Annotated in this window: 58 protein-coding genes (1 of these 58 running past the window's edge); 18 read left to right on the forward strand and 40 right to left on the reverse strand. The window is 46.2% G+C overall.

Annotated elements, in window-relative coordinates; translation table 11 throughout:
- Window positions 1-162 precede the first annotated feature (162 nt).
- The 11 genes from flgL to flgB form a co-directional block, all read right to left on the reverse strand.
- The gene (gene flgL / locus ABNT28_RS00345; protein WP_348720821.1) at window positions 163-1,065 is read right to left on the reverse strand and encodes a flagellar hook-associated protein FlgL; all 903 of its coding nucleotides are present in this window, start codon (window positions 1,063-1,065) and stop codon (window positions 163-165) included.
- Window positions 1,066-1,074: 9 nt separating this feature from the next.
- Window positions 1,075-5,286, reverse strand: a complete 4,212-nt coding sequence (flgK, locus tag ABNT28_RS00350) for a flagellar hook-associated protein FlgK (protein WP_348720822.1) — start codon at window positions 5,284-5,286, stop codon at window positions 1,075-1,077.
- 2 nt (window positions 5,287-5,288) lie between these two features.
- Window positions 5,289-5,582, reverse strand: coding sequence for a rod-binding protein (locus tag ABNT28_RS00355; RefSeq protein WP_348720823.1), 294 nt, complete (start codon window positions 5,580-5,582; stop codon window positions 5,289-5,291).
- Window positions 5,583-5,591: 9 nt separating this feature from the next.
- Complete coding sequence (locus ABNT28_RS00360) at window positions 5,592-6,635, reverse strand: flagellar basal body P-ring protein FlgI (RefSeq protein ID WP_348720847.1); 1,044 nt, start codon at window positions 6,633-6,635, stop codon at window positions 5,592-5,594.
- 124 nt (window positions 6,636-6,759) lie between these two features.
- The gene (locus tag ABNT28_RS00365; protein ID WP_348720824.1) at window positions 6,760-7,440 is read right to left on the reverse strand and encodes a flagellar basal body L-ring protein FlgH; all 681 of its coding nucleotides are present in this window, start codon (window positions 7,438-7,440) and stop codon (window positions 6,760-6,762) included.
- A gap of 27 nt (window positions 7,441-7,467) precedes the next feature.
- Window positions 7,468-8,256 carry a flagellar basal-body rod protein FlgG gene (gene flgG / locus ABNT28_RS00370; RefSeq protein WP_348720825.1) on the reverse strand — a complete coding sequence of 263 codons (789 nt, stop codon included), beginning with the start codon at window positions 8,254-8,256 and terminating at the stop codon, window positions 7,468-7,470.
- Between the two features lie 69 nt (window positions 8,257-8,325).
- Window positions 8,326-9,081 carry a flagellar basal body rod C-terminal domain-containing protein gene (locus ABNT28_RS00375; RefSeq protein ID WP_348720826.1) on the reverse strand — a complete coding sequence of 252 codons (756 nt, stop codon included), beginning with the start codon at window positions 9,079-9,081 and terminating at the stop codon, window positions 8,326-8,328.
- A gap of 97 nt (window positions 9,082-9,178) precedes the next feature.
- On the reverse strand, window positions 9,179-13,906 hold the full coding sequence (locus tag ABNT28_RS00380) for a flagellar hook-basal body complex protein (RefSeq protein WP_348720827.1): 4,728 nt from the start codon (window positions 13,904-13,906) through the stop codon (window positions 9,179-9,181).
- A gap of 69 nt (window positions 13,907-13,975) precedes the next feature.
- Window positions 13,976-14,668 (reverse strand): flagellar hook capping FlgD N-terminal domain-containing protein, encoded by a 693-nt coding sequence (locus tag ABNT28_RS00385; RefSeq protein ID WP_348720828.1) that lies wholly within the window; start codon window positions 14,666-14,668, stop codon window positions 13,976-13,978.
- 17 nt (window positions 14,669-14,685) lie between these two features.
- Window positions 14,686-15,102 carry a flagellar basal body rod protein FlgC gene (gene flgC, locus ABNT28_RS00390; RefSeq protein ID WP_348720829.1) on the reverse strand — a complete coding sequence of 139 codons (417 nt, stop codon included), beginning with the start codon at window positions 15,100-15,102 and terminating at the stop codon, window positions 14,686-14,688.
- Window positions 15,102-15,488: a flagellar basal body rod protein FlgB gene (gene flgB / locus ABNT28_RS00395; protein ID WP_348720831.1), complete on the reverse strand. Its 387-nt coding sequence runs from the start codon at window positions 15,486-15,488 to the stop codon at window positions 15,102-15,104. The genes flgC and flgB overlap by 1 nt, the downstream gene beginning before the upstream one ends.
- A 144-nt stretch (window positions 15,489-15,632) precedes the next feature.
- Between flgB and ABNT28_RS00400 the strand changes: the two genes are divergently transcribed.
- Together ABNT28_RS00400 and ABNT28_RS00405 are read left to right on the forward strand one after the other, a co-directional pair.
- Window positions 15,633-16,661: a hypothetical protein gene (locus tag ABNT28_RS00400; RefSeq protein WP_348720832.1), complete on the forward strand. Its 1,029-nt coding sequence runs from the start codon at window positions 15,633-15,635 to the stop codon at window positions 16,659-16,661.
- Between the two features lie 83 nt (window positions 16,662-16,744).
- The gene (locus tag ABNT28_RS00405) at window positions 16,745-17,020 is read left to right on the forward strand and encodes a hypothetical protein (RefSeq protein WP_348720833.1); all 276 of its coding nucleotides are present in this window, start codon (window positions 16,745-16,747) and stop codon (window positions 17,018-17,020) included.
- Between the two features lie 14 nt (window positions 17,021-17,034).
- Here ABNT28_RS00405 and ABNT28_RS00410 read toward each other — a convergent pair whose 3' ends face one another.
- From ABNT28_RS00410 to ABNT28_RS00440, 7 genes are all read right to left on the reverse strand, one after another.
- Window positions 17,035-17,469 (reverse strand): hypothetical protein, encoded by a 435-nt coding sequence (locus tag ABNT28_RS00410; protein ID WP_348720834.1) that lies wholly within the window; start codon window positions 17,467-17,469, stop codon window positions 17,035-17,037.
- A 48-nt stretch (window positions 17,470-17,517) separates the two neighbouring features.
- Complete coding sequence (locus tag ABNT28_RS00415) at window positions 17,518-17,832, reverse strand: hypothetical protein (RefSeq protein WP_348720835.1); 315 nt, start codon at window positions 17,830-17,832, stop codon at window positions 17,518-17,520.
- Between the two features lie 15 nt (window positions 17,833-17,847).
- Window positions 17,848-18,147 carry a flagellar biosynthesis anti-sigma factor FlgM gene (gene flgM, locus ABNT28_RS00420; RefSeq protein WP_348720836.1) on the reverse strand — a complete coding sequence of 100 codons (300 nt, stop codon included), beginning with the start codon at window positions 18,145-18,147 and terminating at the stop codon, window positions 17,848-17,850.
- 36 nt (window positions 18,148-18,183) lie between these two features.
- Entirely contained in the window at window positions 18,184-19,071 is an 888-nt protein-coding gene (gene flgA / locus ABNT28_RS00425; protein ID WP_348720837.1) for a flagellar basal body P-ring formation chaperone FlgA, read from the reverse strand.
- Entirely contained in the window at window positions 19,043-19,486 is a 444-nt protein-coding gene (locus ABNT28_RS00430; RefSeq protein WP_332923729.1) for a pilus assembly protein FimV, read from the reverse strand. Before ABNT28_RS00430 ends, flgA begins: the two co-directional genes overlap by 29 nt.
- Entirely contained in the window at window positions 19,483-20,670 is a 1,188-nt protein-coding gene (locus ABNT28_RS00435) for a flagellar assembly protein T N-terminal domain-containing protein (protein WP_332923728.1), read from the reverse strand. The genes ABNT28_RS00430 and ABNT28_RS00435 overlap by 4 nt, the downstream gene beginning before the upstream one ends.
- A 62-nt stretch (window positions 20,671-20,732) precedes the next feature.
- A complete protein-coding gene (locus ABNT28_RS00440; RefSeq protein ID WP_332923727.1) occupies window positions 20,733-21,272 on the reverse strand; it encodes an LPP20 family lipoprotein in 540 nt (179 codons plus the stop codon).
- Between the two features lie 306 nt (window positions 21,273-21,578).
- Between ABNT28_RS00440 and flhA the strand changes: the two genes are divergently transcribed.
- The 5 genes from flhA (at window position 21,579) to ABNT28_RS00465 (ending at window position 26,916) form a co-directional block, all read left to right on the forward strand.
- Window positions 21,579-23,675 (forward strand): flagellar biosynthesis protein FlhA, encoded by a 2,097-nt coding sequence (gene flhA, locus ABNT28_RS00445; protein ID WP_332923732.1) that lies wholly within the window; start codon window positions 21,579-21,581, stop codon window positions 23,673-23,675.
- Window positions 23,676-23,723: 48 nt separating this feature from the next.
- Window positions 23,724-24,872 carry a hypothetical protein gene (locus ABNT28_RS00450; protein WP_332923726.1) on the forward strand — a complete coding sequence of 383 codons (1,149 nt, stop codon included), beginning with the start codon at window positions 23,724-23,726 and terminating at the stop codon, window positions 24,870-24,872.
- 72 nt (window positions 24,873-24,944) lie between these two features.
- Window positions 24,945-25,742: a P-loop NTPase gene (locus ABNT28_RS00455; protein WP_332923725.1), complete on the forward strand. Its 798-nt coding sequence runs from the start codon at window positions 24,945-24,947 to the stop codon at window positions 25,740-25,742.
- Between the two features lie 3 nt (window positions 25,743-25,745).
- Window positions 25,746-26,471 carry a FliA/WhiG family RNA polymerase sigma factor gene (locus ABNT28_RS00460; protein WP_332923724.1) on the forward strand — a complete coding sequence of 242 codons (726 nt, stop codon included), beginning with the start codon at window positions 25,746-25,748 and terminating at the stop codon, window positions 26,469-26,471.
- On the forward strand, window positions 26,464-26,916 hold the full coding sequence (locus ABNT28_RS00465; protein WP_332923723.1) for a hypothetical protein: 453 nt from the start codon (window positions 26,464-26,466) through the stop codon (window positions 26,914-26,916). Before ABNT28_RS00460 ends, ABNT28_RS00465 begins: the two co-directional genes overlap by 8 nt.
- A 17-nt stretch (window positions 26,917-26,933) precedes the next feature.
- On the opposite strand, the gene ABNT28_RS00470 is transcribed toward ABNT28_RS00465, so the two are convergent.
- Entirely contained in the window at window positions 26,934-27,743 is an 810-nt protein-coding gene (locus ABNT28_RS00470) for a flagellar hook basal-body protein (RefSeq protein WP_332923722.1), read from the reverse strand.
- A 198-nt stretch (window positions 27,744-27,941) separates the two neighbouring features.
- On the opposite strand from ABNT28_RS00470, the gene ABNT28_RS00475 reads away from it, so the two are divergent.
- From ABNT28_RS00475 to ABNT28_RS00490, 4 genes are read left to right on the forward strand one after another with little or no spacing between them, the layout of a single operon-like run.
- Window positions 27,942-28,328: a hypothetical protein gene (locus tag ABNT28_RS00475; RefSeq protein ID WP_348720839.1), complete on the forward strand. Its 387-nt coding sequence runs from the start codon at window positions 27,942-27,944 to the stop codon at window positions 28,326-28,328.
- The gene (locus ABNT28_RS00480; protein WP_332923720.1) at window positions 28,329-28,988 is read left to right on the forward strand and encodes a hypothetical protein; all 660 of its coding nucleotides are present in this window, start codon (window positions 28,329-28,331) and stop codon (window positions 28,986-28,988) included. It begins immediately after the preceding gene.
- 37 nt (window positions 28,989-29,025) lie between these two features.
- Window positions 29,026-29,241 (forward strand): translation initiation factor IF-2, encoded by a 216-nt coding sequence (locus tag ABNT28_RS00485; protein ID WP_332923719.1) that lies wholly within the window; start codon window positions 29,026-29,028, stop codon window positions 29,239-29,241.
- Between the two features lie 4 nt (window positions 29,242-29,245).
- Window positions 29,246-29,518 (forward strand): hypothetical protein, encoded by a 273-nt coding sequence (locus tag ABNT28_RS00490; RefSeq protein WP_332923718.1) that lies wholly within the window; start codon window positions 29,246-29,248, stop codon window positions 29,516-29,518.
- 3 nt (window positions 29,519-29,521) lie between these two features.
- Here the strand turns inward: ABNT28_RS00490 and ABNT28_RS00495 are convergent, their stop codons facing one another.
- The 7 genes from ABNT28_RS00495 to ABNT28_RS00525 form a co-directional block, all read right to left on the reverse strand.
- Window positions 29,522-29,758 (reverse strand): malonyl-CoA decarboxylase family protein, encoded by a 237-nt coding sequence (locus ABNT28_RS00495; protein WP_348720848.1) that lies wholly within the window; start codon window positions 29,756-29,758, stop codon window positions 29,522-29,524.
- Between the two features lie 15 nt (window positions 29,759-29,773).
- On the reverse strand, window positions 29,774-30,772 hold the full coding sequence (locus ABNT28_RS00500; RefSeq protein WP_348720840.1) for a malonyl-CoA decarboxylase family protein: 999 nt from the start codon (window positions 30,770-30,772) through the stop codon (window positions 29,774-29,776).
- Between the two features lie 91 nt (window positions 30,773-30,863).
- Window positions 30,864-32,108, reverse strand: coding sequence for a BLUF domain-containing protein (locus ABNT28_RS00505; protein WP_332923717.1), 1,245 nt, complete (start codon window positions 32,106-32,108; stop codon window positions 30,864-30,866).
- A 215-nt stretch (window positions 32,109-32,323) separates the two neighbouring features.
- Window positions 32,324-33,454, reverse strand: coding sequence for a CaiB/BaiF CoA-transferase family protein (locus ABNT28_RS00510; RefSeq protein ID WP_332923716.1), 1,131 nt, complete (start codon window positions 33,452-33,454; stop codon window positions 32,324-32,326).
- Between the two features lie 24 nt (window positions 33,455-33,478).
- Entirely contained in the window at window positions 33,479-34,300 is an 822-nt protein-coding gene (locus ABNT28_RS00515; protein ID WP_332923715.1) for a CoA ester lyase, read from the reverse strand.
- Entirely contained in the window at window positions 34,297-35,124 is an 828-nt protein-coding gene (locus tag ABNT28_RS00520; protein WP_332923714.1) for a MaoC family dehydratase N-terminal domain-containing protein, read from the reverse strand. The genes ABNT28_RS00515 and ABNT28_RS00520 overlap by 4 nt, the downstream gene beginning before the upstream one ends.
- A 56-nt stretch (window positions 35,125-35,180) precedes the next feature.
- Window positions 35,181-36,371, reverse strand: a complete 1,191-nt coding sequence (locus ABNT28_RS00525; protein WP_332923713.1) for an acyl-CoA dehydrogenase family protein — start codon at window positions 36,369-36,371, stop codon at window positions 35,181-35,183.
- Between the two features lie 222 nt (window positions 36,372-36,593).
- On the opposite strand from ABNT28_RS00525, the gene ABNT28_RS00530 reads away from it, so the two are divergent.
- Window positions 36,594-38,180, forward strand: coding sequence for a SulP family inorganic anion transporter (locus ABNT28_RS00530; RefSeq protein WP_332923731.1), 1,587 nt, complete (start codon window positions 36,594-36,596; stop codon window positions 38,178-38,180).
- A gap of 60 nt (window positions 38,181-38,240) precedes the next feature.
- Complete coding sequence (locus ABNT28_RS00535; protein ID WP_332923712.1) at window positions 38,241-38,783, forward strand: dual specificity protein phosphatase family protein; 543 nt, start codon at window positions 38,241-38,243, stop codon at window positions 38,781-38,783.
- Window positions 38,784-38,799: 16 nt separating this feature from the next.
- Here the strand turns inward: ABNT28_RS00535 and ABNT28_RS00540 are convergent, their stop codons facing one another.
- From ABNT28_RS00540 to ABNT28_RS00590, 11 genes are all read right to left on the reverse strand, one after another.
- Window positions 38,800-39,546 carry a GNAT family protein gene (locus ABNT28_RS00540; protein WP_332923711.1) on the reverse strand — a complete coding sequence of 249 codons (747 nt, stop codon included), beginning with the start codon at window positions 39,544-39,546 and terminating at the stop codon, window positions 38,800-38,802.
- Window positions 39,547-39,710: 164 nt separating this feature from the next.
- The gene (locus ABNT28_RS00545) at window positions 39,711-40,856 is read right to left on the reverse strand and encodes a M56 family metallopeptidase (protein ID WP_332923710.1); all 1,146 of its coding nucleotides are present in this window, start codon (window positions 40,854-40,856) and stop codon (window positions 39,711-39,713) included.
- Window positions 40,846-41,241: a BlaI/MecI/CopY family transcriptional regulator gene (locus ABNT28_RS00550; RefSeq protein ID WP_332923709.1), complete on the reverse strand. Its 396-nt coding sequence runs from the start codon at window positions 41,239-41,241 to the stop codon at window positions 40,846-40,848. The genes ABNT28_RS00545 and ABNT28_RS00550 overlap by 11 nt, the downstream gene beginning before the upstream one ends.
- Window positions 41,242-41,317: 76 nt before the next feature.
- Entirely contained in the window at window positions 41,318-42,319 is a 1,002-nt protein-coding gene (gap, locus tag ABNT28_RS00555; protein WP_332923708.1) for a type I glyceraldehyde-3-phosphate dehydrogenase, read from the reverse strand.
- A 38-nt stretch (window positions 42,320-42,357) separates the two neighbouring features.
- Window positions 42,358-43,860 carry a glycerol kinase GlpK gene (gene glpK, locus ABNT28_RS00560; RefSeq protein WP_332923707.1) on the reverse strand — a complete coding sequence of 501 codons (1,503 nt, stop codon included), beginning with the start codon at window positions 43,858-43,860 and terminating at the stop codon, window positions 42,358-42,360.
- Between the two features lie 24 nt (window positions 43,861-43,884).
- Window positions 43,885-44,163, reverse strand: a complete 279-nt coding sequence (locus ABNT28_RS00565) for a DUF2160 domain-containing protein (RefSeq protein ID WP_332923706.1) — start codon at window positions 44,161-44,163, stop codon at window positions 43,885-43,887.
- Window positions 44,163-44,960, reverse strand: coding sequence for a carbohydrate ABC transporter permease (locus ABNT28_RS00570; protein ID WP_013045758.1), 798 nt, complete (start codon window positions 44,958-44,960; stop codon window positions 44,163-44,165). The genes ABNT28_RS00565 and ABNT28_RS00570 overlap by 1 nt, the downstream gene beginning before the upstream one ends.
- Window positions 44,961-44,970: 10 nt before the next feature.
- The gene (locus ABNT28_RS00575; protein WP_332923705.1) at window positions 44,971-45,834 is read right to left on the reverse strand and encodes a sugar ABC transporter permease; all 864 of its coding nucleotides are present in this window, start codon (window positions 45,832-45,834) and stop codon (window positions 44,971-44,973) included.
- Window positions 45,835-45,843: 9 nt separating this feature from the next.
- A complete protein-coding gene (locus ABNT28_RS00580; RefSeq protein WP_332923704.1) occupies window positions 45,844-46,914 on the reverse strand; it encodes an ABC transporter ATP-binding protein in 1,071 nt (356 codons plus the stop codon).
- 8 nt (window positions 46,915-46,922) lie between these two features.
- Window positions 46,923-47,990 (reverse strand): ABC transporter ATP-binding protein, encoded by a 1,068-nt coding sequence (locus ABNT28_RS00585; RefSeq protein ID WP_332923703.1) that lies wholly within the window; start codon window positions 47,988-47,990, stop codon window positions 46,923-46,925.
- Between the two features lie 211 nt (window positions 47,991-48,201).
- Window positions 48,202-49,938, reverse strand: a complete 1,737-nt coding sequence (locus tag ABNT28_RS00590; protein WP_332923702.1) for an ABC transporter substrate-binding protein — start codon at window positions 49,936-49,938, stop codon at window positions 48,202-48,204.
- 243 nt (window positions 49,939-50,181) lie between these two features.
- Between ABNT28_RS00590 and ABNT28_RS00595 the strand changes: the two genes are divergently transcribed.
- The 5 genes from ABNT28_RS00595 (at window position 50,182) to ABNT28_RS00615 (ending at window position 55,285) form a co-directional block, all read left to right on the forward strand.
- A complete protein-coding gene (locus ABNT28_RS00595; RefSeq protein WP_348720841.1) occupies window positions 50,182-50,952 on the forward strand; it encodes a DeoR/GlpR family DNA-binding transcription regulator in 771 nt (256 codons plus the stop codon).
- Between the two features lie 32 nt (window positions 50,953-50,984).
- Entirely contained in the window at window positions 50,985-52,622 is a 1,638-nt protein-coding gene (gene glpD, locus ABNT28_RS00600) for a glycerol-3-phosphate dehydrogenase (RefSeq protein WP_348720842.1), read from the forward strand.
- Window positions 52,623-52,692: 70 nt separating this feature from the next.
- Complete coding sequence (locus tag ABNT28_RS00605; protein WP_332924318.1) at window positions 52,693-53,538, forward strand: TauD/TfdA family dioxygenase; 846 nt, start codon at window positions 52,693-52,695, stop codon at window positions 53,536-53,538.
- Between the two features lie 57 nt (window positions 53,539-53,595).
- Window positions 53,596-54,519, forward strand: a complete 924-nt coding sequence (locus ABNT28_RS00610; protein WP_332924319.1) for an ABC transporter ATP-binding protein — start codon at window positions 53,596-53,598, stop codon at window positions 54,517-54,519.
- A gap of 4 nt (window positions 54,520-54,523) precedes the next feature.
- Window positions 54,524-55,285, forward strand: a complete 762-nt coding sequence (locus ABNT28_RS00615; protein ID WP_332924320.1) for an ABC transporter permease — start codon at window positions 54,524-54,526, stop codon at window positions 55,283-55,285.
- A 14-nt stretch (window positions 55,286-55,299) separates the two neighbouring features.
- On the opposite strand, the gene ABNT28_RS00620 is transcribed toward ABNT28_RS00615, so the two are convergent.
- From ABNT28_RS00620 to ABNT28_RS00630, 3 genes are all read right to left on the reverse strand, one after another.
- Window positions 55,300-56,139 carry a ferredoxin--NADP reductase gene (locus tag ABNT28_RS00620; protein ID WP_348720843.1) on the reverse strand — a complete coding sequence of 280 codons (840 nt, stop codon included), beginning with the start codon at window positions 56,137-56,139 and terminating at the stop codon, window positions 55,300-55,302.
- 227 nt (window positions 56,140-56,366) lie between these two features.
- Complete coding sequence (locus ABNT28_RS00625) at window positions 56,367-57,128, reverse strand: TIM barrel protein (protein WP_332924322.1); 762 nt, start codon at window positions 57,126-57,128, stop codon at window positions 56,367-56,369.
- 96 nt (window positions 57,129-57,224) lie between these two features.
- Window positions 57,225-57,671, reverse strand: partial view of a LysE family translocator gene (locus ABNT28_RS00630; protein WP_332924323.1) — the 3' portion only. It continues 150 nt past the right edge of the window; only the last 447 of its 597 coding nucleotides appear in the window; its start codon lies beyond the right edge, outside the window — the gene reads right to left on this strand; its stop codon occupies window positions 57,225-57,227.

Here is a 57,671-nt window from a genome sequence, read left to right on the forward strand (position 1 = left end):
GATCCTGTCTCAGGCAGCTACAAGCATGCTGGCTCAGGCTAACCAGTCTAAGCAAAGCCTTCTAGCTCTACTTCAGTAGAATTAGAATAAAAATAGAAACTAAAAAGGGAGGGGTGGCAGTGCCACCCCTCCCCATCCTCCGCCAGGAAGAGCCATTAAGACTTATCGCATAAAATCAAACAAGCTCTGGCGGCCAACATTTACAAATGCTTGTTGAGCTGCATCACGGCTGGTTATCATTGATTGCATTTCAGTTACAATACCTGCAATATCTGCATCCTCAAGATCCGAAATATTTTCATTTAAAAGTAGCTTGCGCTGACCAAGAGCCTCAGCCTGCATTTGACCTTTGCTGAGCGCGGCACCAATGAGGGTTTGTTGCCTAGTAATATGCTCAATAGCCTTATCTATATCGTCTAATGTTCCCTCTTCAAGTTCACCAGACATAATTTGATTTTCAACAATCTCGATAATTTCGAAGGCTGAATCATGACCGTAATCACTTTCAACACGCATAAATGCACTTGCACCGTCAACCCCAGTTGATAACCGCATAGACTCTGATACCTGGACGCTATGCCTTCCACGGTCACCTACAAATTGAACAACGCCATCTTTATCAATTTCAAATGCATTTGAATTCACTTTGTAACCAGCAAAAAGTGACTGACCTGTTAAATCTTTTTTATTTGCAAGCTCAACCATTCCCTTTTTTAGTTCACCAATTTCAGTCTTAATTGACTGCCGATCTGCCGAAGCATAGGTGTCATTGACAGCTTGAATTGATAATTCAAAAATTCGTGTCATGATTGTAACAGCTTGACCCAGTGTTTCATCAGTTAGAGCCAGTCGATACTGAGCACGGTCTAGGTTAGATGAATATCTCTCAAGCATTAATTTTTGCTCTTTTGCAGCTGAAATATTAGCCGCATCAATTGGACTATCAGATGATCTCAAGATCTTTTTACCTGATGCAATTCGCATTTGAGCTTCTTGAATTTGGCCAGTCATTTTATGAAAACCAGCCAAAGATTGAGCATTAAATGTTTTGGTACTAATTGGCATTTAAATCACCTAAATAGACTGCAGCAAAGTTTGAAATAATTCACGTGCAGTTGATAAAATTCTGGCAGATGCCTGATATGCTTGTTGCTGTTCTATTAATTTAGATGCCTCAGTATCCAGATTGACACCTGAATAACTCGCCTCAGCTTCAACAGCCGCATCACGCAAAGTTTCCGCTGCCTCAAGAGTTAACTTACTGGTTCTTACGCTTGTGCCTAAAGTAGCCACCATTGAACCAAATATCTCCTGAAAACCTCCAATATCAGGGTTATCGTCGTTTGCGGCTTGCAAGGATATAATTGCCTCTAAGTTTCTGCCGTCTCCAACACCCTCATAATTCGTAGCAATATGAAATTTGTCATTTAATTGAAGATCACCCGATAATTTAATATCAAAACCTTTAGCTGTAGCTTCTTTCCTTGATGTTAAACTTCGAGTGGCCATGGAGGTGCCAGTCTCTGTATCAATAAATTCAACAACACCGTTTTCAACATCGGTGACTTGGATCATCAAATCACGAGTAATCACGGGAGCCTCTGGAGGCCTAAGGTCATAATTAGCAGATATTTTTCGTGAAGCTTGCCCCGTAAGTACAACAATTAATTCTTCATCAGGCATGTCAGAAAGTGTAATCCGTTGACCTATTAAACTATCAGCTGTTGCGCTTGCTTGAAGATCTTTAGATGAGTCATTATGGGTGGCTATAATATTCTGACCATCAACGCGAATATTGAAATCTCGATCATAAAAACTTTCAATTTCAGAAACTGCTGTTGTAGTTACTGCTCCATGGCTTTTATACGTTAGTACTAAAGAGTCAGTCCCAGCAGCGACTGTAAAATCAAGATTTGAATAGCCACTGTGAGATTGAAGGGCTAATACAACGTCAGATAACGTTGGTTCATCATCGAAAGAAACAGTTACTGCGTTAGTTGATTGTGTAAATGTAGCATTAGCAGCCGCGCCAGTTGCCTTATATGTCAAAGTCAGAGCATCGCTACCTGCACTTAGATTAAAGGCAAGACTGCTATAACCAGTTGCACTCTGCAAAGATGAAATCACTGAGGCCACACTGATTGGAGCTGTAGTGAATTTGTGTGAGATTGTTGTGGCACCGTCAGATAGTGTTACTGTCTGACCCGCAAGATTGTTTAAACCAGCAAAATCAAAACCATTAATGGATTGAACTTCATTAACTCCAGAAATGCCCTCTGTTGTTACACTTAGATCATGTTCAAAAACCCTGAGATTGAAAGCTGTGTCCCCTATTGTGAGTGTTTTTTCAGCCAACGAACTCAGTGCATTTGAATTCAATCCACTTACAGTCTGAACTTCGTATGTAGATGCAGCACCTGAAATTGTTTCGGTAACAGTTAAAGGGATAGCCTGTTGAGTGAGCGCTGCAATTGGTTGCGATGTTCCGTTTGTAAGGCCAAACCTGGCAGCAGCTTCAGTATTACCATCTACTGATGCTGATGTAGGCAAGGTAATGTTATCACTTACTAAAGTCCCATCGTTAGACCAAATATGGAGTTTATGATCCTTGTTATATGAAGCACTCAACCGGCCAGACTCTCCACCAGAAACATAAACCTCACCCTGCTGCATTATTATGCTGTAGTTTTGACCCTCAAATGATACGACGACCTTATCATCGTTTTCTGGAAAGGTAGTGATTGTCTCAGTAATCGTATATGAGGATGGATCATAACTTAACGAAAGTGTATTTTGTGGATTGCTGCTTATGATGCTTACAGTTCCATCAGGCAGTTCATTTAACTGGTATGTAATATCTTCAAAATTTAAATTCAAACTCCCGTTCGATGCAAAGGCAGTTCTTTTCCCCTCAGACAGAACAATCGTGTTTGTCTTTGTAAGAGTCGACTGACCAGTAAGATTAGCAATAGGTGCGTTCGATCTAAATTTTTTAGCCATAGCAATGGCAACAGATTTTGCATCTTTTTCAACCAAATCTTTGCTTGAAAGCTTTTCGGTCAAACCATCAATTGTAAGAGAATAATCTACCGTTTCTGCTGAGGCAGATGTACCATTCACAGATGATTCATTCCCATCAATATTTGGTAAACTATCAAACCTTATAGTTCGAGATGCTCCAAGTTCACTTATATTTGTCAAAATATCAGAAGCATCAGTCTTATTGGAAACTGTTGTGCCGAGATATCCATCTTCACCTGTCTTATTTAAGTAAGTGTCAACGTATTTAGCCCCAACATTGAAACCGTTTGAGGCTTTGAATAAATCACTGATTTCTTCAGATGACATGCTAGAACCAGCAATATGGCGGCCTTCTCTGGTGAAAATTTGAATGCTGGAACCTAAATCACTTCTATTTGTTACCACTCCAGCTACTGCATTACTGTTTGAAAGGCTTAACGAAGCGCTATTATCTATATTACTTTTTGAAAAGCTAATTGATAGCTGGCCATCTGATCCAGAGGCATAGGCACCAATATCTGTAAGTGAAAATTTTGTTGCACCATCTATATCATTTGTCCCTTTCATAACACCTTGGTTAAGCAGATCAGCAACTTTTTTCATATCATTCCAGGACCCACTAGCCCCTGAATGAAAAGTTCCATAACTCAAATCAAAACTGTAGGTTTTTACACTTCCTGCTTGATCAGTAACTTTTAGTGAAGCAACGTTTATTCCTTTCATTTTTTCATCACTCAATGAAAAATTTACACGTGATTGCTGCGTTAAACTCACTAAATCAAGATCAGTAACATTAGCGGGGACGACAACCGCAGGTCCATCAGCATAAAATGTCGTGGCGGCAACAGCTGAAAGTCCATCCGACATGACTTTTGTTATATCTGGGATACTATCTTCAGGGGGAATAACCAGAGCATCAACTGCCATAGTAGCAGCGCTTTCATTATTTGGATCAGCTGAAGAAAGCAACTTTGCCGCTGCTGCAATATCATGAGCTCGGGTAATTGCAAGTCCTATGGCCTTTGCTGAGCCCTCACCTGGTGTAAGGCTAAACTTGTCACCTTGCCTAGCACTACCATTAAATTCAACCCGCATACCTGGAAGTAAAATTTGAGATTTACCAGATCCAACTATTTGATTTGATGAATTACGACCAGTCCATAAATCTGTTTTACTATCAAAACTAAATTCCAAATGCTCAGGCGCAACAATAGTATAATCTGTTACTTCAACCATGGAAACTGCGGCACCTAAATTCTTTGGGTTTTCAATCATACTAACATCGGCCATCATAAAGAATTTTTCGCCGGGCTGACCTTCAAGGTTTATACCTTGTTCGTGTATAGCGTTTACGTCTCTAACTAATTTAAAGGCTAGGTTATCAATTTTTCCCATCATTTCAGAAGATTTGGAATAGCTATCACTTAAACCCTTTAATGACCCACTTGTGATTTGATTGGTTGGTACAAAACCAGTGCCTTGCCCAATAAGGAAACTCAAGTTTTTGCCATCATCAACAGTTTTAAGAGTTGAATATCTATCGTGCCTCACAAGTTGAGCACCTTTTCCAGAATTACCCAAAGTGAGACTTTTTGTACCATCCTCATTATCAGAAATAGTAATTTCAACATAATCACTTATTTTGTTAATCAGAGCATCCCGTGCATCTAATGCTGAGTTGGACTTTGCTGCAGTTCCTGCACCAATAGCACGGTTTAAGTTCGCTAGTTCAGCCGTTAAACCATTCAGATCACTAATAGCTTGGTCTACCTGCTCAACAATACCTGATTTTACTGCATCCATCTCAAGAGCTAGTTGCCTAAAACTTTCAGTTAGTGCTCCAGCTTGTTCTAAAGCAACAGTTCTAGGTGCGCGATCAGACGGCGCAACTGAGACTTCCTGCAGTCCATCAAAAAATTCAGCTATCATTGAACCAAGGTTGTGATCACCCGGCAAAAGAACATCTTCTAGGTCACTAATGTTATTAGAGTAAGCTGCGGTTGACTCAGCATAAGATGAAGTTGAGCGAGCTTTATTAAGCAAAAACTCATCATATGAGCGCTTTACATCAGCAACTCGCACACCCAATCCACTCTGATCTGGCACACTGTTAACACTGCCAGTGCTACCCTGAATTTCTTCAAGATTAGCCTCGCGGCGCTTATATCCATCCGTATTAATATTGGCAATATTCTGTCCAGTTACAGATAAAGCTTCTCTGTAGGAACTCAGCCCGGATTTGCCAATGTCAAATAAACTAGCCATTTTTACATCGCTGACTTATCAAATTGACGCACTAATGCCTCTGCAATGCCAAGATCCATTTTCTTGGACATCAAGTCTGCATGTTCTTGATCTAGCATATCTTCATAAGTGCTTTTGGCGTGACTGCCGAAAAGGTCATCAGCAAGTTTAGTTTTACGTGCCTCTTTGAGAAATTGATGAAGGAAAATAGCCTCAAATTTTTCTGCTGCGGCTCTTAAGTCCTCATTTTCATCGGGCAACTTAGTTTTATTGGCTTCATATAAGGCCATCGATGTATCAATAGGTGTAAGTTCCATAAGACTCTCCTATATCACTATGATTTCAGCACGAAGAGAACCAGCTTCACGAAGTGCTTCTAAAATGGCAACTAAGTCAGAAGCACTTGCTCCAACAGCATTTATTGAATCAACAATTTCAGCAAGGTTCACACCCGTATCAAAAATAAAGGCTTTTGCCGTTTCTTCTTCAATTTCAATATCTGTATCGGCCGTTTGAACTGCATCGCCTGGTGTTGTAGTAGTTCCGTTAGCATTGGTGGTGGTTGTGCCAGTAGTGGTTACATCCATATCTTCAGTAACTTTAACTGTCAGTGAACCATGCGTAACAACTGCTGGTGTTACTCTCACATCACCACCAATAACAATCGTGCCAGTCCGAGAATTGACTATGACCTTTGCAGATGGACGTGCTGGATCAACCTCAACATTTTCAAGCAGGCTTACAAAACTAACCTTTTGCCCTGGATCAACAGGCGCACGCACCTTAATTGATGAAGCATCCAGCGCGACCGAAACATCAGGCCCAAATATTTCATTAATGGCATCAGATACGCGAATTGCGGTGCTAAAGTCACCTTGATGCAAATTAAGTATTAAATTGTCTGATGACTGAAATGGGCTTTCAACCATTTTTTCAACCGAGGCTCCTCTGGGAATACGGCCAACGGTCGGAATATTAACAACAACAGATGAACCATCATTTCCTGTTACGCCAAGGCCACCAACAACCATATTTCCTTGAGCAACTGCATAAGTTTCGCCATCGGCGCCAAGCAAAGGCGTCATAAGTAATGTGCCGCCACGAAGAGACTTTGAAGCCCCTATCGTGGAGACTGTGATGTCAATACGCTGACCAGGTTTTGTAAATGCCGGTAAATCAGCCGTTACCATGACGGCTGCTGCATTTTTGCCAGATAAGTTGGACGCATCTGTGACTAAGCCAAACTGAGACACCATCGATTGCAAGGATTGTAAAGTTAGACCTGAATTGCCATCACCAGTTCCAGACAAACCAACAACAAGTCCATAACCAACAAGCTGGTTGGTACGCACCCCAGCAATCGACGTCATGTCTTTCAACCGATCAGCGACCGCGCTTCTGATACCCGTAAAGGCACTCAAACTAAATATCAAACTTACAGTAATGATGGCACGGATAGACATTTTATTTCCCTTAACTAATAGAACAGAACATCTAGAATGGTGAGATGGCACGCAATGTTTTGCTGAGCCATCCTTGGCGCGCCGAGTCAGCAGTTTCACCTGCCCCAACATACGTTATTTGGGCATCGGCAATGCGGTTAGACAAAACAAGATTTGAAGCCGAAATATCTTGAGGACGAACAAGGCCTGTCAAACGCACATATTCATCACCATTATTCAAATTAAGCTTTTTCTGGCCTTTAATTTCCATATTCCCATTTTCAAATACACGCATAACGGTAACAGACAAAAAGCCCGACAGAGAATTAGACTGCGCAGCAGAACCAGAACCAGAGAAACTCCGAGCTGCGCCACCTGTGAGACCCGCATCTGCGTACCCACCTGTTAGAATATTTGGAAGTGCTGTTGGCAAAGTAACGCCAAAACTATCGGTTTTGGCTGATGCAGCTGTTTGTGACTTCGTTGCTGAAAACGATTCACTTAGGGATACTGTTAGGATATCACCAACATTGCGTGCGCGCCGATCAGTTGCGAACAACCCACCTTTGGTTTTTTCAAAAATGCCGCCTGTTGGCGTTGCTGCCATTTGCGTAAAATCGTTTGTTTCGTAAATTGGTTCAAATTCAAGTGATGCCTGATTTTGAACATATGTTGAGCAACCACCTAGCCCAAGCGCAAACAAAACAAAACATACAATGCGAGCATTCAACATAACAGTTCCTCAAATATACCAGATCAATTACAGGTTATTGGAGATGAAGCGCAGCATTTCATCAACTGATGTAATCGACTTCGAACTCACCTCATAGGCGCGTTGCGTTTCAATCATGCTGACAAGTTCCTGCACCACATTAACGTTGGATGCCTCAAGCGAACCTTGAAGCAATTTGCCAAATCCCTGCTCTTGAGGGTTGGCAATAATAGCCGCGCCACTAGCCGCTGTTTCGATAGAGAAACTTTCACCAATTGGCTGTAAACCCCGGCGATTGTTAAAGTCTGCGATTGTAAGCTGGCCAACATTCTGCGGTTCAATTTCGCCTGCCACAATCACGCTGACAATGCCATCGCCAGATATGTTGATTTGACTTGCATTTCCAGGAATCTGGATTTCAGGCTGCAACACATAGCCACTTGGCGTTGTTAGCGTGCCTTCCGCATTGGTCGAAAATGATCCGTTACGGGTATAGCCAATCTGGCCATCTGGAAGCAAAACCTGAAAGAAGCCAGATCCCTCAATAGCTAGATCAAGAGAGTTGTCTGTCTGGATCATGCTGCCTTGGCTCATCATCTTTTGCGTATTGACAATACGAGCACCAGTACCAACAGCAAAGGCTGAGGTCAAATCAGTATCGGCAGATGTTTCTTCACCTGCTGAACGACGTACTTGATAAAGGAGTGTTTCAAAGTTTGCACGATCACGCTTGAAGCCTGTTGTATTAACGTTGGCAAGGTTGTTGGCGATGACCTGCATTCTAGTTTGTTGGGCATTTAGGCCTGTCTTGGCCACATGCATTGAACTTGTTGACATTTACTTGCCTCCAGCAGAATTGAATACTCTGCTACTATGTAAGCAAGACGCGTGCCAAACATGATGATATTAGTTAGGCAACCGCATAAGAGATGAAGTTCCTTCGTCAAGTTCCTGTGCTGTAGAAATCAATTTAATGTTTATTTCATACTGGCGCTGGTCCTCAATTGAATTGACCAGTTCTTCCGTAATGTTCACATTACTAAGCTCAACGTTGTGCTGAATAACCCTAGGTTTTTGATCAATTTCAGGTAATTCTCCATCTTTTGCACGAATTTCACCATCAGGAAATTTTTTAAGCTGAATATCAGCTGCAGAGGTCATTGCTAGTTGCCCAATATTTACCCTTGTGCCTGCCTCAGCACCAACTGGCTCGATGATTATTTCACCATTTTCAGAAAAGCTGATTGACCTATTAGCGGGGACTTTAATCGGATTCAACCCTACATCAAGAAGCTTTGCTCTTGAGCCATTGACAAGGAAGCCCTCATTATCAAGGCTAAGATCACCTCGTCGTGTCAAAGAAACGTCACCTGTTCCTTTTACAAAAAAATAACCATCACCTCTAAGAGCAATATCCATCGCTTCGTTTGTTTGGCTTAGTTGTCCTGGAGTGCTCTCAAAAACGTTATTATCATCTTTCAAAGCAAATGCACGAGATTGGAAGCTATTAATCATATCAGGAAATGCTGTTCCAGCTGATTTTGTGCCTAAATCTCGGCGATAGCCAGGAACACTGATGTTTGCCATATTTTGCGCACGAACTGAACGGTTATCATAAATGTTATTAACCGTATTCATTGCGGTAAAAATAAACTTATCCATGCCAGTCTCCTAATTGATAATTGTTTACATAAGCAAGAGCCATGCCAAACCAGCTTTAGCTGGTTTGGCATTTTAATTGTTTATATTTCAATTAGGTTTACATGCGGATATTAATAATAGTCTGTGTCAATCCAGTTGTTGTCTCGATTGCTTTAGCTGATGCCTGATAGTTTCGCTGAGCCGTAATCAAATTAACTAGCTCTTCTGTAATATCAACATTTGATCGCTCAAGCGAACCTGAGAGAATATTACCAAAACCTTCGGCACCCGCTTCACCAACCTGAGGAGTACCTGAAACAGCCGTTTCAACATAAGTAGCGTTACCAATCTGTTTCAAACCGTTTTGGTTGTTGAAGTTTGCCACAACAATCTTACCAAGTGGGTTATTCTGACCATTAGTATAGTTAGCACGAATTGTTCCCGATGAGTCAATCTCAAGGCCATCAAGTCGTCCTGAGGTGAAACCATCCTGCTGAACTGATAGCACAGAGAAAGGTTGAGCAAACTGTGTTGAAGCTGCAAAGTCAACATCTAGGGCAATAGAGAAACCCTCTTCCTGCTTCTCATAATGCACATTATTCTTTGGACTTACTAATGCACCGGTTTTGTCAAATGTAAGCTCACCTTCATCGATATAAAGTGGATAATAACCTTCAACAAGATTAGCTGGAGGTGACTCGACAACCTTGCCATCGGCACTCACATACAGTGCTACACCATTCGCGTTAGTTGCTTGAACCAGGTTGTAAATTTCCGGAACAGAGCCAACACCCAAAGGCACATCATCCAGACCTAGTCTAGCAATGCCCTTGACCTTAATTGTGGATGAGTCGCCAGTAGTACCTGTCGTAAATGATAAATTATTATTATCAAGATCATAGCTCACTGACACACCACCAATTGGATCTCCAGTCACAGGATCTGAGATTTGATTGATACGTTTTTCAAGAGCGGAAGCAAGTGTTGATCCAACATATGAACCTGCAGGCACTTCAATAATACCACTGATACCATTCACAGAAATATTAAAAACGTTTTCCCCAGTTTGTGCAGAAAGTTTAAAGACACTACTCAAATCTTCATTGGCACTTGCACCTGCTGCAGTTGCAGCAGTCGCTTTTAGACCTCTTCCTTCCGTGAAGATAAAGTCAGTCTTTGTTGAGCCAACACCAAGCAGTTGGTTTTCACCATTACCAATAATGCGGGAGTCTGGATCGTTAATCGTTTTAATAGCAGATCCGTCTGTAGCATTGATAGTATACCGGCCTACTTGGATATTTGAGCTCTTTTGATTTGTTTCAACACCAATGGCTCCGTCACTCGCAATTGTCTCACCTGTAGAACCACTAGAGAATTCAAAATTCTCGAGATCACTGTTATAGCTAACCGAAATACCATAGCGTTTGTCGTTTGGCTGAATTTCTTCACCATCAGATATAAAGCTATCACCATAAAGAACCTCTCCACCCTTAATTGGGACAGTTGATGAAGAACCTTGAGATGGAATTCCAAGGTTGTTAGAGCCGGTAGAATTAGACCCATAAATGGAATAGGAACTAAAATTACTGTCAGTTCCACTTCCAAGCACGGTTCTATCAACAGTGAAGTTAAGACGCTGATTGACAGCATCATAGCCAACCTTTACTGCAGGATCTTTTTCATCGACCCAGTCAATTGTTGAGTTCGCAGCTGTGGTGGCTACTGCCATTGCATCAAGGCCTAGAGCAGTCAAATCTGTAGCAGTGCCAGAATTATCAAAGGCTGCAGAGGAAGCTACAAAGCCACCTAAGTCAGTTCGCTTACTACCAATTTCACGGACAACCATTCTTTTACTTGAATAGTTTTCCTGTGAACCCTCATAAACTGGATAAGAACCCTCAAAAAAGGCTTCAGTCGTGGTTGACTCATTAGCCAAAATATAGACTGAAACGTCTGCGGCTGCGCCAGTAATTGTAAAGTCATTTTCTGCAAGTGCTAAACCTGAAGTGCTGACCTCAACATAACCACGACCAGTAGCATTTCCAGTTGTTGTACTGGATGCCACTGATACAATTTCAAATTCACGCCCATTCAAAGTTCCAGCGTTTCCTTCAGTTGCAGGAAACTTTCCAGACAACCTTATGTTTGCACCTACTGTAAAGTTAGTGGCCTGAGCATCATCTATGAATATCTTCATTTTATTTTGTGTTGCAGTGTAGGCGATATAGGAAGTTGTGGCATCTCCGCTGGCCGCTACGCGAGTATCATATACATCCATTGATGGGCGATTACCAAAATATGAATATGCCATATATTGTGAAGCTACATTGTCATCTGAAACTACAGTACCCACCGAAGCAGCAGTTGTTGTAGAAACAACGCCATTACTTGGATATGTCAGAGTAAGTGCATTTGAGCCAGCAGTGACAGCGAACCCCAAAGCTGAGTAATTATCATGTCCCGTTATAGCTGTTACGACTTGTGCAAGAGTTGGCTCAGTGACAAAATTTACCGTGACCGCAGCTGACGATTGGGTGGCTGTCGAAATTGCAGTCGAGGCACTTGCAACTTTATATGTTAGTGTAACAGCATCTGTTCCAGCTGTTGCATTAAACAACATACTACTATACCCAGATGCACCTTGGATGGCTGTTACAACTGCAGCAACGCTCGCTGGAGCGGTTGTAAAAGTATGCGATACTGAATTTGTTCCATCCGAAACTGTTAATTTTTGTCCTGCCAAATCAGCAAGCCCCGTTGCAGTAAGCCCAGTCAATGATTGAACTTCTACCACAGATGCTGTGCCTGTAGTTGTTTTGCTAACAGTTAGCGAACTAGTGCCAAAATTTATAGCGCCACTCTCACCCAAAGTAAGGCTTTTACCTGCTAGATTTGCAAGACCAGCAGCATCAAGCCCAGTGACACTTTGAACTTCAGCAGCAGAACCTGATCCAGTGGTAGTTTTTGTCACTGTCAATGCACTAGAAATATCTGCAGTGCCTACTTTCAATGAAGAGTTAGCTGGGAAAGTTGAATTACCTTTTAATATAGAAAAGTTCACACCATCTGGGCGAGAAACTGTTAGAACTCCGGCTGAAGCCGATACTTCATATTTACTGTTAGCTCCCGATACATCACTATCAATTGCCATTGCAGTAGCAATAGTTGTCGCTGTGTCTTGGGCTGAAACAAGAGTTCCAGAATTTAAGGTCACACTAGTTTCAAAAACACCGTCTCCATCCTCATCTGCAACTAAATCAATTGTAATTTCTTCAGAGTTAGCATCGACAATTGTTCCTGGAGTAATAGTTAAATTTGTACTATTTCCTAACCTGTCGAGTGTGACAATATTATTAAATTCATAAACAGAGTTAATTTTACTGCTGGTAGAACGCGTAAATGAGAGATTTTCGACACCCAGCGGATTACCTGATTGAGTGCGATTGTATGAATTCAAAGCTTCATTAATTTTCACTTGAGTATGAGCAAGAAAATCTTCACGGGTAATATCTGGTGAAGAACCATCAATATCAAAGTCAGGAATATTTTCTGATACAAAGCTATCAGTCCCCAACAAGTCAACCTCAATTGCAGTATCCAAACTACTAACTGCGCCATCAGCATCAGTACGTTTCAGATCAATTTTAATCTTGTCATCTAGATTTTGTACAATCTGTAACTTTCTATCATCACCATAAGCGGCATTGACTGACCGCTCAACCTCTGCGGCTAATTGAGTTGCATTATAGGTACCAGGCCTAATGTCAATACTTACCGGCTGGTCACTATCATCAACATTTAAAAGAAGAAAATCTTTGCCCCAATATACGTCACCACCTGCATTACCGCCTTCACGAGTAGCTTTGAATTCAAGAGGGTCGGTAACAATCTCAACAAGCTTGTCTCCCTCTTCACCAAAGTCGAACGATGTTTGCTCTCCCTTAATTGTAGCAGGAGATGATGGAATTAACTTCTGCAAATCATCAAGCTTATAAAGTGGCGACCCTTTACCTTCAAGGAAGTAGTTATCATCAGGTACAGTCGTTGTCTGACGTCCAAACCTATCTATGAAAACCTGATTGCCTGCATCATCAACCGAACTAACTAGATCAGGATCAATGATTTGGTCATTAATGACCAAGCGAGTATCGTATTTATTTGTTGGATCATCTGCAGACGCTGATTGTGTTTTAATAAAATACACTGTTGCGATTGTTGGATTGCCCAAATCATCAAAGATTGTAATAGATGTTGAATTTGTAAACGTGGATGGATCATCAGGGTTAAATGTATAACCGTCAGAAAATTGAGCTTGATCCGTAACAACCTCTGAAGAAGCAGGCACGTTCACTCCAAGATTAATAGTACTCGTCGCTTGTGGGTCACCAGATGTAACTGGTAGCTGCAAAGGAACAGCACTATCAAGGTCTTTAGCTGTCACAGATCCATCGTTATTCACTGGATATGTGAGTAGATACTGACCAGCTGAGTCCACAACATATCGATCATTATCAACGTTCAACGATCCATTACGAGTGTAAACTGTTTGTGCAGAGGTCAATGAAGGTTTAAGAGCAAAGAAACCCTGGCCAGAAATCGCCAAATCCAAGGCATTTAGTGAAGCAGCAATGTTACCCTGAGTAAACTGCTGCTTAACACCTTTCAAAATTGCACCTGATCCAAGTGAAGAAGAAGAGTTCTGCAGAGGTGAAGTCGCAAAAATATCACCAAATTCAACTCGGCTCCGTTTAAAGCCTGTTGTTCCAACGTTTGCAATATTGTTGGAGGTTGCTGAGATATCTGCCGAAGATCCATTCAATCCGGTCAAAGCGGTATAAAATGACATTAGTTAGTCTCCTATGATACAATTTATTATTCAAAAGTTCAGTTCAATTGAGTTGTAAAATAATCAGCCCTAGCGGAACCTTGCCACATCAGCTGCTCGAACTTCGCCGTAATCACGAACATCAAGCATGACACCTGTAGTAGCGTCACCAGTTGATGCAGAAAGAACGTCAGCAAATATGCTCGGAGTGAGTGTTTCCATACCTTTGCCAAAATCAACATGCGCTTCAATGCGAACAGGTTCACCACTGTTAAGGATATCTTCAGGGATATCTTCCCATGAGAACCCAACAAGTCCTGAAGCTTGAGCACCAAGTTCAACCGAATGTAACATTGCGCCAGCTTTGTCAGTAAAGGCGAGGCTAGTGACACCTGACGCTGATGGCAGATCGAGCATTCCATGGATTTCGCCATTGTTATCAGGGCGTGCATAATTTCCTGGAATCATCACTGAATTACCTAGCATATTTGAGGCGGTTGCAATTCGAAACTCTGACAGAGTTTCGGCAAGGCCATTCAGCGTCTGGTTCATATCAGTAATACCTGTTACGGTAGAAAATTGCGCCATTTGTGCAATCATGTCTGTATTTTCCATAGGCGCAAAAGGGTCCTGGTTTTGAAGCTGAGTAGTCATCAGCGTCAAAAACTCTTCCTGACCTAGCTGATCATTGTTAGCTGGAGCTGCATCATCACTAGATTTCACACCAAGCTTATCCAAAATTGAATTCAGCGAGTTTTGGGACGATGTATCAATTGTACTCATTTATTCGGTCTCCGTTTCTATTTGCCCATGTTGATTGTACGCATCATCAGAGCGCGTAAGGTTGTTACAACTTCAATATTATTTTGGTACTGGCGGCTTGCCTCAATCATTTCTACGAATTCTTCTTCGACATTAACTGCCGCACTATAGACGAAACCTTTTTCATCAGATTTTGGGTGGTCTGGCATATAAATACGCTCAGGCTTCCTATCTAGCTGCGTTACACCAACAACCTGTGTTGTTGACATGCCACTATCATTCACGCGATCCGCAAAACGGGTTTCGAAAATAGGCTTCATTGAGCGATAGGCTTCGTCTTCAGTACTTGCGAGATTTCCAGCATTTGCAAGATTACTGGCAATAGTGTTAAGGCGCACCATCTGCGCTGCCATTGCGCTCCCAGAAATATCAAATACGTTTTTGATTTCAGCCATTACTCGCCCCTGATTGCCGACATAAGGCCGGTAATGCGGTTGTTAAGAAACGTAAGTGATGTTTGATAACGCATAACGTTTTCAGAAAATTCCATCTGCTCAACATTTAACTCAACTGTATTACCATCCAGTGATGGATTTAATGGTTGGCGATAAAGAACCTGGTCAGGACGTGCGTTCACCGCCATTCTGATATGACGTGCGTCGGAACCATCCATGGAACCGTGGCCAGCTGCCCGTTTAATCTCGTCTTCGAAATTAATGTCACGCGCTTTAAAATTTGGAGTTGCTGCGTTAGCAATGTTCGACGCTAAAATATCGTTACGTTTAGAGCGCAAAGATAAGGCTGCCGCATGCACTTGCAGATAATCGCCAATTCCTTTCATCGTCTTACCTCTATATAGTTACGTGTAACGGTTATCGATCTCAGCTTTTCCGCCCTTTTCAAGAGGTAAAAAACATTAAAAGAAACCTTCGATTGGTCTGGAATTTGCAATAAGGATGCCAAATATAACGGCAAGGATAAAAAAATGGCTAGAACGACATTATCGAATAGCGCGGGTCCCGGCTCTTCAACGCCATTGGCACCACAAACAATTAAAGTACGCGATGCAGTTATCGCGAAATGTGATGATCAGTCACTTGATGAGATGAATGAGTTCGTAAAGGGGCTTCTTGACCGCGAAACAGATGAACTGAAGCGCCTGGGCATTCTGGCTGCTCGCGTTTATATCCTGCGCCAGCGCATAATGGCGTTAATGGAGTCAGGAGCTCTAAAAACCAGCGATAAAAAACTCGATTTTATCGATCCTGCGCCTGTACCAGCAGATGACGATATTGATGGTTTTGCCGATCTTGAAGATGACCTTAATGACACCAGTTGGATGCGAGTCCGGATTATTAAGAATTGTGAAGTTAACGGAGTGCGCTTTCCAAGCGGTGTTGTCATTGACGTTCATACTGACGATGCCACTAAATTAATTGAGTATGGAAAAGCCGAATTACAAGAAACGGATGTGGATGATAAACCATTCCCAGACATGAATGATGATCTCTCGGACATGACTGATGTGCTGGACGATGCATCAGATGAGCTTTCAGATATACCTGAAGATCAATCAGACATATCAGATGAGCTGACGAGCATAATGGATGAACCGGCAGACGCGCCTGATGAAGCTATGGCCGACGATGGTGAAGGAAATGACGACGCCGCCACAGCCGATATGCAAGCTGATGATAATGCAGACATGCTGGAAACAGATGTAAGCGATGATAACATCATGCCTGACGACATGCCTGATGACATTGATCTGACAGCGCCAATTGCCGAAGATATTGATGATCAGGATGACGTTGAAGACAATCCAACTAGTGATGTAGCAGACAATGAGGCGATTGCTGCGGCTGTCGCTGATAAGATGCCAAAGCCTAGCGCGTCGTCACCAGATGGAGAGCCTGTTGAAACATCCGAGTCTGACATTCTTGCTGGCTTGGAAGAACTGGGTGATCTTGACGAAACTGAAACAGAGTCAAGTGACCGTAAAAAGGATAGCTGACCAAGGTGGCGCATGCATTAAATTATACAGGGTTTTGTACCATAGCTGCTGGACTGTTTTTGGCACTTTCTGGTTGCAAAGACATGTCCCGATTCAAACAGGAAACCTTTTCATGCGGCCTGAATAAAGCTGGAATTTTTGAAGTCGTAGTCAGGTCAAACAAATCTGGCGATGATGCGATTGTAACAACCAAAAACGGCGAGACGCGTATGCCCATTACGCAAAGCAGTGCCAGTTTGATTACGATTGCTGATGCGCAGATGAAAATCGTGATCGACAGGCATACAAAGAGCCTAAATGTAACAATGGATAAAACAATGTATCATCTTGAATGCAAAAGTAGCATTTTCAAGATGTAGCCTTGTGCGTTAGGTTATTTTGATTTTCCGTGAAACCGCACGATGGCATCAACATCACCCGCAGATAGCTTTGTTGCTTTCATGATCGCTTCGGCAGACGCGCCTTTACGTGCCATTTCAATCGCTTTTGAGGTGCCAACCTCACCGCGAACATCATCTGTCAGACGCAAAATGTCCTCGCGCATGGTATCAAATGTAGCCCCATGATCGGTTATCATGTCACCTAGCTTTGATATATGTCCGGCAAGGCGTGACATGGTTTGATTTTGAACGTCCAGTTGCTGTGCTTGGTTTCGAAGCGCCTCATCAAATTTTTCTGACAATTTCCGCTGTTCGGCTTGCACCGAAAGGCTTCGCCACACAACAACACCAAGCATGATTGCAACTGTCAGAAGGACAATGCCAGCAGGACTTATGACAAAGGATAAAAACATGTTCAGACTGTGCATAGTACCGCCTTCTCTTTTCCGTCAGCTAGCAATTCTGGCTTTCAGTGGCTAAATCGATTTATCAAGTGATTTGCGGATATGCTTTCCTAAATCATCTGACCATGCCAGCCTAGCACGCGTTTTAGCTTCCAATAGATTTATCTTATCTAAGATTACTGAAAGTTGCACCTTATCATCGGCACTTAGTTTTTCACTTTCTTCAGATGACTCAATTAAAGGCCAAACCTCTTGAACCTGATTTTCAACTTCTTCCATCATAGCACGAAGATTAGCGGCATCTTCCAGACGCAACAAAGCACTGTCAAGCGAGCGCTCAACAGTGTCAAAAAGGGTATGCGTTTTAGATGTGCGGGTATCTGTCACCTAAACAACCAAGTTTCAGGTTTTTAAATCCCTGTATGCATCCATAAGCGCATCAGAAATCAAATCAAGGTTAATTGGGTATTCACCATTTGCAATCGCACTTTTGATACGATTAACTGCCTCAGCACTAACCGGCGGCTTTTCTGCCAGCTGTGCAATCACCTGTGGTGAAGCCGCATCACTCATAGTGACAGTGTCGCGTGCGACTGGTGCTACGTCAGACGCACCTGTTGCAACTGCTTTGCTGTCAAAATCACGATCACGGGGTTTTTGAACCTCGACTCGATTGACCATATTTTTTATGGCATCAACCATTTAAATAGCCTCCTCAAGTACTTTAACGACTAGAACTCACTGAATGTTAGCCCCTGTTGCAATTTTTTTTGAATTAATTATCTGGCCATGAACAATTTTATTGCTGTTCGCGTTTTTGACCTTAATCCACTCACCATATTGACCGTTTTCTAAGGCATAACCTATCATACTGACAGCGATCGCACCAGAACGATTAATCAGCGTTACTTCCTGATCTTTCTCGACCATCCAATGTGGTTGAAGTTGCCGTGCAAAAACTGGCTTTCTTGCTGAAACTGATGTTTTTAAACGCCGACCAACCACGTCGTCTTGTTCAAAAAACACACCTGCAACTTCGCGTATTGATACATCAATAAAAGCAACATCTTCAGGCATGATAATTTCATTACGTCGCATGCTGCGTGTGAGGCTTACCACACGCGCCGTTTCAGCTTTTTTGACAGCTTTAGCTGTTATATTTCTTGAGATATTTTTGGTAATTTTAGTGGTGTTTTTATGTGTGGTTTTCTTAACATATGCTACTTCTGATTTGATCTTGGTTCGTACAGCAACACGCCACCCAATGACGTCTTCACATTCAACACGTACAGTTTGGAAATTGCCAAACATCGGATTCACAGTCAAAGGCCCATCACATTTACGAAAGAGGCGCGATGGATTTAAGCTAGGCGTTGCTTCCACACCTTTGACCAATAAAAACTGAGAAACGATTTGGTTAATGTATTTACCCGTAATAATTTGATTATCTGTGTCCTTTTTATCCGCCAATTCGTCATTCACAGTTGGCATCGGCACAGTTTTATTAGCACTAACGGCTTGGGCTGAAACAGCATTGGCAACAACCGCGATCATTGCCGCAATAATAGGCAGCGCTATTTTATGCATGCAAGCAGGATTAGCCCCCGATGAAATAGATCTGATCACTTTGTGAACTCCCCCCGCCACTGCCTGCATTGGCCTTGTTCTTGCCCAGAATCATATCGCGAATTTCATTCAATGATGGCAGATGTAATGTTTTGTCAGCGTAAAGAAAATTAGGGTTACCCCGCACAAAGGCCTTTCGGTTGGCAGCAACAATAGCCATTTCGATGAATTTCAAATTCAACCCACTATTGGCATAATGCTTGTCAATGACATGACTAAGTGTCTCATTCTGCATAACTTTATGCTTGGCAGTATAGTTTGCATCGATCACAAATGGATTATTACTATCCACGTTGCCCGATGCTGACTGATTTGGATATTCAAGGACGACAATCGGTTGCGATTGGGCGACAGCAAGCGTCGGAACAGTTAATCCAGCCAGTAAGCTGATTGTAAAAATAGTGCGTGTAATCATTGCGTTAACTCCATAAATTCAACCTTTGCGCCCTGAAGCATGTTCTTATCACGTGCCGGGTTTAAGGGCTCAAGGACAACCGTTCGTGCGTCTGCTTTTGACACACGTAAAATGGTCCAAAGGGTATCTGTTCCACTGGTCACTGCTAGTGAATTTTGGCCTACACCATGGGTTTTGCCAAGGGGTACCGTTAAAACACCATTAGCTAATGTAAGGGTGCTGATAAGCGGGCGGCAGGTCAGTTTTTTCGTTAATCCACTGATGAAATTAGGCATTATGCCTAAAATTTGTGCAGTGATGTCCTTGCGCTTACTGCGGGACAGGACATTGAATGTTTGGGATGGTGTAATATCACTCAGCTTGATCGTCGCTGTTGCGCTGTGGTCAAGGACTGGCGCGTAGGACACCCCATCGGTAACATGCATTGTGATGGTGACATCAAGCAACATTTCATTAAGCAATAAACCGCCTATTTTTCGGGCATTAAATGAAATTTCGGGGACAAAAGCAAAATCACCTGTCTCAACCCGTACCCGCCCCTCGGTCAAAGCCTTGTAGTCAAACGCATCATTCGCCCGCGCCAAAGCAGCAACATCAAGTTTGGTTGTGATCGCCCGACGCGTCATAAGATTGGGGTGCCGTTCCATCTGCATGAGCATTTCGGTAAGGCTGGATCTGGCAATCGGTGCCAACCATGCTGGTACTGTTGGCCCAACATAAATGGATGGGGCAAAAACCGTTACATTATGATGACGCGGTGTCGCACATTCGGCTTTTGGCAATGCGCCAACTGCCGCCCGTACAGTAACCATGTAATGGTCATCATCAACAATTTCATTGGTAATGGTATAATCAAGAATGCGGCTAGACGGACGTACAACGAAATGATCGCTCAAGGTTGTATCCGTCGTTACCGCCGAAAATCCGTTCACCTCGGCACCGCCCTGCAACGCAACCTGATAAAGCGCATCTTCAAGCGCAATCATGCGGGCTTCATCAGTTGCCGCTTCATGCATGATGACAGCGCGTCCAGTAGCCTCGGCAAACCGAAAGCCTTCAGCACTCATGGCTGTTGATATGAATATAGTGCACAGCAAAACAAACCAAACCGGCAGCACTGATAGTATCAGCGCACGCCAGCTTGGCAGGGAGAACGGGATAATGGAAAGACCATCTTTTTTCATTGTTCTGCTTTACACCCCAAGGTTAGAAGCACCACACATATTGGCATTTATAAGGGACAGCCCTAGCCATAGTTTCGTGCAGTTCCCATAAGATGGGCAATCATATCGCGGTCAATTTCCAGCACGATTTCATATGTATCCGAGCCAGTCGGGTTAATGCGAACAGTGCGTGCGCCACGAATTGTGCCTGAAACCACGCCACGGAACGTGTCGTTTTGCACCATCAGATCGATCACCGTTGTCGAACTATCTACCTGCAAGCCGTGAATTTGTTCAGCAAGATCACGCATCGCCGCCATTCGTGCCGAGCGAATTGCCATCAACCGCTTTTGCGCATCTGAGCGTCCTGGCTGAGATGACACAACAGCATAGCCTACAGCTGTTAATGTTGGGATTTCATCTGCGCCAGCGTCAAACACCTCGGCGACTGATGCCAATGATGCGGCCTGACTTTGCTCAAGCAATGATGCGCCTGTGCCGCTTGTGGACATTGCCGACGAGCCGCCAAGGCTATCGGCAAGCTGACAGCCAGAAACCGCTATTGATGCCGCCGCTAAAGCTGCAAAGGTAACTAAGGTATTCCGCTTGGGAGTTTTTTGCATGGGTCCGTTCCATTCTTCATAAATTTGATACACATCGGCTATGCATTATCCGTGCCACTCATTTTATTTGTTCGATTTTCAGGGTTTTCTTACCAAAAACGCCAATTTTTTTCGTTCTGGCACGTTTATTGCCTTTCTATACGCAGGTGCAATCAGATTATCTGGCTGCAACATATAAGTTTAAAGGCATAAAAGCATGTATATTCAATTTGTTAGCAAACATATAACAACACATATCCGAGGTAGTGTTCTGGGGTATGGGCATCATGCTGTTCAATATAATGACAGAGGGTATGCGTCATGGAAATGACACTTGCACGATTTGGTATCACCGATCCAAAGGCGCTGGTAACGACTGGCATTTTACCTGTCGGTATTCTGGTGCTGATTTCGATGATGGTTCTGCCGTTGCCGGTGTTCCTGCTTGATACGTTTTTTGTCTTTAATATTCTAATGTCTCTTTTGATCCTGATGGTCGCGATGAATGCACTACGGCCATTAGATTTTTCAAGTTTTCCCAGCCTGCTTCTGATCGCCACAATCCTGCGGCTTGGTCTGAACGTTGCTTCGACACGGATTGTACTTAGTGAAGGGCATACAGGCGGTGACGCTGCGGGTCAGGTCATCAAGGCATTTGGCGAGTTTGTTATCTCTGGCAATTATGCTGTCGGTATTTTCGTATTTATTATTCTTATTATTATTAACCTTGTTGTTATTACCAAGGGTGCGGGGCGTGTTTCAGAAGTTTCAGCACGTTTTACCCTTGATGCGATGCCTGGCAAGCAGATGGCGATTGATGCCGATCTGAATGCTGGTGTGCTGACCAATGACGAGGCGCGCGACCGGCGCGAAGAGATTGCCAGCGAGGCCGATTTTTACGGTGCCATGGATGGTGCGTCAAAATTTGTAAAAGGTGACGCGGTGGCGTCGATCCTGATCCTGATTATCAATATTGTTGGCGGTCTGATTATCGGCATTTCACAACATGATCTGTCAGTGAGCATTGCTGCCGAAAACTATATTTTATTATCAATCGGTGACGGCCTAGTTGCCCAGATACCGTCTTTGCTTCTGGCCATCGCCACAGCGATCATCGTAACCCGTGTTTCATCAACTCAGGATATGGCTGCACATATTGGCAACCAGATTAGCCTGTCACGCGCATGGGCGCCTGTTTCCGGAGTATTGATGCTGATCGGTTTTGTGCCAGGCATGCCAAATCTGTTATTTATCGGTGCGGCCCTAATTGCCGCGGGAGCTGGCTATTGGTCCTATGTAAAGGAACGTCAAGCTCTTGAAGATGGCGAAGCTGAAGAATTGGCCGAACAGGAAGAAGCCACCACGTCACCAGATCTGATCGAACTTGACGAAATTGCAGATAATGCGCCGGTATCAATTCAACTTGGTTACGGGCTTGTCGAAATGGTCGAAGAAGATACAGGTGGCCCTCTAACCAACCGGATTACAGGTATTCGCCGGCAAGTATCAAAGGCACTTGGCTTTATTGTTCCGGCGGTTCGTATCCGTGATGATATGAGCTTGCCAGCCAATACCTATCGTATCCGCATTGGCCCTACAATCGTTGGCGAAGATCAGGTTTTCCCTGATCGTAAACTGGCCATTCCGGGTGATAATGTGAATATCAAAATCGATGGTATCGAGGTTAAAGATCCATCATTCGGCATGGATGCTATCTGGATTACCAGCCAGCAACAGACCGAAGCCGAAGCCAAAGGTTATGTTGTTGTTGCCCCTGAGTCAGTTCTGTCAACGCATCTAAGCCAGATACTTTATAAATATGCTGGTCAGCTTATCGGCCAAGACGATGTACAAGGCCTGCTTGATAATTTGGGACAAACCTCACCAAGTCTTGTTGAGTCAGTTGTGCCCAAGCTGGTGCCCCTTCATACTTTGACAGGGATTTTGCGCACCTTGCTTGAAGAGCGTGTTCCAATCAGTGATCTGCGCGGTATTCTGGAGAATATGTCAGGCTTGGCAGCACGCAATCTGTCAACTGCCGATATGGCCGAGGCATTACGCCCTGCCCTTGCCGGATTACTGATCCAGCAGGTCGCACCGTTGAACCAGCCTTTGCCCGTGATCACGCTAAATTCCGATCTGGAACATATGCTGATTTCAATGGCACGTCAGAGTGGCGATCAAGGGTTGGTGCTTGATAACAGCCTTGCCCAGCAACTATTGCAAAGAATTTCAGCCGCTAATGAGACATTGGCGTCACAAGATAAACAAGCAGTGATCGTTGTGTCACCTGCGATCCGTCGAGAATTTTCAGCGATCGTTCGTCAGCATATCGACGATATGGTTGTACTTGCCTTCACTGAACTACCTGAATCAAGAAAAATTGAAGTCGTTGCGACCGTCAGTGGCGAAGCCAGCGAATAACAAAGTGGGCTTTGGCCTCAATAGATTTGACTATGAAAGGATAAAATAATGGCAACCATAACCGTATCAGCAGCAGATACCGCAGCCGCAATGGATGAAATTTTCCAAAAGCTGGGTGATGATGCTTTGATCCTGGAAACGGCAAATCGAAACGGCAAGATCGAAATGGTCGCGACGAATGACGCGGCGCACCGTGTCAAGGTCAGGCCATCTAAGGCGCCAAAGAAAGCGCCCGCTTTTACCGAATTGTTCGATCAGAAACTGATTCAAGAACATGTTGAGGGCACGCTAGAAGATGAAGGCATAACTGCTGATTTTGCCCTGAAAGCCTTAGCAAAAAGCCAAAGCGAGCCTACATCAACACCATCTGACATGGCGTCAATGCGAAAGGATATGGCAATCCTGAAATCAATGATGACAGGGATGATGATTACCGATGAAAATGGGTTGAGCGAAAAGCTGGGACATAGCACTACGATCAAGCTACGTCAGGCTGGATTTACACCGGAGGTTGTCAGCGAACTACAGCATGCTTTTGAAGGCCAATCTTATGAAAAGGCACGACTTAGCTTTATGCATGAACTGGCACGCCAGCTAGTACGCCCGCATACCGAAGACCTGTTTGAAGCGCGTCTGATCTGTGTGGTTGGGTCAAGCGGTAGCGGAAAAACAACTCTGGCTACCAAGATCGCAGCGCATTGTAAGGAAACCGGCATTGCCAATAATATGATCCTTGGCACAGTGACATCCGAAAGGGTGGCTGGTGAGACAATCAAGGATCACGCACGTTTGATGAATATGCCATCGGTAGATTTCCCGCTTGCCGAACTGTCACTACGGGTAAAGGAAACAAGCCGCCGTATGATTATGGATGTGTCGGCCCAGCCCGATCAGGCAGTGGCCGCAATCCGCAAGGCGACAGCCGCGCTGGATCCAGCACGCGTTGCCGTTGTACAGGCCATTCCGGGGGGGAGTAGCAGTGTTATGATCGGGCATCAATGCAATCTGTATAAACAGCTGTCTCCAACAATTGCTTTGACCAAACTTGACGAATGTGAGGCAACACCACCTGAGTTGTGCAGCCTGTTAACGCATGGCAATGGCATTGGGCTGTTGACAGGGACAAAGTCCATTGTTGGCGGAATTGCCATTGCTACCGAGGCAATATTAGCGCAATATTTAAAAGAGAACTGCTAATGAACGCGCTGATATGTTTACGTTTGTCCAATGCGGACAACTTTGTTTTTTCTAAGCCGGAGTGATCCAGACATGGCATCTTCAATTGCAGTAGCAAGTGGTAAAGGCGGCGTTGGTAAAACCAATATCGCTGTCAATCTCAGTCTTACCCTGTCGCGTATGGGCAAAAAGGTTACCTTGCTGGACGCCGATTTTGGGATGGCGAATGCCCATATCCTGTTAGGCGTAAATCCACAGAATTATATCAGTGACGCGATAAGCGGCAAGGTTCCCTTAGCCGACACAGTCTGTTCAGGGCCTTTGGGCATGAATTTTCTGTCGGGGGGAAGCGGCCTTTTGGACATGCTGAATCTGGACAAGAAAACACGGTATGAAACAATCCGCTTGATGGATAATCTGGAACCAAAGCCTGATGTTCTTGTTGCTGATGTGCCAGCGGGTGCATCGGATAATTCCATTGCCTTTGTGGCGGCGGCCGACCGTGTTGTCGTGGTTCTGGTTGGCGAGCCGACCAGCTTTCTTGACGCCTATTCATTAATCAAGGCAGCCAATCTGGAAGCTGGCGTGGAACGATTTTCAATTGTCGTGAATATGGTGACTGGCAAAGGCCAGGCGCAAGCACATTTTGCCAAATTCCAAAATATCGTGTACCGTTTTCTGGATGTAAAGTTAGAGTTAGCTGGGTATTTACCGTTGTCAAACCGGATCAGAAAATCAATCGTCGAGCGCCGTCCGATCAGCCTTGGCGATAAGAATTTACCCGAAAACCTGGCTTTGCAAAGCCTGTCAAAAGCCGTTATGGATGCCACCCCGAACCAAGCCAACGGCATTCGTTATTTTAACAAAATGCCAAGCATGGCAGGAGCATAACCCATGAAATCCGGTTACGCGGAACAAAAACCCGATGTTGAAGGCCTGATCAGCGATCATATGGAACTGGTACGCCAGATCGCATGGCATATTCATGGCCGGGTACACGCCTCTGCCGAAATCGAGGATTTGGTTCAGATTGGATATTACGGGCTGGTCATGGCCGCCCAGAATTATTCGGTGCAGGAAGGCGCAACCTTTAGCTCCTATGCCAGCATCCGTATTCGCGGCAGTATTGTCGATCATCTGCGTAAAAATTCAAATCTGTGCCGCACGACGATTCAGATGCAAAAAAAGGCACGTCAATCCGAATCAATTCTGCGGCAGAAGCTGGGGCGTGATCCATCGATTGATGAAGTCGCTGGTGATCTGGACATCGCGCCGGAAGAAATGCGCGAATGGGAACAAGCATTTCAGGCAAATGTGCATCAATCTCTGGATAATGTGTATGACGAATTTTCTATCTGGTTTGTGTCGAATGAAAACACACCAGAAGACAATATAAGCGACAGTGAATTGCGCAACGTTCTGAAAGATGCGCTGACCACCCTGCCCGAGCGTGAAGCGCTGGTTATTCAGCTTTATTATGTCGAAGAGCTGAATGTATATGAAATTGCCGAGATTCTGGAAGTGACCACAGGCCGCGTATCGCAAATCAAAAAGGCTGCTATCGCCCGCCTGCGCAGTTTCATGGAACAGATAAATCAACAGGAAGCCATAAGTGGCTGACGCCAGACAGTCCATCTGGCATCAAACCGACCAGATCAATATGTCGGTTCAAATGGCCGATATATCAGTAGATGGTTTTGCCGCCGCACGGGCTTTGAAAATTAACTGTAATTTGAAGAATATCGCGCGCGGTCAATGCGCAGTGACTATCAGGCCGATTGACGACAAGCCTATCGATGCGCCAGACACAATCATGGCCGACAGCAAGGGTGGTGGACAATTACATATATTCGTTGATCGCCCGCTGATGACAGCCGAATTATCCGTATCAGATACATATTTTGACCGGCTAACCCGCCATATGAGCAAGGCCAGCAACCGACCAATGGAGCTGGTTCTAACGCTGGAAACCGCGCTGGCTGTGAGCATTGATGGAGATTTGAGCATTGATAGCGAAGCCATCATCACCATCACCGATATATCGGTCACTATCCCTGTGAAATAAGCTATATTACCGTGCGACTAGAGGAATCTCTTGACGATATCAGTGTCGGTCTGGAGCATCCGCGATGAGGCCGAATAGGCCTGTTGTGCCCGGATCATGCTGGTCAGTTCATCGTTGATTTTCACGTTTGACACTTCAAGATTACCGCTGAGAACATCGCCAAAATTACCCTGACTGGCAGCCCCAACCGCAGGTAAACCAGTTTTGGCATTCATGATGAATTGGCCGTTACCCTTGGAGGTCAGATCGGCCTCGTTCTGAAAGCGCGCCAAAGCAATGCGCCCACGATTGATGACCGCCCCATTGCCGCGTGTCATAGCCCCCGCATAGGTTGCCTTTATCTGACCATCAACGCCAATCGTTACCGAGGTAAGAAGCTCTTCAGCCGCATCTGCACCGCCTTCATCCGGAAAGCGTCGCAAAGGTAGGCGAAGCGGATCACCATCAAGGCCAATCAGAAAATGACCTTCGTTATTGACGATAAAGCCATCCTCATCAAGCCGCATCGATCCGTCACGCGTATAGCGCAGCTCATTTCCCGCATTCGGGGGGGCGACAATGAACATGCCCTCGCCAGCTACCGCCAGATCAAGCTCACTACCACTTGTCTTGAAGGCACCCTGCGCATGATTACGGCGTGTAGAATCAAAAATTGTGCCCATGCCAACCTGTGCTGCCGCGCGTTTTTCGCCAGCAATGCCATAAATATCCTGAAACTGGGCGGAAGACCGTTTGAATCCGTTCGTGCTTGCATTGGCAATATTGTTGGAAATCAAACTGATCTCTTTATTGGCAGCAGCAATACCTGACCTGATTATGGCTAACATTTTGACCCTCGCTAATTAATTATCTGCCATGTCTATTCAATTTCTGTGCCGAAACAGGCAAATATGATTTTTTTATCGCGCATACATGTTTTTTCATCAAATCATGGGGTTCGGACGCTAAATCAGTTGCCATTTTTCATTTTTCAGGCATGATATGAGCATTATCTAAATTATTGGTTCTACGTTCATTCGGGTGTCATGAGTACAAATCCACCAAATGCTCTTATCACTGTGCCGAAAGCCAACCCACCCGCACGACGTGATGAGAATGGGGGTAGCGGTTTTCGTCTGGTTAATGGTGATGTACATCTTGGTAACCGCAAAGATGTTCAGACCCGCTTGCCTGATATTCTGGGCAAAGCGCTGGCGTTGATCTGGATCGATAAGGAATTCAACGACCAGTTTTCGCGTGACCCTCAGGGCACATTGACCAATCATGGTGTGCATCTGCCCGAGAATATGGTGATCGAGTTTCAAAAACCGGGGACTGACCGTCCCCGCATTGTGGTTTATGAACGCCGCCCCAATTCCAAATTCAAACTACGTGTATTCTATCTGCAACTTGTCATGATGGCAGGTCGTTAGATGATGTGGCGCGCGATGACATTTTGTACCAGAAAGCTTGCTGGAATGTTGTTGTTGGTGACGCTTGCCACTCAAATGAGTATGGCGGCTGACAACACCACCAGCGTTGATGCTGATCTGACCAGCGATGCCGCATTTAGCCGCGCCGTTGGAGCGGTCAAAAACAAAAATTACAATGACGCTATCATGATTTTTGAAGCCCAAGCGAACGCCTCGCAACATGATGCGCAATATAATCTGGCTGTTCTGCTACACGCCGGCAAAGGACGCCCGCAGAACTTTCAGCAAGCTCTGATCTGGGCATGGTCTGCTGTACTTGGCGGTATTGAAGAGGCTGTTGAACTGGCCGACGAGCTGGTTGATATGATGCCAGAAAAAGCGCTGAAAGACGCACGCGAAAGTTTGCGTGAAAAATTACAGGCACGGATTGATGATGGTGACCGCACGGCCGTTATGCAATTTGCATCCTATCATGCCATGCTGCTTGAAGAAGCTGACTTTGAAACAGCCTATGTATGGTATTCGATTGCCGCCGCTATTGGCGAAGAAGGCAGTATTGAAGCACGCGACGAAGCCCAAGGCAAAGTTGACGGTGAAGAAATTGTTAAGTTACAGGTCAAAGCTGGTACAATTTTTGAAAGTCTGACGTTCAAGAACTAGCTTTCGATGGCCGATGGCCGTCAGAAAAGGAGACAAAATGCAGGTAAAAGTTCACTGGATCATTGATGGTGTTGCCGAAATGGATGCCGAGTCATTCGAAGCAGCTGAAAAGCATATTGAAGATACAATCCGCGGTCTGATTAGCGACAAGCCTGAACTGCTTGACAAGCTGGGCGCACGCGCAATTCAAGGTAAAGCCTATTTGCCCGGATCAGAGGATGATATTGACGTTGCCGATAGCAAGGATGGGTAACAGAATGAAGCGCGCTATTTTCGTCCCCCTGATGGCAACATTTCTTGTGACTGGCCTAGCCAGCACAGCGTTTGCAGTTGGCAAAACATATGTGCCAAAAAAAGAAAGCAAAGAACTGCCCAAGATGGAAGTCTGCCGCCTGATGAAAGTCGAACGTGACCCTGAAGAAGGTACCAAATGTATTTACCAACGGCAAAGCCGTGGTCAGCCAGCACAAATTTCAAATGACAGCCCAAATGCGGCCTGTCAAAAATCCTTTCAGTGCAAGCGTGAATAAAGCTTAGAACTGAAACTGTTTTATGGCCTCTGACGCCAAATTTTGCACGTCTTGCGAGGCGACAACGTTATTATACGTTGCAAATTCTTCATGATTATCAGCCAGATGCGGTAGATCATAAAGATAGTTAACCATCAGCCCTGCCGATTGCTGAATCCCCTTTGCGGAAAGATCAGCATCGCTATGAATGGCATGCACCCTAGCCCCATTAGTGAGACGAAACCGCGCCACCGGATCGATTGGCTGGTTATCTGGTCATTTGGCATTAATCAAATAATGGGCGGCTATCCGCCGCAAATCATCTGGCTCCGGACTATCCAGCTGGATGTTGAGACCCACACACCAACTCACAAAGCCGGGCATTGGCGATAAGGTTACAAAAACCGAAAGATCGGGCAGTTCCCGTGACAAGGTTTGAACAACGGTCTTGATAAGCGAATTGCCAAATGAAATACCGGCCAAGCCTTGCTGGCAATTCGAGATCGAATAAAAGGTAGCTGTCGTGGCGCTAGCTGCGCTTATGGCGTTACGGTCATCAGACAATATCACCTGTATCGAGTTCGACACCGCGTCCGTTAATGCCACCTGCACAAAGATTAAAGGCTCATCGGGCATTGAAGGGTGGAAGAAAGCAAAACAACGACAATCTTCAGGCTGTAGACGACGTCGTAGATCATCCCAGCTATCGATTTCATGGACAGCTTCATAGGCAATGATCTTTTCAAGGATATGTGCCTGACTGGTCCAGTTGATTGGCCGGATCACCAGAAATCCGCGATTGAACCAGCTTAGAAACAAGTTTTTGAAATCATGATCGACAATCGCAATTTCCGGATTGTCTATTGCCAGACGCAGTAAATCCTGCCGCATGGCAACAAGCTGGGCAGTGGCGCCCGACACCTGATTAAGGCGGCGCACAAGTTCCAGCCGCGGCGCATCAACCGCATGCATAAAAGCGGCATAGGTTTTTTTGTCGGGGTTTTGCTGATAGGCCGTCAAAGCGGTTTTTGCCGTATTCGCATCGAGATCGAATTCATCGCGAAGCTGAAAAAAGAAAGCCAGCTTATCCGCATCACCCGAAGCAGCATAGCTATTCAGGACGGCCTGAGCCAGAGTTGCTCCTGATACTTCACCTTTACTCGTCAGCAATTCGCGGCATAGCGTGTCTATAGGTGCCTGTTTCCGGCCTGATAGCTTGCCGAGACTTGAAGCCCGTTCAAATAATGTAGATATAAGATCGGCGAAATAGCTCATATCACCACCCAATAGATTGTCAGACGCACCATTGTAACGTGGCTAAAATTAACAAACTATATCAAGCAGAGACAATGTTTCGGTAGGGCATTCAAGAACTAGCATTTGCCGCCGATTTTCGCGTCTCAGCCCTTCTCTTGGCTAGCATTTGGTTGCGCTTGTCATCTTCTTCTTTGCTTTTCTTGGCCTCTGCCTGTCTTGCCTCTTCCTCCTTGGCAAGTTTCTCAAAAATGGCCATAGCTTCATCAGATTTCAAATTATGTATCGTACCGTTTTTCACCTGGTCATGTGACCACATCCAGCTTTTATTAAATTCATATTTCAATGCCATGAATTCAAAAACACGGGCATTTGCATTTTTCTGGCGCAGTCTTTTGATATCAAAATGGCGCTTATCAACAAGGATTTTTTCGTAAAGTTCATCAATGGCTTCTTTTGGCCCTTCTAAAAATTGAAAATAGAAATCGGCACGACAAATCAGACAACCAGTAATTTTTGATTCAACATTATTCACTTTAGATGAACGAAGAATGTTTTTTAATATTCCATTAGTAAAATCAGTCGGCCTTGACACATAAATAAGCTGTTTTACTTTTTCGGTTCTCTTTGGCTTCTTTTTGGCAATTTTTACAGGTAGCTCAACTTCAGCATCGTAATCAATGTCATGAATCTTAAAGAATTTTTTGAAAATATCAGTATTCTCTTGTTCCCATAATTCTTCATCGTCCTTACTATCAAAAACAAAGAAGCTTCCCATAATTTGCTTTTTTCGCCGAATGCTAATAAGCCTGATTAAAACCATGGTTCGGGCACAGATAATTTCTATACTTTCCATGGTTGGTTTGATATCAAGTTCTTCTATATATTCGCGATCAACAGCCGCCCGCAATCTTTCGAGTGTGTCACGTTTGACATTTGCCACGCGTTGCCTAATTGCACGATCCAATCTACTTGCTTCCAGAGCCACTTCGTTACGCTGGTCAAAGGTAGGTTTGTTGATAAACACCCAAAGTGTCATCGTGTCTTCGTCCAGCTTCATCTCGTCAAAGCCAGCCGTTCTCATGACGCGCCTGACATCACGAACAATATCTTTGCGTGTCATGGAGACACTGAAAAACCGAGCTTTTGGATCTTTTTCAAGATTTACCTCGGCAAAGTCGGTGAGGTGACGATTGCGGAAATCAATAACCACACGAACGCCATATAAAATATTTTTAAGGGTATCGAGTGATGCCAACATTTCTAGGGAATTAATGTAATCATCAAGCATGGCTTCCATGCGGTTTTTGCATGCACGAGAATAGGAATCCTCAACTTTGCCTATTCCCAAATCCATACCAACACCTAAAACTCAAAAACCAACTTACAAACTATAACAAAACCGACGTTGGTATCATGCTAAAAAATAGAGAATGTAATGGCAAATGAAGCGTTAATTATGCACCACTGCAGAGCAAAAAATGCACAGCATTTATAATTTTTATTTATAACAAGGCATTATCAGATATTGATGTTGGACAGATACGAATATAAATCGAAATCTTATATTATCTAGCTATCAGAAAATTCATCACGTAATGCGTTGTCATGTTCACCTAGGGCGGGCACGGCGCCAAAATGGTGCGATTCGCCTGAAACTATTGCGCCAGGTGCAAGTATTTCAAGGTCGCCCTCGCTGGTTTTCACCGTAACAAAACGCGCCTGTGGATGGTTGGCAAGTTGATCAAGGCTGTTCAGACGTCCATAGGCAATGTCGGCTGTAGCAAGCAATTTTATGAGAGCATCACTGTCATGTTTAGCAAAAGCGGAAAGGATGATTGCATCAAGTACAACGCGATGTTCAACGCGGGCAATATTGCTGGCAAAACGGTCATCGCGGGCGATCGACGCATCTTCTAATACGACTTGGCATAGACGCACCCATTCGCGTTCATTCTGAATCGAAATCAGAATGACCTGTCCATCTCCACATTCATAAGCGCCGTAGGGTGCGATGGACGGATGATGAAGCCCCGGTCGTGCAATCGCTTTGCCACCATAATGATGTTGTAGATAAGGCACATTCATCCAGTCGGCCAGAGCACCAAATAACGACACCTCAATCCCGCGCCCAAGACCAGTTCTATACCGCGCGATGATTGCCTGCAAAATGGCCTGATAGGCCGTCATGCCAGCGGCAATATCACAAATGGAAACGCCAACCCGCCCGGGAGCCTGAGGCGCACCAGTAATTTGCGCCAGCCCAACTTCGGCCTGAACCAGAAAATCATAGGCTTTCATCTGGCTGAATTCACCAGTCGATCCATAACCGCTTATATCACAGGTGATCAGGCGCGGATATGTATCGCGCAGACTTTGTGACGAAAACCCAAGCCGTTCAACAGCACCAGGCATCAAGTTCTGGATAAACACATCGGCCTTAGCAATCATCCGGTGTAACATGGCCAGATCATTGGTATCTTTCAAATCAAGACACAATGATTCTTTGCCTCTGTTTAACCACACAAAATACGAGCTATTCCCGCGCGCATCAGCATCATATTTGCGGGCAAAGTCGCCTTCGGAACGTTCAATTTTTACAACGCGTGCGCCTGCATCAGCAAGTTTGCATGAGGCATAGGGGGCAGCAACCGCCTGTTCGATGCTGACAACAAACAACCCATCAAGCTCTTTTTCCGACATTCTTCACTCCATTCAATTAGACCGCTATGACTTTATTTTGTTATGGGTTTCATAGTCCTTGATAATCTGCTTTGCCTTTTTAATCACTGGCAAATCAAGCATCTGGCCATCCATCTTGGCGGCGGCACCAGCATCCGATTGGGCAACCGCGGCAAGCGCCCATTGATAGCTTTCCTTGTCTGGTATAAAGGCCGCCATTACTGGCGCAACATGGTTCGGGTGAATAAGAAGCTTACCACCAAAGCCCATAGCGCGCGCCCGTAAAGCCGCATGACTGACCGCATCGATATCATTAATCTCGACGCTGACCCCATCAAGCGGCTTTGGCTTATTTGCCAGACGCGATTGCAGAACAAGTTGATGACGGGCAAATAAAAGCGGTTCCCAATCTGGGCTCGTCCCCAGATCAAGCGCAAAATCCAGATGACCAAAGGCGCATACCGCCACGCCAGAATGACCCAGAATATCAGGTAGCTGGTCTATGCCACGGGCAGTTTCAACAAGCGCAATGATAAAAGCATCCTTGCCCAGAACAGCCTGTACCGCATCAATTTGATCTGGGGTTTCGGATTTTGGCACGATAATACCCGCGGCAACCGAGTCACGTATGGCAACCAAATCATCGGCAAACCATGCGCTGTCAGTCCCATTGCAACGCACAAATAAAGGTACATCAAAGGTCGTTAGCGTTGAAAGGGTGGAACGGCAGGCAGCCTTATTGTCTGGGATAACAGCATCTTCCAGATCCATAACAATAGCGTCGGCACCTGTTGCAGCGGCTTTTTCTAGTCGGTCAGGCCGATCACCTGGCACAAATAGCATTGTTGTAGGAATGATATGTGTCATGTGATTTTTGCCCTTGTTGTTATGGTTCCATCCGGGGCAATCACACACCCGCTCAGGTGATCCGTTTCATCAGCGGTCAGCGTAACATTGATTGCCCCGCCAAGTACAAGCGGCGCAACTCCGCGATAGGAAAATGTGCTGGGCGCGTGCCCTTTATGCGTGGCAGCAAGATTGAGCAGCAAAGTTGCCTGCATCGGCCCATGAACAAGCAAACCATCATAACCCTCGATCCCTGTGGCATAGGGTTGGTCATAGTGAATGCGATGTCCGTTAAAGGTCAGCGCCGAATAGCGAAACATCATCAGTGAGGTTGGCGTGACCTGCCATGTGGCAAGCGCAGTGTCTTTGCTGTCATTGGTGGCCTTGGGTGGCGGCACCATAGCAGAATTGTCTGTTGTTTCGCGATAGACAACATCCTGACGTTCGGCAAGGATCAGATTATCAGCAACATGATAATCATGCCCGATGGTGACAAAGCATAAATTGCCGCTTTTGCCGCGTTTGAACTGGATATCGCGGATGGTCGTGGTTTTGGTGACGCTGTCGCCGATTTTGAAGGTGCCGGAAAAGGTCAAAGCACCGCCAGCCCACATGCGCCGTTCATAGCCGATATCAGGCAAGAAATTACCAAGCTTGGGATGACCATCCCCGCCAATATCCGACGAAGGCACCGCATCCGGACTTAAGCACCAGAACACCCCAAGTGGCACTTTGGCCTGGTCAAATATATGCGGCGCAAAGGTATTGGTAAAATGCGTGACAAGGCGTGGGGTTATTATGTCGGTCCTGCTAAAGCTGTGGCCAATCCAGTCATCGTAATTCATCTTAAAGCCCCCTTGCCTCTGGACAATCTTATACCGGATATTTTGATTTAGCTTGTCTAATATGATTTTGGCAGGCCCAGAACCCGCTCGGCAATATAGGACAATATCAAATTGGTCGAAATCGGCGCGATCTGGTAAAGCCGTGTTTCACGGAATTTACGCTCAATGTCATATTCTTCGGCAAATGCGAAACCGCCAAATGTCTGCATACATGCCTCGGCCGCTTCCCAAGACGCATCAGCCGCCAGCATTTTCGCCATATTCGCATCTGCGCCTGGGTCTTCGCCAGCATCATAGCGGGCCGCCGCACGATAGACGATGGCCTCGGCTGCGGTCATATGCGCATATGCTTTGGCAAGCGGAAACTGGATTCCCTGATTTTTGCCAATCAGCTGGCCAAAAACCGACCGTTCATTGGCATAGGTGCTGGCCTTTTCGATAAACCATTTTGCATCGCCAATACATTCAGCCGCGATCAGGATACGTTCGGCATTCATGCCTGATAGAATATAACGAAACCCCTTGCCCTCTTCGCCAATAAGCGCATTTGCCGGAATGGTGACATTATCAAAGAATACCTCGGTGGTGGCATGATTAATCATCGTACGTATCGGGCGGATGCTGACACCTTTATCAAGCAGACCTTTTAGATCCAGTAGAAAAACCGACAAGCCATCGGTGCGTTTGGCAACCTTGTCACGCGGTGTGGTGCGTGCCAAAAGCAGCATAAGGTCAGAATGTTCAGCCCGTGATGTCCAGATTTTCTGGCCATTGATAACGTAGCTATCGCCATCACGCCGTGCCGTGGTTTGCAGTGCTAGCGTATCGGTGCCAGAGGTAGGCTCGGTAACACCAAAAGCCTGAAGCCGCAAAGAACCATCGGCAATCTGGGGCAGAAAAGCGCGTTTCTGGTCATCACTGCCATGACGCAACAGTGTTCCCATCGTGTACATCTGCGCATGACAAGCCGCCGCATTAGCACCATTTTTGTGAATTTCTTCAAGAATGACAGCCGCGGCGGTAAGATCAAGACCAGAACCACCATAGGTTTCAGGAATCAAACATCCCAGATAACCCGCCTTCGTCAAAGCGGTAACAAAGGCTTCGGGATAAGTACGATCAGCATCAAGCGCACGCCAGTAACTGCCAGGAAATTCAGCACATATCTTGGCAATGCCCGCCCGTATATCGGCATAAATTCCAGCGTTCAACCCCGTCAGCATATCGGTATTTTGTGTGGGCGTCATTTGGCTTGATTCCTTTTACACTCGATCACACCCCTCGTGATACAGTTAGTCATAGCATATTTTATGGCTTCAGCGCATCTAGTTCGCTGTTAGTTCGCTGTGACGGGTTGTCAAAACATATGATACAGGGCATATCTCTGGGACTCATTCAGCCCGCTATAAACCACAAATCGAGATATTATGCCCAACCCCTTTTTCCATGGCATCGCCAAAATGATCGGCATGCCGTCCTCAGATGAATCCGACACTGGCTCTGCAAAGACAATCTTTACCCCAAGGCAAGTCAAGACCGAAATATTGTCAGGTCTTACTGTTGCATTGGCGTTAGTGCCCGAAGCGATTGCTTTTGCCTTTGTTGCTGGGGTGGCGCCGCTTGTTGGGCTATATGCAGCCTTTATCGTCGGATTGATCACTGCCGTATTTGGCGGGCGTCCAGGGATGATTTCAGGCGCAACAGGTGCCTTGGCCGTGGTGATGGTCGCCTTGGTGATGGATCATGGGGCTGAGTATCTGTTTGCTACGGTTGTGCTGATGGGCATTTTACAGCTACTGGCTGGTATCTTCCGGCTTGGCAAATTTATCCGCATGGTACCGCATCCGGTGATGCTGGGCTTTGTCAATGGGCTGGCGATTGTAATCGGACTGGCACAGTTGCAGCAATTCCAGATTATCAATGCCGACGGGTCAACAAGCTGGATGGCAGGACCAATGTTATATATGACGCTGGCTTTGGTCGCTGTCACTATGGCGATGATCTGGGTCACACCAAAGATCACAAAAGCCATTCCGGCACCTTTGGTTGCGATTGTAACGGTAACGATGGTCGTGATTATCGGCGATCTGAGTGTGTTTCGCGTTGGGGATATGGCAAGCGTTGCTGGTGGCTTGCCAAGTTTTGCGATACCGCAAGTTCCAATAACCATGGAAACGTTAATAATCATTTTCCCCTATGCCTTTATTCTATCGGCGATCGGGCTTATCGAGAGTCTGCTGACGTTGAATCTGGTCGGTGATTTGACCAATCAGCGCGGCGGGGCATCACGCGAATGTGTCGCCCAAGGCGCGGCCAATTTTGTCACTGGCTTTTTTGGTGGCATGGGTGGCTGTGCGATGATTGGCCAGTCGATGATCAATGTAAAATCAGGGGGGCGTACGCGACTGGCTGGCATTGCCGCATCATTATTCCTGCTTGGGTTTATTCTGTTCACATCGGATTTGATCGAAATGATCCCGCTAGCCGCCTTGGTTGGCGTTATGTTCATGGTCGTTATCGGCACCTTTGCTTGGAATTCATTGATGATCTTGCGGCGGGTACCGCCTGCAGATGCCTTTGTCATTATTCTGGTAACCGCCGTGACCGTTTATAAGGATCTGGCCATCGCGGTGATCGTTGGGGTCATTATTTCGGCACTGGTCTATGCTTGGAACGCGGCAAAACGTATTCAGGCCTCGACGCGCCCATCGGTTCGTGAAACAGGCGCGCTGGTTTATGATATAAGAGGCCCGCTTTTCTTTGGCTCGACAGCCAGTTTCATCGAATTATTTGATATTGATAGCGATCCAAAACTGGTGATCCTCGATTTTGCCGAGTCACGCATTGTCGATCAATCGGGTTTACAGGCGATTGAAGATATTGCCAGTAAATATGCCGCATCCAACAAACAGATTATGTTGCGGCATCTTTCACCAGACTGTCATAAATTGCTATCGCGCTCTGGACAGATCATTATCGATAGTGATGATGATCCTGACTATGGTGTTGCTGTCGATTATTCGGTTAAAATCGGCGCTATGGGCGGTGGGCATTAAGGGTTATGGCAAGGTGATTGCCCAACAACAACGACCCTTTTAAAGTATCTTTAGGAGGATATGTCCATCGATAAACCATTCTGGAACAGGCTTGATATTGCCAGCCTTGATGGTGCAGACAAGACCGGCAATCTGGGTGCCGTATTATTGGCGTCTTGTCCGGGTTTGCGCGCTCATAGCACCGCCACGGATAGTGATATAAAAGATGATGTCGAAAGGCTGGCGGCGGCAGGGGCAGATTTTGTGTTGTCTTTGATTGAGGCAGACGACCGCACGCGGCTGGGGGTGACCGCCCTTGATGACATGATTGCCGCGGTTGGGCTTGAGAATGCCAGCTTTCCGATCCGTGATCATGGTGTTCCGCCCAAGGAGCAAACCACAGAATTAGAGCAACTGCTTGACGGTGTGGAAGCGCGTATCCGTAACGGCAAGACCATAGTTATTCATTGTCAGGCCGGATTGGGGCGCACCGGTATGATCGCAGGGATTTTACTGCGCCGTTTTGGCATTGATGGTGAAACAGCGATCAAGACGATCAGGCAAATCCGCCTAGGTAGTATCGAAACAAGCGCTCAGGAAGATTTTGTCAAGGGATGGGGTTAGGAATTATAACGGCTATTCAATCCAAAGCCGGATCGCACGCAACTAATATTGGTGCGGTTAAGCTGGATAGGGATTTATACTGGCACCCCTCAGCATCAAAATTCGACATATCAAGCCAGCTTGCAAAGGCTTGGCGCAAGGCTGGCCATTCGGCATCTATCATGGCAAACCACGCCGTATCACGATTATGCCCTTTGGTCACCATGGCCTGACGGAACACGCCTTCATAGGAAAAGCCAAGCCGCTGGGCCGCGCGACGCGAGCGCAGATTGCGCGCATTGCATTTCCATTCATAGCGACGATAGCCAGCGTCGAACGCCCATTGCATCATCAGAAACATCGCCTCGGTTGCACCAATGGTTGCCTGTAAGGCGGGAGCAAAACACAGATGACCAACCTCAATCGAGCCTGCAGTCGGATTGATGCGTAAATAGGACGCAACACCCACAAAACGGCCTGTCGCATTATCCTGAATGGCAAAAAAGAACACATCTTTTAATGCCGTCTTCGCCCTTACATAATCGGTATATTCAACCACCGTTTCAAAGGGGCCATAAGGCAGATAGCGCCATATGGTACCTTGTTCATCTTCGGCAAAGCTGGCAAAAAGACCCACCGCGTGAAGATCGGCATCAAGCGGCACAAGTGTCACATGATTGCCAATCAGGCCGGCTTTTTCAAAACCCGCGTCAAACGGTGATTGTGGTGGGTGCCAATCTGGTACCTTTGGCCCCAATATCGACGTAAGATCCGTATCGGACATCTTGCCCCCTTTATCTTGCTGGGTGCCCCAAAGACATTGAATGCCTCACATTAAATGCCTCGCACGCCAGACGCTAGGTTAGCATAGACAGAATTAACAGATATTATAAACCAACTGCCCCTAAAGCATGACATTGAATCTTTGATTGATGTTTATGACAAGATTTAGCGCTGTGGTCTGACAATCATCAGGTTATTGCTATTCCGGGTTTCAAGGCGTTCCAAATTCACAATGGTGGATAGCATAAGACGATCATGGCTCCAGTCAGCCGGGCTGCGCATCATCACCGCGCTTATCATAACAAATGTTATCAAAGGCACCATGAACAGTAAATATATCAGTCGCGAGCTATCTGTCCGACCATCATAGCCGATAAGCGCCAGTATCCGAAGACGTAGCATACTAGCGCTGATATCTGGACGTAGGGCGTCAATTTCAACAAGGGCGACTGACATGTGCATTGTTGAAACCGGATTACCAACCATCATTGAGCGACGACCAGCGCGCAACAGACATTCGCAATAGGCACGGATATCATAGCGGCGGCGCGTAATAAGTGACTGATCACATGCCATCTCTCTGAGCCGACCAATGTTTTTTCTCAGCAGATAAAATGCCGGGTTCCAGAAGAATAGAGATTGCAAAAATGCCAGTGCCATATCCCATTCAACATCATGCTGACGAAAATGCTGAAGCTCGTGGCTGATTGCCATTCTGACATCAGCCATATTATCAAGCATGACTGCCGGAAGCACAATATACCGACGTCGAAGGCCACGCGTTGAATAAGGCACCAGAACCGTGTCACTGACCAGAAAGGTAACCGACCCTATTGTGCGCAAAGGGTGACAAGCTTGTAGTGCCCGACGCAATGCCAACAGATTGACGATAGCTTTAAGCAAAAAGCCAACTGAACCAACAGCAATAGTCAATGCAAGACACACCATGAAGGTGCCAGATTGGCCAACAAAATCACGAACAAAATGGCTGGGCGCATCGATTAGCAACTGCATCGTCGATGGCCGGATTTTAAAATCACCATCAAGATAATGCGCAACGATAATATCTGAGAAATTAAACGTATATTGCGATAAAACACCACCAGCCAAATAGATCAATAGCGGACATAAAGCCCCAGCCAGCATAATGCCATTGAGCAACCGCAATTGCGCACCATAAGCCCCAACCAGACCCATTCCGGATAAAATAAACCTAGCAACCCACCATAAGATAAAAATCACAAATAACAGCAGATTCGCATCAATATAGGCGTTGACCACATTTTCATTTAGCAGAAGATCACTTAGCATTCTTTTCGAGCCTCTGATCCAGCAATTCACGCATTTCGGAAAGCATGTCTTCGGTCAGATTTTCATCATCAACAAGACGTGCCACCATAGCTGACGGGGTATTGTCAAAAAGCTTTTGTGATACATTCATTAAATAGGTTGATTGATAGTCCTCTTTTTCGATAAGGGGCTTGTAAATAAATGACTTTTCCGAGCGTTCACTGACTAAAAATTTCTTTTGTTCAAGGATGCGTAAAATCGTCGAGGCAGAGGTATAGGCAAGTTCACGGTCAGCCGCTAACTGCGCCATGACCTCGCGCACGGTTCCACCATTGATCTGCCAAACAGCACTCATAAATTCCAACTCGACTTCGGTCAAAATCATGCTGTTTTTCTTTTGCCGCATCAAGCGTTCCTCAAATAACTCAGTAACATCTTCGTTCAGTAAACACGAAAAATTTTGCTTTGCAAAGCCTTGGCTATTAGCTCAATGTGCCAAGCCAAGATGCGGTATCAAGCATCCGGTTTGAAAAACCCCATTCATTATCATACCAGGTCAATATACGTACGAAATTGCCATCCATCACACGGGTCTGTTCACCAGCAAAGATTGATGAATGCGGATCATGATTCATATCCATTGAGACAACCTTGTCCATGGTGAAATCAAGCACACCTGCCATAGCACCATCCGCCGCCGCCGCAACAGCATTATTGATTTCTTCATTTGTCGTATCACGCCCCGCTTCAAAGGTCAGATCAACGACCGACACATTTGGTGTTGGCACACGCACAGCCACGCCATCCAGCTTGCCAGACAATTCAGGTAGCACCAGACCAACCGCCTTGGCTGCACCTGTTGAGGTCGGGATCATATTGACCGCCGCTGCCCGTGCCCGATAGAGATCATTATGGAAAGCATCCAAGGTGGGCTGATCGCCTGTATAACTGTGGATTGTGGTCATGAAACCGCGCTTGATACCGACTGTGTCATGCAACACTTTGGCCACAGGTGCCAGACAGTTTGTTGTGCATGAGGCATTTGACACAATGCGATCATCAACGGTCAGCGTTTCATGATTGACACCATAGACAATGGTTTTATCCGCATCAGCGCCAGGCGCCGAAATAAGTACATGCGACGCACCGCTTTGCAGATGAAGCGCCGCCTTGTCCCGCGCGGTGAAAACACCAGTACATTCCAGCACCACATCAACATCACCCCAAGGCAAAGCGGTGGGATCGCGTTCGGCCGATACAGCAATTTTGCCCATGCCAAAATCAAGGCTGTTACCATCAACAGTGATGTTGCCCTTGAAACGGCCATGGGCGCTATCATAGCGCAATAGATGGGCGCCTGTTTCGACAGGCCCCAGATCATTTATGGCAACAAGCTCAATATCATCACGTCCAGATTCGACAAGCGCACGCACAATATTCCGGCCAATGCGACCGAAACCGTTAATAGCAACCTTGGTAGTCAATTTTAAGTCTCCTGAGATGGGGGCTGGGGGATTTGCTTTTACGTTTGCGGATCATGAAGCAGGCGTGCAACCGCCTGTTTCCATCCCGCATATAGTTTATCAGAATAGTCCCTATCAACGCTTGGTTCAAAACGTTTTTCTAGCTTCCAACTATCCGCGAATTTGTCAGGGGGCGAACAGATACCCGCGGCCAATCCAGCCAGATAGGCCGCACCAAGTGCCGTGGTTTCGGTGACAATCGGACGGTCAACTGGCGCACCAAGCTGGTTTGAGAGCATTTGCATCGCCCAGTCATTCGCCACCATGCCCCCATCAATACGCAATACCGTCTTGTCTTTATTATCCCAATCAGCGCGCATCGCTTCGATCAGGTCGCGCGTTTGATAGGCAACGCTTTCCAGCGCGGCTTTGGCAATTTCGGCAGGCCCTGTATTGCGGGTCAGACCAAACATGGCACCTCGGCAGTCAGCATTCCAGTATGGCGCGCCAAGACCAGTAAAGGCTGGCACCAAATATACTTGTTCGGTGGTGCTGGCATTTTCGGCCAAGGCCTGTGTTTCAGATGCAGATGAAATGATCTTCAGGCCATCGCGCAACCATTGCACAACAGCACCCGCGATAAAGATAGAGCCTTCAAGCGCATAGGTTGGTTTGCCATCAAGCTGATAGGCAATCGTGGTCAATAGGCGGTTAGAGGAATATACGATTTTATCGCCCGTATTCATTAAGGCAAAACAACCCGTGCCATAGGTCGATTTAATCATACCTGGCTGGAAACAGGCCTGACCAACGGTGGCGGCCTGTTGATCGCCAGCAACGCCAAGAACGGGAATAGCCGCCCCATCGAACAGGTCATCATGCGTAATGCCAAAATGACCCGAGCTGTCTTTGACCTCGGGCAACATATGTGCCGGAATTTCGAACAGATCAAGCAGGTCTTGATCCCAGCATCCTTGGGCGATGTTATACAGCATCGTGCGTGCCGCATTGGTAGCATCAGTCACATGGGCCACCCGCCCCGTTAGACGCCAGATGATATAGCTATCAACCGTGCCAAACAACAAGTCTCCGGCTTTGGCGCGCGCCATCGCCCCGTCAACATTGGTTAAAATCCAGTTCAGCTTGGTCGCCGAAAAATACGGATCAAGAAGCAAGCCTGTCTTGCCTGACACCATCTCTTCATGGCCAGCGGCTTTGAGATCACGGCAATAATCGGCAGTACGGCGATCCTGCCAGACAATCGCCGGATAAATTGCCTTGCCAGTGTGCTTATCCCATACCAAGGTTGTTTCACGCTGATTAGTAATGCCAATAGCGGCAATATCACTGGCGGCGATTTTCTGTTTAGCTATCACCTGCCGGCACATATCGATGGTCGTTGACCATAAATCTTCGGGATCATGCTCGACCCAGCCGGACTGTGGAAAATGTTGCGTGAATTCAGCCTGTGCCGTGTTAAGTGGCTTTAGATCACGATCAAAGATAATCGCACGGCTAGAGGTCGTGCCCTGATCAATGGCAAGGATGTAATCCTTTTGCATCTCTTTCCCCCTTATGCATATTGCCTAGACTTTCCAGAAGCACAAAATACTGGCAACAACCGATATGGCAAGTGGCCACCATAAAGGTGTACCAACAAATCCAAGCCATGCCAAAAAGATATATGAACAACCCAGTAAAGAAATGAACAGCCGATCACCCCGCGTCGTGGTCAGGCCAAGAATACCTTTACGTTCATGTCCACCAGGATATCTGATTTCGACCACAATCAGAACAGCCATCGCCGAAAAAATCCCGATGAAGACCAATGCCGTCGGTAATGTCCATGCCATCCAGCTGAGCATTACACCCTCCCCATCGCAAAACCTTTGGCGATATAATTACGCACAAAATAAATAACAATCGCGCCCGGAATGATGGTCAAAGTCCCCGCGGCCGCCAGCAAGCCAAGTTCGTATCCGGCACTCGATGCGGTCTTTGTCATGGTCGCGGCAATCGGCTTGGCAGCCACTGCCGTCAGGGTCTTGGCTAGCAGCAGTTCGACCCATGAGAACATGAAACAGAAAAACGCGGCGACGCCAACGCCAGCCTTGATCGTCGGAATAAATACCGTAACAAAAAAGCGCGGAAAGGAATAGCCATCAACATAGGCGGTTTCATCAAGTTCTTTGGGAATGGATTGCATAAAGCCTTCGAGAATCCAAACCGCCAGTGGAATGTTAAACAGGCAATGCGCCAGGGCCACCGCCAGATGCGTATCAAACAAGCCAACCGCCGAATAGAGTTGGAAGAACGGCAAGGCAAACACAGCCGCTGGTGCCATGCGGTTAGTCAGAAGCCAGAAAAACAGATGTTTGTCGCCAAGAAAGCTGAAACGCGAGAAGGCATAAGCCGCAGGCAAGGCCACAATCACCGAAATGACCGTATTGATCGAGACATAGGTGATCGAATTGATATAGCCCCAGTACCATGTTGGATCGGTAAAGATCACTCGGTAATTATCCAGCGTCCATGTCTGGGGAAACAGAGAAAAGCCCGACAGGATTTCACCTGTTGTTTTGAAGCTCATCGCAACCAACCAATAGATTGGTAACATCAAAAACAGGATATAGAGCAGTGGAACGATATGGCGTTTTTGCATCTTAATGCCCCTAGTTTGGATTGTCTTTGGTCATCAGCGTGTAGAAAAGCCAGCTGACAAGCAATGTAATGGCAAAATAGATCAGCGACATCGCTGCTGCCGGCCCCAGATCAAACTGACCAAGCGCAATTTTAACCAGATCAATCGACAGCAATGTTGTCGAATTCCCCGGCCCACCGCCGGTCAGGACAAAGGGCTCGGTATAGATATTGAAGCTGTCCATGAAACGCAAAAGAATGGCGATGGTCAGAACCGTCTTCATTTTCGGCAATTGAATGAAACGGAAAATAGCCCAGTTGCTGGCACCATCGATCTTGGCGGCCTGGTAATAGGCCTCGGGGATCGATACTAGCCCTGCATAGGCCAGCAAAACAACCAATGATGTCCAGTGCCAGGCATCCATAACGATGATAGTGATCCATGCGGCAAGCGGGTCTTGCGTCATGTTATAATTGATCCCAAGCACATCATTCATCAGATATCCAACCAGACCAATTTCCGGCAAGGTGAAAATATTCCACATGGCACCAACGACATTCCATGGGATCAACATCGGCAACGCCATTGTCACCAGACAAACCGAAACCCAGATACCCTTACGCGGCATTGACAAAGCGATAGCAATGCCAAGTGGCACTTCGATTATCAGAATTAGGCCAGTAAAGAGAAACTGACGCCCCAATGCCGCATGAAAACGCTCAGATCGTAGAATATTTTCGAACCAGTCCAGCCCCTGCCAGAAAAACAGATTATTACCAAAAGTTTCCTGAACCGAATAATTGACCACCGTCATCATTGGTATCAGGGCATTAAAGGCCACCAGAAGCAAAACCGGCAGAACAAAAAACCACGCTTTTTGATTTTGTGTTTTCATCAAATGCTCCTAGATCTCGCTTGCCAACCAGCCATCACAATAAAGACGGGTCTGATCCTGTTGGAAAGCAAGCTTTACGACATCACCCTGATTGGGAATATCATCATCAATAATCGCCGATAATCGGGTATCACCAACCATCGCCTGAACAACGCTATGACGCCCGACATCGGACACTTTGACAACGGTCGCTTCAAGACCCTTTTTGCCTATCGAAACAAATTCGGGACGAATGCCAATTTCAGTGCGGCCAGAGAGCCCTGAGCGCACCTTGCCTTCAAGCGGTACCGCTTTGCCCTCAAAAAAAGCACCTTTGTCGCGCATGTCACAAGGCAGGACATTCATGCCCGGCGAGCCAATAAAATGCCCTACAAAGGTGTGCGCCGGACGTGAAAACAATTCAACAGGTGTACCTATCTGGACAATCTCACCTTCATCCATAACAACAACCTGATCAGCAAAAGTCAGAGCCTCGGTTTGGTCATGCGTGACATAGATCATGGTCAATTTGACACGCTGATGCAGTTCTTTGAGCTTGGACCGCAATTTCCATTTCAAATGCGGATCAATCACTGTCAACGGCTCGTCAAACATCACAACATTTACATTGTCGCGTACCAAACCCCGCCCCATGGACAGTTTTTGTTTGTTATCCGGTGACAGGCCTGACGCGCGGCGACCAAGCATGTCCTGCACCTCAAGCAAGCTGGCGATTTCCTGAATGCGCTGGTCGATTTTTACCGCGTCAACACCACGGTTACGCAAAGGAAACGCAAGATTATCGTAAACCGACATAGTGTCGTAGATCACCGGAAACTGGAATACCTGAGCAATATTACGCTGATCGGGCGACAAGTCGGTAACATCCTCGCCATCAAACAGGATACGCCCTTCAGACGGTGTCAGAAGTCCGGAAATAATGTTTAGCAATGTCGATTTGCCACAACCTGACGGGCCAAGCAGCGCATAAGCACCACCATCGTTCCAGTCGAGATCGATATGCTTTAGCGCATAATCATCACGTGAAGCCGGATCAGATGAATAGCTATGTCGGAGATTTGAAAGGGTTATCTTTGCCATGCTATCTCCTATGCCACCAACTGGCCATCGGGTGAAAAGAAAAAGCAATTTTCCGGATTCATGTAGAAGGTACGATCCGTACCAATTTCATAAGGATGGATGCCATGTGCCAGCGATACCCAGTTTTGACCCGCAAAGGAAAAATGCGCACTGCTTTCAGACCCACTTAGTTCGGTCACCGTAATCATGCCTGTCACAGCAACTCTCGTAGCCTTGGTTTTGACAGGAACAACATTGTTGGGACGGATCGCCATGATATAGTTACCATCAGCAAGTGATGTGGCCATATTACTGGCAGTCCATTCAACAGGAACCGCATCGAGCTTAAACGTACTACCCTTTTTAGTGACAGTGATCTGGTTGATTGGCGGATCGGAAAAAACGCTGGCTGATACAATATCAATCGGCTGACGATAAATATCCACAGTGGTACCAAATTGCGTTACATGCCCGTCATGCATCAAAGCGGTTTTGCCACCAAGCAAAAGCGCTTCTTCAGGTTCGGACGTGGCATAGACAACGACAGTGCCGCGTCCAGCAAATAATTCAGGTAATTGTTCGCGCAGTTCTTCGCGCAATTTATAATCCAGATTGGCCAGCGGCTCATCAAGGAAAACAGCATTGCTTTGCTTGGCAATAGCACGTGCCAGCGCGGTACGTTGTTGCTGGCCACCAGACAGTTCATGTGGATAGCGATTTAGCATCGGGCGCAATTGCAGAATATCTGCCGCATCCTCGACACGTCCTTCAATTTCGGATTTAGTCATGCCTGCTACCTTGAGCGGGGACGCAATATTATCAAATACAGTCATATGCGGATAGTTGACGAAAAACTGATGCACCAAGCTTATATTGCGCTTTTGCGTCGTTAGACGGGTTACATCCTGTCCATCCATGATAATCGAACCGGACGCACAGCGATCCAAACCTGCCATCAATTTAATCAGTGATGTCTTGCCCGCGCCAGTTTCACCAAGCAACACGTTAAAATACCCTGTCTCAAGAACCAGACTGGTATCCTTTATATGAACCTGCCCACCCACCTTTTTGGTGATATTTTTTAATTCGAGGGCCATAAACCTACCTTTAAAACTACTGATCCAGCGAAACAAATGATCCAGAAATGGAATCATTTCACTATGGTCAACATTCTACCGCTTAACATCCATGCGGGTAAACCTATGGATGTACGGGTTATGTTCGCTTAAAAAGCTGGGGCTACGCGAGCCCCAGCCCACTTATGGTTCATGCTCAGCAGAACATGAGCTTGCTAGTTATTCGGATAGACTAGTTACTAGCCCAGCGTGCAACAAGCTTGTCGTAGTTCACAGTTTTACCTGCTGGCTTCTCGTTGGCGAGTGGGGGCTTGGCGCCACCATTCTTGTACCAATAAGCCGCGTCCTTTTCTTCGTTCAGACGTGGACCACAACCGCCATATACATTAGCGGCTTCGTCAGCTGCCTGCATACGTGCCATTGTTACGTCCATTTCTTCAGCCAAACGGTTCATAGCTTCCTGTGGTGTAAAGGCACCAGAGTTCACGTCGCCGATCTGCTGCCACCAGATCTGAGCCAGCTTTGGATAATCAGGAACGTTAATACCTGTTGGTGACCAGCGTACACGGTCAGGTGAACGATAGAATTCAACAAGACCACCAAGGTTTTCCGCACGCTCAGAGAACGACTTATGGTTTACCGAGCTGTCACGAATAAAGGTCAGACCAACATGTGACTTTTTCACGTCAACTGTCTTTGAGACAACAAACTGTGCATACAGCCATGCAGCCTTTGCACGATCCAATGGTGTTGACTTAAGGATTGTCCAAGAACCCACGTCCTGATAACCAACCTTCTGGCCCTCTTCCCAATATGGGCCATGCGGGCTAGGTGCCATGCGCCATAGAGGCTTGCCATTGTCATCAACAGTGTTATTGCCTTCTGACTTTGGCTTAACCATATCGGCGGTAAAGGCTGTGTACCAGAAGATCTGCTGGGCAACGTTACCCTGACTCAGAGCTGGCAAAGACTGATAGAAGTCAAATGATGCCGCGCCTGGAGGGGCATAGTTGCGAAGCCATTCGTCCCATTTACGGATTGCGTAAACGGCAGCTGGGCCGTTTGCAGCACCACCGCGTGACACGGATGCACCTGATGGATTACATGATCCAGCTTCCATACGGATGCCCCACTCATCAATCGGGATACCATTTGGCTCACCTTTAGAACCGGCACCAGCCATTGACAGCCACGCATCAGTCATACGCCAACCCAAATCAGGTGCACGCTTGCCGTAATCCATGTGACCAAAGATATCAACGCCATCGATGTTCTTGACGTCTTTTGAGAAGAATTCAGCGATGTCTTCATAAGCAGACCAGTTTACTGGCACACCAAGATCATAGCCGTACTTGGCTTTAAAGGCCTTTTGCAAGTCAGCCCGATCAAACCAGTCTTTACGGAACCAATAGAGGTTTGCAAACTGCTGATCAGGAAGCTGATAAAGATCACCATCAGGGCCCGTGGTAAACTGGGTACCCATGAAGTCGTCAAGATCAAGACCTGGGTTGGTTACGGCTTTACCTTCACCTGCCATGAAGTCGGTCAGATTATAGGCAAGCTGCAAACGTGAATGTGTTCCAATCAGATCGGAGTCGTTCACATAGGCATCATAGAGATTACGCTTTGTCTGCATCTGTGTCTGAACAGCTTGCACAACTTCACCCTCACCAAGAATCTGGTGATTAACTTTAATGCCAGTGATGTCTTCAAAAGCCTTGGTTAGTACTTCAGACTCATATGAATGTGTTGGAATGCCTTCAGACAGAACATTGATTTCCATGCCATTGAATGGCGATGCGGCATCTATGAACCACTGCATCTCAGCAGCCTGTTCGGCTTTTGATAGGGTCGATGGCTGAAACTCATCATCGATCCATTTTTTTGCTGCGGCCGTGTCGGCCATAGCTGAAGATGCCCCTGCCATTGCAACAGCTGCTGCAACCGCGGACAAAATATATGTACGCATTTTATATCCTCCCTAAATTTTATAGCGCCATAAATTAGGCTTATCTCAATCTTCATACGAACATGAAGGCAATGTCAAACTAAAAATTTAGTCGAAATAATAAAGAATTTTCGTATTATTTGGGAAGAATTAAGAATTTCAATGCTCAAATATGTTCGTTTGTTCTAAATCGCGTAAAAAACGAAAATTATGCGTGCGTTTGACGGTGGCTTGCGTTATAACTTTATCGGTCAGGAGACACCAATGACATTGAATGCTCGACAAGAAGAAATTGCCATGTTGCTGCGGGATGTCGACAAAGTGGATGTTGACGAACTGGCAATACGCTTTGACGTTACGGCACAGACTGTGCGACGCGATTTGGGCGATCTATGTGACCGTGGTCTGGCCATACGCACGCATGGAGGCGCCCGGCGTGTGCTATCAACGTCAAGTCGGGGCTATGAAGAACGACGGCGATTGTTTGGCGTGGAAAAAGCCGCGATCGGCAAACAAGCGGCGCAGCTAATTCCAAATAATTGTTCGGTATTTCTGAACATTGGCACCACAACCGAACAAGTGGCCAAAGCGTTAACAGCACATACTGATCTAACGGTCATCTCAAATAATATTAATGTTATTCAGATTTTCCTGAATGCGAAATTGCGCGAACTGGTTCTGGTTGGGGGCGCAGTGCGCCAAAGTGATGGTGCCATCGTTGGTAATCAGGCTGTCGAATTTATTGACCGTTACAAAGCTGATTTTGCTGTGATTGGCGCGTCATCGCTGGATAGCGACGGATCGGTGCTGGATTTTGACGATCGTGAGGTGGCCGTTGCCCGTGCCATTATCCGCAATGCCAGAATCAAAATTCTGGTGGCCGATATTTCAAAATTTGAAAGTGACGCACCAGTCCGTATTTGCGACGTGTCCGAACTTGATTATGTGATTACCGATGCCACGCCTCCTGCCGCATTTTGTGCCGTAGCCGAGGCCGCCAACACCTCAATATTCATAGTTGATGACACTAAATAGGCCGACAATTTTACTTCGTAATGGATCCAATAATGACAAAAATGCCAAAACAACCCCACAAAGACAAAACCGTCGATTTTGATATATTTGTCATTGGTGGCGGAATCAACGGATGTGGCATTGCGCGTGATGCGGCAGGCCGCGGCATGAATGTCGCGCTGGCCGAAATGAACGATCTGGCATCGGCAACATCTTCGGCATCGACAAAGCTGTTTCATGGCGGGCTTCGCTATCTAGAATTTTTTGAATTCCGTCTTGTTCGCGAAGCCTTGATCGAACGTGAGGTTCTGCTTGAAGCCATGCCGCATATTAGCTGGCCAATGCGCTTTGTTTTGCCCTATCACGCCGATATGCGCTTTGTTGGGGATACGCCTTTGTCAAAATTGCTGGGCGGGATAATGCCGTGGATGAAGGGACGTCGGCCAGCCTGGCTGATACGGCTAGGGCTGTTTATGTATGACCATCTTGGTGGGCGTAAAATTCTGCCCCCTACAACGACAGTCAATCTAGAACAGGATCCGGCAGGCATGCCGCTGGATGATAAATTCGTCAAAGCCTTTGAATATTCGGATTGCTGGGTAGAGGATTCACGGCTGGTTGTGCTGAATGCACGTGACGCTGAACAGCGCGGGGCGCATATAATGACGCGTACCAAGGTCACTTTGGCCGAACGCGGAACAGATGGCTGGGTTATTCACACCGAAGATCGCAACAGCGGCGCGCGGCAAAGCTTTACCGCGAAAGCCCTTGTCAATGCTGGCGGACCGTGGGTAGAGAAAATTATCCAGAATACAGCACGCATCAATTCGACCGATGGATTACGGTTGGTGCGTGGTAGTCATATTGTCACGCGCAAACTTTATGACCATGACCGTTGCTATTTTTTCCAGGGCACAGACGGGCGAATATGCTTTGCCATTCCGTATGAAGGCGATTTTACATTAATCGGCACAACCGATGTCGATCATGACGATCCAAATGAGCTGCCTGTCTGCAGTCCCGAGGAACAGGCATATCTGCAAGAGTTCGCCAGTCGGTTTTTCAAAACGCAAATAGCCAATGAAGATATTGTCTGGAGCTATGCTGGCGTGCGCCCGCTTTATAATGATGGCGCAGCCTCGGCAACGGCCGCAACGCGTGACTATGTGTTGCGCATCGATGCGGCAAATAACTTGCCCTTATTGAATGTGTTTGGCGGCAAAATCACCACCTATCGCAAACTGGCGGAATCGGCGATGGCTGAACTTACGAAATATCTGCCCCGCCTGAATGGGGCGACAGGAAACTGGACCGCACGGGTAACATTACCTGGGGGAGACTTTCCGGTTGATGGGTTTGACGATCTATGTATTTCAATCAAAAAACGATATGAATTTCTTAGCGATGCTCATATCCAAAGGCTTGCACGTACCTATGGAACTGAGGTTTTTGACCTGTTGGGTAAATGCACAACAATTGCGGATCTAGGCACAGACTTTGGTGCCAATATCTATGCGGTCGAACTTGACTGGAGCATAAAGCATGAATGGGTTCGATCAGCTGAGGACTTTGTCTGGCGCCGCACAAGGTTAGGATTGAAATTGGATAAGGCACAGATCAGAAAGATCGACAGTTTCATTACTGATACATATAAAAGTATCAGCACGTCAAAAGCCCGTATTAATAGCTGATAGCTTTGTCAAAGCACTTCCATACGGCAAATTACCCTGCTAGCTTATTGGCAGATAAAGGATCGTTACGATGAATGAAACCAGCCAAAATTATAGCCATATAGATGTTAGGCCCTTTGCTCCAAATCTGGGCGCTGAGATACGAGGCATACACATCGCTGACGGGGTGACTGACGAACAGTTTTCCGAGATTCATCATGCCTTTCTGGCGCATCAGGTTCTGTTTTTCAAAGACCAGAAAGAAATCACCCCTGAAGCGCATATCGATTTTGGCAAGCGGTTTGGCCCCTTACATGCACATCCAGCCGCGCCGACAATGGCTGGCTATCCCGAAATCTTTGAAATTCACGCGCATAAAAATTCAAAAGTTGCGAATGGCGAACATTGGCATTCAGACGTGTCATGTGATAACGAACCGCCACTAGGCACGTTGTTACAATTACATATCCTGCCGCCCTGTGGTGGCGATACAATGTTCAGCGATATGTATGCCGCCTTTGACGATCTGTCACCCACACTCGGGACGATGTTGGATGGGCTAACCGCCACGCATGAATCCGAGCATTTCTATCGTGGACGCTATGCCGATCGTGGACGCAAGGATGAAGAAATATCCTATCCTGTTGCTACCCATCCAGTCGTGCGCACACATCCCGAAACAGGTCGTAAAGCGCTTTATATCAATCGCACCTTTACCACGCGGATCAATGAGCTATCAGCCGAGGAAAGCGACGCCATGCTGGCGTTTCTTTTTTCCCATATTGAGCATGTCAATTATCAGATAAGATTCCGCTGGTCGCTGAACGATATGGCTTTCTGGGACAATCGGTGTTGTATGCATCGTGCAATCTGGGACTATTGGCCAGAAGAAAGAAAAGGACGGCGCGTCACTGTTAAAGGTGATATACCCTCATAAAGACGGACGTAATTACATCCGTCTTTGCGCCCCATAACATATCATCAAAGGAGATAAATGTTGGATCCTATCATTTCGGTAGCCCAGCTTAACAAGACCTATGATTCAGGCACAGTTGCGCTTGCCTCGGTTGATCTTGACATTAAGGCAGGTGAAATTCTGGCCTTGTTGGGACCGAATGGTGCTGGAAAAACAACATTGATTTCAATGATATGCGGACTGTTGTCGCATACAAGTGGATCTGTAAAAGTTGGTGGGTTTGACGTTGTCACCGACTATCGCAAAGCCCGGAACCTGATCGGTCTGGTACCGCAGGAAGTTATGCTGGAACCTTTTGAGACAGTTCTTAGTACAGTGCGCTTTTCACGCGGCCTGTTTGGGTATCCACCAGATGCGCAGGTAATAGAAGGTATTTTAAAGCAATTATCACTCTGGGATAAGCGCGATACGCAAATCAAGGAACTGTCTGGCGGCATGAAACGTCGCGTGCTGATCGCCAAGGCGCTGAGCCATCATCCAAAAGTGTTATTTCTGGATGAACCAACCGCTGGCGTTGATGTCGAATTGCGCAAGGATATGTGGAATGTCGTTGCTGACCTGAAAGCGCAAGGCGTGACAATATTGCTGACAACGCATTATATTGAGGAAGCCGAGGCTATTGCTGATCGAGTGGCGGTGATTGCCAAAGGCCAGATTTTGCTGATCGAAGATAAAGAGGCTTTGATGAAGCGGATGGGCACCAAGGAGTTGCACATTCACTTACAAGATACAGTCACATCAATACCAGATAGTCTGGGTTCCTATGATCTTGTCATCAACGACGATAAAATGGGGCTGGTCTATAGCTACGACACCAAAGCAGAGCGCACTGGCATCACCAGCCTGCTATCGGATATTTCATCCGCCGGACTTGTTTTGCGCGATCTGCAAACAGCGCAAAGCTCGCTTGAAGATATCTTCGTTGATCTGGTAAAGGATTAGAAGCATGAATTTCCAAGCAATCAAAGCGATCTATTTTTTCGAGATGGCACGGACGTTTCGGACATTGGTGCAAAGCATCATCTCACCAGTAATTTCAACGGTTTTGTATTTTGTCGTATTTGGCACGGCAATAGGTTCGCGCATGGAATCTATTGAAGGTGTTGAATATGGTGCTTTTATTGTACCAGGCCTCATCATGCTGTCTGTGCTAATGCAAAGCATATCAAATGCGTCATTCGGCATCTATTTTCCAAAATTTATCGGCACCATATACGAACCGCTATCGGCACCTGTTTCCTTTATGGAAATCACCACTGGCTTTGTTGGCGCGGCAGCAACCAAATCGCTGATGATCGGCATTATCATTCTGGGTACATCGTTCCTGTTTGTGCCTGTAAAAATTCTGCACCCCTACTGGATGATGAGCTTTCTGGTGATAACCTGTATTTCGTTTAGCCTGCTTGGCTTTATTCTAGGTATATGGGCGCGCAGCTTTGAACAGTTGAATCTGGTACCTATGCTGATTATAACGCCATTGGTTTTTCTGGGAGGCAGCTTTTATTCGATCGATATGTTGCCTGTCTTCTGGCAAAAAGTGACTTTGTTCAATCCAGTTGTCTATCTGGTATCCGGCTTTCGCTGGTCATTCTTTGGCGTTGCTGATGTACCTGTGACACAAAGCCTGATCGCCATCGGCCTGTTCAGTTTCGTATGTATAGCCATTATTTCATGGATATTCCGTTCCGGATACCGGCTTAAAAACTAGTGTCCATTAAAACGTTACCCAACAAAGGCACGTTCAACAACAAAGCTACCTGGCTTGTTATTCGCGCCTTCGACGAAACCAGCCGCCTCGACAAGCAAGCGCACATCCTTGAGCATGGCCATCGAGCCGCAAATCATCACGCGGTCATGTTCGGGGTCAAGCCCATCAATGCCCAGATGCCTGTATAGCGATCCATCTTGCATAAGTGTGGTGATGCGCCCTGTAAGCGGATGATCGTCACGTGTCGTGCTGGTTATCAGTTGCAATCGGTTGGCGGCAAATTCACCAACAAGCGGATCATCAAGGGTCGCAGCAACGGTATTCTGACTATAGCGAAGCTCATCCACATAACGGCAAGTATGCGTTGCAATGAGCGTTTCGAATTTTTCATAGGCTTCAGGGTCGCGGACAAGCGATGCAAAAGGCGCAAATCCCGTTCCCGTGGAAATCATCCACAGCCGTTTGCCCGGTAGCAAGGCATCAAGCACCAGCGTGCCTGTCGATTTCTTGCGCATCAGGATCGTATCGCCAGCCACGATATTTTGCAGATGTTCGGTCAATGGACCACCAGGCACCTTGATAGAAAAGAATTCGAGCGTTTCATCCCATGACGGGCTAGCAATCGAATAGGCACGAAATACCGATTTTTCACCGGTTGCTGACTCGGGCAATCCAATCATGACAAATTCACCTGACCGAAAGCGGAAGCTGGCAGGCCGTGTGATACGGAAGCGAAACAGATGATCCGTATAATGTTCGACCTCGGTAACGGTTTCGGCAAATAAATTGTCCGGTATCGGTGCCGGCGCCTGAACGTCTGTTTTCACATCTTGCGAAAGAATGTTTTCTGTCATTAGTCTATCTCATATATCTAGCGTTATGTTCAAAAGATTAGAAAAGACGTCACCTGCGAAATGACCTTTAACACAAAATTCAAACCTGATTAATCAACTATCTTTGTGTAGCTTATGTATAGCGCCAGTTTATCACGTGCAATGTAATATCAAAATTTTGCAAAAATTTTGTCATATTCCGTGATAAGCAAAAAAATACACGCAGCTTTGGCTTGTCCAAAAGAATGTCAGACTTTGCCTAACCAGCCAAGCGATCGATCTGTATCACCATCCGGCTTATATTCAGCCCCAAGTGGCGCCATATAGCCAATCGCATCAAGATGCGCATAAATATGCGGATAATATACTTCACCATGATCAGGCGCACCGCGATCAGGCACAGAAGCAAATTGGATATGACCTATGATTGGCAACAGATCGCTTAGCTTGTTGGTGAGATTACCTTCAAGACGCTGAATATGATAGCAGTCAAACATCAGCTTCAGATTAGACGCACCCACTTCGTCGATGATGGCTTTCGCCTGCGCTGATCCCTTTAGGAAATAGCCTGGCGCATCATAGTGATTAAGCGGTTCGATCAAAATGGTGATGCCGTATGGTGCGGCGGCAGTGCAGGCATAGTTCAGATTGGCAATAAAGCTATCATGCGCAGCCTGCCCCGCCGCAAAGCCAGCCATCACGTGAATATTGGGGGCTTTAATGGCAATAGCATAGGTAATCGCCTCATCAATAAAGACGCGGGCATCTGTCTCGCGCCCGGGAAGTGCCGCAACGCCATTTTCACCAGCATCAAGATCACCACGTCTTGTGTTCAAGCCCAGCATGGTCAGACCCGTTTCAGCTAAGGCGGCGGCAACATCTTCGGCAGGCACATCATAAGGCCAATGGCATTCAACCGCATCGAACCCTGCCGAAGCCGCGGCGCGGATGGCGTCAGGCAATGGTAAATCGTTCCACAAAAACCCCAGATTGGCAGAAAAACGTGTCATCAATCCCACTCAAAATCAAAATGCGAAACTATATCGGTGATTTGGGCGGCATCGAGCATCTGTGCATTCACGCCGCGCAAATCACCTTTGCCATGTCTAATACCCTAAAATTGACACCAGAGACAGCACAACAACTCCCAGCAAACAAACAGCCATCACCATATTGATCCGGCGTTGTGCTGTGGAACTGACATCAAGACGGCGCAGACGGCTACCTGCATACAGCCAGGCGATATGCACCGGAATCCAGATCGCATTCAAGATCAGGAGTTTTATAATAGTTTCGGTCAAGAACGAGTCAGGATAAAAGGCAAAGCCAGAGAAAAAGGTCGTATTCACGGCATAGGCTTTGGGGTTAATCAGCTGAAGCATAATTCCTGCAAATATGGCAGGCGACTTGGTTGGATTGATGATCGCAATGCGGGCACCAGAAAAAGCGATCTTGGCAGCAAGATAGGATAAATAACCAGCCGAAAGCACAGCCAAGGCGATACGGATAGCTGGAATATCAAGGATGATCGCCGCCAGCCCCGAAATGACAAG

It is taken from the genome of uncultured Candidatus Puniceispirillum sp., from assembly GCF_963979125.1.
Taxonomy (GTDB): Bacteria; Pseudomonadota; Alphaproteobacteria; order Puniceispirillales; family Puniceispirillaceae; genus Puniceispirillum.

Excerpts from the sequence above, each read along its gene's own strand:
- ABNT28_RS00595 (WP_348720841.1), top strand. The coding sequence starts at position 50,182 with ATGACATTGAATGCTCGACAAGAAGAAATTGCCATGTTGCTGCGGGAT.
- ABNT28_RS00430 (WP_332923729.1), bottom strand. The coding sequence starts at position 19,486 with ATGATTACACGCACTATTTTTACAATCAGCTTACTGGCTGGATTAACT.
- ABNT28_RS00570 (WP_013045758.1), bottom strand. The coding sequence starts at position 44,960 with ATGCAAAAACGCCATATCGTTCCACTGCTCTATATCCTGTTTTTGATG.
- ABNT28_RS00510 (WP_332923716.1), bottom strand. The coding sequence starts at position 33,454 with ATGTCGGAAAAAGAGCTTGATGGGTTGTTTGTTGTCAGCATCGAACAG.
- ABNT28_RS00610 (WP_332924319.1), top strand. The coding sequence starts at position 53,596 with ATGTTGGATCCTATCATTTCGGTAGCCCAGCTTAACAAGACCTATGAT.
- ABNT28_RS00380 (WP_348720827.1), bottom strand. The coding sequence starts at position 13,906 with ATGTCATTTTATACCGCTTTGACCGGATTGAATGGATCTTCGGCAGAT.
- ABNT28_RS00580 (WP_332923704.1), bottom strand. The coding sequence starts at position 46,914 with ATGGCAAAGATAACCCTTTCAAATCTCCGACATAGCTATTCATCTGAT.
- flgK (WP_348720822.1), bottom strand. The coding sequence starts at position 5,286 with ATGGCTAGTTTATTTGACATTGGCAAATCCGGGCTGAGTTCCTACAGA.
- ABNT28_RS00605 (WP_332924318.1), top strand. The coding sequence starts at position 52,693 with ATGAATGAAACCAGCCAAAATTATAGCCATATAGATGTTAGGCCCTTT.
- ABNT28_RS00585 (WP_332923703.1), bottom strand. The coding sequence starts at position 47,990 with ATGGCCCTCGAATTAAAAAATATCACCAAAAAGGTGGGTGGGCAGGTT.
- flgC (WP_348720829.1), bottom strand. The coding sequence starts at position 15,102 with ATGGCTGAAATCAAAAACGTATTTGATATTTCTGGGAGCGCAATGGCA.
- ABNT28_RS00475 (WP_348720839.1), top strand. The coding sequence starts at position 27,942 with ATGAGTACAAATCCACCAAATGCTCTTATCACTGTGCCGAAAGCCAAC.
- ABNT28_RS00575 (WP_332923705.1), bottom strand. The coding sequence starts at position 45,834 with ATGAAAACACAAAATCAAAAAGCGTGGTTTTTTGTTCTGCCGGTTTTG.
- ABNT28_RS00410 (WP_348720834.1), bottom strand. The coding sequence starts at position 17,469 with ATGCACAGTCTGAACATGTTTTTATCCTTTGTCATAAGTCCTGCTGGC.
- ABNT28_RS00615 (WP_332924320.1), top strand. The coding sequence starts at position 54,524 with ATGAATTTCCAAGCAATCAAAGCGATCTATTTTTTCGAGATGGCACGG.
- ABNT28_RS00500 (WP_348720840.1), bottom strand. The coding sequence starts at position 30,772 with ATGAGCTATTTCGCCGATCTTATATCTACATTATTTGAACGGGCTTCA.
- ABNT28_RS00440 (WP_332923727.1), bottom strand. The coding sequence starts at position 21,272 with ATGCAAAAAACTCCCAAGCGGAATACCTTAGTTACCTTTGCAGCTTTA.
- flgL (WP_348720821.1), bottom strand. The coding sequence starts at position 1,065 with ATGCCAATTAGTACCAAAACATTTAATGCTCAATCTTTGGCTGGTTTT.
- ABNT28_RS00550 (WP_332923709.1), bottom strand. The coding sequence starts at position 41,241 with ATGCGGCAAAAGAAAAACAGCATGATTTTGACCGAAGTCGAGTTGGAA.
- ABNT28_RS00450 (WP_332923726.1), top strand. The coding sequence starts at position 23,724 with ATGGCAACCATAACCGTATCAGCAGCAGATACCGCAGCCGCAATGGAT.
- ABNT28_RS00365 (WP_348720824.1), bottom strand. The coding sequence starts at position 7,440 with ATGTTGAATGCTCGCATTGTATGTTTTGTTTTGTTTGCGCTTGGGCTA.
- flgG (WP_348720825.1), bottom strand. The coding sequence starts at position 8,256 with ATGTCAACAAGTTCAATGCATGTGGCCAAGACAGGCCTAAATGCCCAA.
- ABNT28_RS00490 (WP_332923718.1), top strand. The coding sequence starts at position 29,246 with ATGAAGCGCGCTATTTTCGTCCCCCTGATGGCAACATTTCTTGTGACT.
- ABNT28_RS00535 (WP_332923712.1), top strand. The coding sequence starts at position 38,241 with ATGTCCATCGATAAACCATTCTGGAACAGGCTTGATATTGCCAGCCTT.
- ABNT28_RS00565 (WP_332923706.1), bottom strand. The coding sequence starts at position 44,163 with ATGCTCAGCTGGATGGCATGGACATTACCGACGGCATTGGTCTTCATC.
- ABNT28_RS00355 (WP_348720823.1), bottom strand. The coding sequence starts at position 5,582 with ATGGAACTTACACCTATTGATACATCGATGGCCTTATATGAAGCCAAT.
- flhA (WP_332923732.1), top strand. The coding sequence starts at position 21,579 with ATGACACTTGCACGATTTGGTATCACCGATCCAAAGGCGCTGGTAACG.
- ABNT28_RS00470 (WP_332923722.1), bottom strand. The coding sequence starts at position 27,743 with ATGTTAGCCATAATCAGGTCAGGTATTGCTGCTGCCAATAAAGAGATC.
- ABNT28_RS00515 (WP_332923715.1), bottom strand. The coding sequence starts at position 34,300 with ATGACACATATCATTCCTACAACAATGCTATTTGTGCCAGGTGATCGG.
- ABNT28_RS00540 (WP_332923711.1), bottom strand. The coding sequence starts at position 39,546 with ATGTCCGATACGGATCTTACGTCGATATTGGGGCCAAAGGTACCAGAT.
- ABNT28_RS00520 (WP_332923714.1), bottom strand. The coding sequence starts at position 35,124 with ATGAATTACGATGACTGGATTGGCCACAGCTTTAGCAGGACCGACATA.
- ABNT28_RS00455 (WP_332923725.1), top strand. The coding sequence starts at position 24,945 with ATGGCATCTTCAATTGCAGTAGCAAGTGGTAAAGGCGGCGTTGGTAAA.
- ABNT28_RS00480 (WP_332923720.1), top strand. The coding sequence starts at position 28,329 with ATGATGTGGCGCGCGATGACATTTTGTACCAGAAAGCTTGCTGGAATG.
- ABNT28_RS00505 (WP_332923717.1), bottom strand. The coding sequence starts at position 32,108 with ATGGATTTGGGAATAGGCAAAGTTGAGGATTCCTATTCTCGTGCATGC.
- ABNT28_RS00485 (WP_332923719.1), top strand. The coding sequence starts at position 29,026 with ATGCAGGTAAAAGTTCACTGGATCATTGATGGTGTTGCCGAAATGGAT.
- flgB (WP_348720831.1), bottom strand. The coding sequence starts at position 15,488 with ATGAAAGGAATTGGCGATTATCTGCAAGTGCATGCGGCAGCCTTATCT.
- ABNT28_RS00405 (WP_348720833.1), top strand. The coding sequence starts at position 16,745 with ATGTCCCGATTCAAACAGGAAACCTTTTCATGCGGCCTGAATAAAGCT.
- ABNT28_RS00525 (WP_332923713.1), bottom strand. The coding sequence starts at position 36,371 with ATGACGCCCACACAAAATACCGATATGCTGACGGGGTTGAACGCTGGA.
- ABNT28_RS00400 (WP_348720832.1), top strand. The coding sequence starts at position 15,633 with ATGGCTAGAACGACATTATCGAATAGCGCGGGTCCCGGCTCTTCAACG.
- ABNT28_RS00625 (WP_332924322.1), bottom strand. The coding sequence starts at position 57,128 with ATGACACGTTTTTCTGCCAATCTGGGGTTTTTGTGGAACGATTTACCA.
- ABNT28_RS00360 (WP_348720847.1), bottom strand. The coding sequence starts at position 6,635 with ATGACGTCGATTGCTGGGGTGCGTACCAACCAGCTTGTTGGTTATGGA.
- ABNT28_RS00375 (WP_348720826.1), bottom strand. The coding sequence starts at position 9,081 with ATGGATAAGTTTATTTTTACCGCAATGAATACGGTTAATAACATTTAT.
- ABNT28_RS00545 (WP_332923710.1), bottom strand. The coding sequence starts at position 40,856 with ATGCTAAGTGATCTTCTGCTAAATGAAAATGTGGTCAACGCCTATATT.
- glpK (WP_332923707.1), bottom strand. The coding sequence starts at position 43,860 with ATGCAAAAGGATTACATCCTTGCCATTGATCAGGGCACGACCTCTAGC.
- ABNT28_RS00435 (WP_332923728.1), bottom strand. The coding sequence starts at position 20,670 with ATGAAAAAAGATGGTCTTTCCATTATCCCGTTCTCCCTGCCAAGCTGG.
- ABNT28_RS00385 (WP_348720828.1), bottom strand. The coding sequence starts at position 14,668 with ATGAGTACAATTGATACATCGTCCCAAAACTCGCTGAATTCAATTTTG.
- glpD (WP_348720842.1), top strand. The coding sequence starts at position 50,985 with ATGACAAAAATGCCAAAACAACCCCACAAAGACAAAACCGTCGATTTT.
- flgM (WP_348720836.1), bottom strand. The coding sequence starts at position 18,147 with ATGGTTGATGCCATAAAAAATATGGTCAATCGAGTCGAGGTTCAAAAA.
- ABNT28_RS00590 (WP_332923702.1), bottom strand. The coding sequence starts at position 49,938 with ATGCGTACATATATTTTGTCCGCGGTTGCAGCAGCTGTTGCAATGGCA.
- ABNT28_RS00460 (WP_332923724.1), top strand. The coding sequence starts at position 25,746 with ATGAAATCCGGTTACGCGGAACAAAAACCCGATGTTGAAGGCCTGATC.
- ABNT28_RS00530 (WP_332923731.1), top strand. The coding sequence starts at position 36,594 with ATGCCGTCCTCAGATGAATCCGACACTGGCTCTGCAAAGACAATCTTT.
- ABNT28_RS00620 (WP_348720843.1), bottom strand. The coding sequence starts at position 56,139 with ATGACAGAAAACATTCTTTCGCAAGATGTGAAAACAGACGTTCAGGCG.